The 41,831-nt window shown below is 43.2% G+C and carries 41 protein-coding genes; 18 read left to right on the forward strand and 23 right to left on the reverse strand.

Annotated elements, in window-relative coordinates:
- Window positions 1-408: 408 nt before the first annotated feature.
- A complete protein-coding gene (locus VB740_RS19190) occupies window positions 409-660 on the reverse strand; it encodes a hypothetical protein (RefSeq protein ID WP_323201532.1) in 252 nt (83 codons plus the stop codon).
- 160 nt (window positions 661-820) lie between these two features.
- Between VB740_RS19190 and VB740_RS19195 the strand changes: the two genes are divergently transcribed.
- Entirely contained in the window at window positions 821-4,024 is a 3,204-nt protein-coding gene (locus VB740_RS19195) for a HEAT repeat domain-containing protein (RefSeq protein ID WP_323201533.1), read from the forward strand.
- 290 nt (window positions 4,025-4,314) lie between these two features.
- Here VB740_RS19195 and VB740_RS19200 read toward each other — a convergent pair whose 3' ends face one another.
- The gene (locus VB740_RS19200; RefSeq protein WP_323201534.1) at window positions 4,315-5,826 is read right to left on the reverse strand and encodes a phenylacetate--CoA ligase family protein; all 1,512 of its coding nucleotides are present in this window, start codon (window positions 5,824-5,826) and stop codon (window positions 4,315-4,317) included.
- Window positions 5,827-6,125: 299 nt separating this feature from the next.
- On the opposite strand from VB740_RS19200, the gene VB740_RS19205 reads away from it, so the two are divergent.
- Together VB740_RS19205 and VB740_RS19210 are read left to right on the forward strand one after the other, a co-directional pair.
- Window positions 6,126-7,814, forward strand: a complete 1,689-nt coding sequence (locus tag VB740_RS19205) for a serine/threonine-protein kinase (RefSeq protein WP_323201535.1) — start codon at window positions 6,126-6,128, stop codon at window positions 7,812-7,814.
- A 50-nt stretch (window positions 7,815-7,864) separates the two neighbouring features.
- Window positions 7,865-10,030 (forward strand): serine/threonine-protein kinase, encoded by a 2,166-nt coding sequence (locus VB740_RS19210; RefSeq protein WP_323201536.1) that lies wholly within the window; start codon window positions 7,865-7,867, stop codon window positions 10,028-10,030.
- Between the two features lie 312 nt (window positions 10,031-10,342).
- Here the strand turns inward: VB740_RS19210 and VB740_RS19215 are convergent, their stop codons facing one another.
- Window positions 10,343-11,206 (reverse strand): TauD/TfdA family dioxygenase, encoded by an 864-nt coding sequence (locus VB740_RS19215; protein ID WP_323201537.1) that lies wholly within the window; start codon window positions 11,204-11,206, stop codon window positions 10,343-10,345.
- 589 nt (window positions 11,207-11,795) lie between these two features.
- Here VB740_RS19215 and VB740_RS19220 point away from each other — a divergent pair.
- Complete coding sequence (locus VB740_RS19220; protein ID WP_323201538.1) at window positions 11,796-13,151, forward strand: calcium-binding protein; 1,356 nt, start codon at window positions 11,796-11,798, stop codon at window positions 13,149-13,151.
- A 150-nt stretch (window positions 13,152-13,301) separates the two neighbouring features.
- Here the strand turns inward: VB740_RS19220 and VB740_RS19225 are convergent, their stop codons facing one another.
- The 7 genes from VB740_RS19225 to VB740_RS19255 form a co-directional block, all read right to left on the reverse strand.
- Complete coding sequence (locus tag VB740_RS19225; protein WP_323201539.1) at window positions 13,302-13,664, reverse strand: CpeR family transcriptional regulator; 363 nt, start codon at window positions 13,662-13,664, stop codon at window positions 13,302-13,304.
- Window positions 13,642-14,265, reverse strand: coding sequence for a chromophore lyase CpcT/CpeT (locus tag VB740_RS19230; RefSeq protein WP_323201540.1), 624 nt, complete (start codon window positions 14,263-14,265; stop codon window positions 13,642-13,644). The genes VB740_RS19225 and VB740_RS19230 overlap by 23 nt, the downstream gene beginning before the upstream one ends.
- 200 nt (window positions 14,266-14,465) lie before the next feature.
- Window positions 14,466-14,996 carry a phycobiliprotein lyase gene (locus VB740_RS19235; RefSeq protein WP_323201541.1) on the reverse strand — a complete coding sequence of 177 codons (531 nt, stop codon included), beginning with the start codon at window positions 14,994-14,996 and terminating at the stop codon, window positions 14,466-14,468.
- Between the two features lie 120 nt (window positions 14,997-15,116).
- Window positions 15,117-15,875: a phycobilisome rod-core linker polypeptide gene (locus VB740_RS19240; protein WP_323201542.1), complete on the reverse strand. Its 759-nt coding sequence runs from the start codon at window positions 15,873-15,875 to the stop codon at window positions 15,117-15,119.
- Window positions 15,876-15,976: 101 nt separating this feature from the next.
- Complete coding sequence (locus VB740_RS19245; protein ID WP_323201543.1) at window positions 15,977-16,726, reverse strand: phycobilisome rod-core linker polypeptide; 750 nt, start codon at window positions 16,724-16,726, stop codon at window positions 15,977-15,979.
- Window positions 16,727-16,767: 41 nt separating this feature from the next.
- Entirely contained in the window at window positions 16,768-17,628 is an 861-nt protein-coding gene (locus VB740_RS19250) for a phycobilisome linker polypeptide (protein ID WP_323201544.1), read from the reverse strand.
- 289 nt (window positions 17,629-17,917) lie between these two features.
- Window positions 17,918-18,265, reverse strand: a complete 348-nt coding sequence (locus tag VB740_RS19255; protein WP_323201545.1) for an ankyrin repeat domain-containing protein — start codon at window positions 18,263-18,265, stop codon at window positions 17,918-17,920.
- Between the two features lie 492 nt (window positions 18,266-18,757).
- On the opposite strand from VB740_RS19255, the gene VB740_RS19260 reads away from it, so the two are divergent.
- The 7 genes from VB740_RS19260 to VB740_RS19290 all read left to right on the forward strand — a co-directional run bounded on the left by VB740_RS19260 (window position 18,758) and on the right by VB740_RS19290 (window position 25,320).
- Window positions 18,758-19,225 (forward strand): orange carotenoid protein N-terminal domain-containing protein, encoded by a 468-nt coding sequence (locus VB740_RS19260; protein WP_323201546.1) that lies wholly within the window; start codon window positions 18,758-18,760, stop codon window positions 19,223-19,225.
- A 725-nt stretch (window positions 19,226-19,950) separates the two neighbouring features.
- Entirely contained in the window at window positions 19,951-20,118 is a 168-nt protein-coding gene (locus VB740_RS19265; RefSeq protein ID WP_323201547.1) for an NblA/ycf18 family protein, read from the forward strand.
- A 520-nt stretch (window positions 20,119-20,638) separates the two neighbouring features.
- Window positions 20,639-21,193, forward strand: coding sequence for a C-phycoerythrin subunit beta (gene cpeB, locus VB740_RS19270; protein ID WP_152591425.1), 555 nt, complete (start codon window positions 20,639-20,641; stop codon window positions 21,191-21,193).
- Between the two features lie 80 nt (window positions 21,194-21,273).
- Entirely contained in the window at window positions 21,274-21,768 is a 495-nt protein-coding gene (gene cpeA, locus VB740_RS19275) for a C-phycoerythrin subunit alpha (protein WP_323201548.1), read from the forward strand.
- Window positions 21,769-21,922: 154 nt separating this feature from the next.
- Window positions 21,923-23,200, forward strand: a complete 1,278-nt coding sequence (locus VB740_RS19280; RefSeq protein WP_323201549.1) for a HEAT repeat domain-containing protein — start codon at window positions 21,923-21,925, stop codon at window positions 23,198-23,200.
- A 175-nt stretch (window positions 23,201-23,375) separates the two neighbouring features.
- On the forward strand, window positions 23,376-23,990 hold the full coding sequence (locus VB740_RS19285; RefSeq protein WP_323201550.1) for a HEAT repeat domain-containing protein: 615 nt from the start codon (window positions 23,376-23,378) through the stop codon (window positions 23,988-23,990).
- Between the two features lie 322 nt (window positions 23,991-24,312).
- Window positions 24,313-25,320 (forward strand): hypothetical protein, encoded by a 1,008-nt coding sequence (locus VB740_RS19290; protein ID WP_323201551.1) that lies wholly within the window; start codon window positions 24,313-24,315, stop codon window positions 25,318-25,320.
- 405 nt (window positions 25,321-25,725) lie between these two features.
- Here VB740_RS19290 and VB740_RS19295 read toward each other — a convergent pair whose 3' ends face one another.
- The 3 genes from VB740_RS19295 to VB740_RS19305 form a co-directional block, all read right to left on the reverse strand.
- A complete protein-coding gene (locus VB740_RS19295; RefSeq protein WP_323201552.1) occupies window positions 25,726-25,884 on the reverse strand; it encodes a DUF5615 family PIN-like protein in 159 nt (52 codons plus the stop codon).
- Window positions 25,881-26,162 (reverse strand): DUF433 domain-containing protein, encoded by a 282-nt coding sequence (locus VB740_RS19300; RefSeq protein WP_323201553.1) that lies wholly within the window; start codon window positions 26,160-26,162, stop codon window positions 25,881-25,883. The genes VB740_RS19295 and VB740_RS19300 overlap by 4 nt, the downstream gene beginning before the upstream one ends.
- 162 nt (window positions 26,163-26,324) lie before the next feature.
- Window positions 26,325-27,236 (reverse strand): HEAT repeat domain-containing protein, encoded by a 912-nt coding sequence (locus tag VB740_RS19305; protein WP_323201554.1) that lies wholly within the window; start codon window positions 27,234-27,236, stop codon window positions 26,325-26,327.
- Here VB740_RS19305 and VB740_RS19310 point away from each other — a divergent pair.
- The gene (locus tag VB740_RS19310) at window positions 27,235-27,369 is read left to right on the forward strand and encodes a hypothetical protein (protein WP_323201555.1); all 135 of its coding nucleotides are present in this window, start codon (window positions 27,235-27,237) and stop codon (window positions 27,367-27,369) included. The genes VB740_RS19305 and VB740_RS19310 overlap by 2 nt on opposite strands.
- A gap of 78 nt (window positions 27,370-27,447) precedes the next feature.
- Here VB740_RS19310 and VB740_RS19315 read toward each other — a convergent pair whose 3' ends face one another.
- The 4 genes from VB740_RS19315 to VB740_RS19330 all read right to left on the reverse strand — a co-directional run bounded on the left by VB740_RS19315 (window position 27,448) and on the right by VB740_RS19330 (window position 30,323).
- Window positions 27,448-27,687, reverse strand: a complete 240-nt coding sequence (locus VB740_RS19315; protein ID WP_323201556.1) for a hypothetical protein — start codon at window positions 27,685-27,687, stop codon at window positions 27,448-27,450.
- A 308-nt stretch (window positions 27,688-27,995) separates the two neighbouring features.
- Entirely contained in the window at window positions 27,996-28,745 is a 750-nt protein-coding gene (locus VB740_RS19320) for a phycoerythrobilin:ferredoxin oxidoreductase (protein WP_323201557.1), read from the reverse strand.
- A gap of 68 nt (window positions 28,746-28,813) precedes the next feature.
- Window positions 28,814-29,545, reverse strand: a complete 732-nt coding sequence (locus VB740_RS19325) for a 15,16-dihydrobiliverdin:ferredoxin oxidoreductase (protein WP_323201558.1) — start codon at window positions 29,543-29,545, stop codon at window positions 28,814-28,816.
- A gap of 193 nt (window positions 29,546-29,738) precedes the next feature.
- On the reverse strand, window positions 29,739-30,323 hold the full coding sequence (locus VB740_RS19330; RefSeq protein WP_323201559.1) for a phycobiliprotein lyase: 585 nt from the start codon (window positions 30,321-30,323) through the stop codon (window positions 29,739-29,741).
- 97 nt (window positions 30,324-30,420) lie between these two features.
- Between VB740_RS19330 and VB740_RS19335 the strand changes: the two genes are divergently transcribed.
- On the forward strand, window positions 30,421-31,224 hold the full coding sequence (locus VB740_RS19335) for a pentapeptide repeat-containing protein (protein WP_323201560.1): 804 nt from the start codon (window positions 30,421-30,423) through the stop codon (window positions 31,222-31,224).
- Between the two features lie 160 nt (window positions 31,225-31,384).
- Here the strand turns inward: VB740_RS19335 and VB740_RS19340 are convergent, their stop codons facing one another.
- From VB740_RS19340 to VB740_RS19350, 3 genes are all read right to left on the reverse strand, one after another.
- Window positions 31,385-31,591, reverse strand: a complete 207-nt coding sequence (locus VB740_RS19340; protein WP_323201561.1) for a hypothetical protein — start codon at window positions 31,589-31,591, stop codon at window positions 31,385-31,387.
- Between the two features lie 364 nt (window positions 31,592-31,955).
- A complete protein-coding gene (locus VB740_RS19345) occupies window positions 31,956-32,615 on the reverse strand; it encodes a HEAT repeat domain-containing protein (RefSeq protein ID WP_323201562.1) in 660 nt (219 codons plus the stop codon).
- Between the two features lie 42 nt (window positions 32,616-32,657).
- Complete coding sequence (locus VB740_RS19350; protein ID WP_323201563.1) at window positions 32,658-33,455, reverse strand: DUF1838 family protein; 798 nt, start codon at window positions 33,453-33,455, stop codon at window positions 32,658-32,660.
- A 264-nt stretch (window positions 33,456-33,719) separates the two neighbouring features.
- On the opposite strand from VB740_RS19350, the gene VB740_RS19355 reads away from it, so the two are divergent.
- Entirely contained in the window at window positions 33,720-34,301 is a 582-nt protein-coding gene (locus tag VB740_RS19355; RefSeq protein WP_323201564.1) for a phycobilisome protein, read from the forward strand.
- 33 nt (window positions 34,302-34,334) lie between these two features.
- Here VB740_RS19355 and VB740_RS19360 read toward each other — a convergent pair whose 3' ends face one another.
- Both VB740_RS19360 and VB740_RS19365 read right to left on the reverse strand, forming a co-directional pair.
- A complete protein-coding gene (locus VB740_RS19360) occupies window positions 34,335-35,075 on the reverse strand; it encodes a phycocyanobilin:ferredoxin oxidoreductase (RefSeq protein WP_323201565.1) in 741 nt (246 codons plus the stop codon).
- A gap of 433 nt (window positions 35,076-35,508) precedes the next feature.
- The gene (locus VB740_RS19365) at window positions 35,509-35,799 is read right to left on the reverse strand and encodes a hypothetical protein (RefSeq protein ID WP_323201566.1); all 291 of its coding nucleotides are present in this window, start codon (window positions 35,797-35,799) and stop codon (window positions 35,509-35,511) included.
- A 143-nt stretch (window positions 35,800-35,942) separates the two neighbouring features.
- Here VB740_RS19365 and VB740_RS19370 point away from each other — a divergent pair, with 143 nt between their 5' ends.
- On the forward strand, window positions 35,943-36,335 hold the full coding sequence (locus VB740_RS19370; protein ID WP_323201567.1) for a hypothetical protein: 393 nt from the start codon (window positions 35,943-35,945) through the stop codon (window positions 36,333-36,335).
- Window positions 36,336-36,492: 157 nt separating this feature from the next.
- Here the strand turns inward: VB740_RS19370 and VB740_RS19375 are convergent, their stop codons facing one another.
- Complete coding sequence (locus VB740_RS19375; RefSeq protein WP_323201568.1) at window positions 36,493-37,152, reverse strand: Uma2 family endonuclease; 660 nt, start codon at window positions 37,150-37,152, stop codon at window positions 36,493-36,495.
- Between the two features lie 116 nt (window positions 37,153-37,268).
- On the opposite strand from VB740_RS19375, the gene VB740_RS19380 reads away from it, so the two are divergent.
- The 3 genes from VB740_RS19380 to VB740_RS19390 are packed head-to-tail and all read left to right on the forward strand — an operon-like array spanning window position 37,269 to window position 41,717.
- Entirely contained in the window at window positions 37,269-39,386 is a 2,118-nt protein-coding gene (locus tag VB740_RS19380; RefSeq protein ID WP_323201569.1) for an ATP-binding protein, read from the forward strand.
- A gap of 10 nt (window positions 39,387-39,396) precedes the next feature.
- Entirely contained in the window at window positions 39,397-39,771 is a 375-nt protein-coding gene (locus tag VB740_RS19385; RefSeq protein WP_323201570.1) for a response regulator, read from the forward strand.
- Between the two features lie 8 nt (window positions 39,772-39,779).
- Window positions 39,780-41,717: a response regulator gene (locus VB740_RS19390; RefSeq protein WP_323201571.1), complete on the forward strand. Its 1,938-nt coding sequence runs from the start codon at window positions 39,780-39,782 to the stop codon at window positions 41,715-41,717.
- The last annotated feature ends 114 nt before the right edge of the window (window positions 41,718-41,831 follow it).

A 41,831-nucleotide genomic window follows, 5' to 3' on the forward strand; every position in this document is an offset into this window, starting at 1 on the left:
CTGGACGAATGGGATTGTGTTCTGGACGAATGGGGTTGTGTTCTGGACGAATGGGGTTGTGTTCTGAACAAATGGGGTTGTGTTCTGGACGAATAAGAGAGACGCGATAAATCGCCGTCTCTACAAGGCGTTGTTGTCATCTATATATAATTTTTATCAAAAAACCCGATCCCAACCAGATTGCACACAATCGAAAAACGTAACAAATAAAATAGACCATACATCTTGTAGAGACGCGATTCATCGCGTCTTCTTCATCCCACAATTCATCGCGTCTTAAACCAAGGATGTGTTGCAATCATTAATTAAATTGTTATTAGATTTTTTCACGCAATTAAACCGGGTTCCTATATAAATCAACCAATATAGCCACAGCCCGTCTTTGCTTGCAGAGAGGGGCTTGTGATATTATTGATCCTCAGAATGACGATGTTTGGGTAACAAGTTTTTCTGTTTTTCTTGCAAACTGCTGGCTTCTTTTAGGACTGGAATACACTGGTTAATCATCCAGATTAAAACCTCGATTGGTGAGTCTCCTTGCTGAAGGCGGTTTTCGGCATTTACGCCAATTAATATTGTTTGCAGAATTAGTAAGAAAGCGTAGGCGTAGCCCGTCATAGACATCGCTCTTTGACTTGCACTTTGACCCTTGTTTTTCATTTCGTACCACCTGAATGAGTTGTTGAATACAGCATCTCTTTGGGGTGGTGAACGCAATCAAGGCAGATAAAATCTCGTTCAAATCAGGAATACATGGGTTTGGGGTGGTAAATTCAATTAGGGGTAGCCCCAAACTTTTTGGGATTTGTCTTTGACTGTCATGCCAAGAAAGACTTACGGTTTTGAGGTAAAAGCACGGGTGAAGCGCCTTTTAGAAGCTTTGCTTGATTTCGCCAATTGGGAATTTGAAGACAGTAAGTTTGATATTAAGTTCAAGTGGGAAGCAGAAGACAGTGCCAATCCGAAGCTGATAATCGAGACAACTCTGGTAGCTTTGGAATATCTCACAGAAAAAGATAAATATCCAAGCAAGTTAACCAAACCGCAAATTCGAGAAGCGCTGAATCTGCTAAAAGACTTTTTGAAGATTCTAGAGGACAACCGCACCCAAACCAGGGGTGCTGATAGTTGGCACTTCACGCTGAGACTGTGGGCAAAGGACAAGAAAAAGAACCTAGATCAATTTGAACAGGCATGGGAAACCAGTAGACCAGAAAAATCTAAAGCTTTACAGGCAAATTCCCAGAAATCAGACGAGTCTTCCTGGCAAGAAATCTGCGGCGCTATGCTGGAAAAGCACAAGCGTCTCACCACAAATGAGTTGCTGTTTGCTGATGATGAGATGAAATTTGAGCTAGAGGCAATTCATGTCCCTTTAGCATTGGTAGAGCGTAGTAAATCGAAGAAGTGCAGCGAGGATATTTCCCCAGAACAAGGTTCGCGGCTTTACGAACCGAGTTATGAAGAGAAGCAGCGATTTGAACATGAGGCTTTTTTAGAGAAAATTATCCGTGATGGTGTTGGTAAAACTCAAGGACACCGCATTGCTTTAATTGGGGAACCAGGTGCGGGAAAAACTACTCAGTTGCAAACTATAGCTTTTTGGATATTAGACAACAATCTGGGTTTACCAATTTGGATTTCTTTGGCAGACTTGCAAGGAAAGAGTGTAGAAAATTATCTGCTGCAAGATTGGCTGAAGAATGCTTTAGAAGTGGTGCGTGTAAAAGAAGAACAGGAAAACACTTTTGCAGATTTATTCAAGAATAATCGTGTGTGGTTGTTGTTGGATGCAGCAGATGAAATGTCTTCACTCCAACCATTAACTGAGATTTCCCAGCAGTTGACGGGATGGGTGAAAAATGCGCGGGTTGTGCTGACTTGTCGGGTGAATGTTTGGGAAGCAAACGCCAACGCTTTAGAAAATTTTGAGACGTATCGGTTACTCAATTTTGAATATCCGCAACAAGTGCAAGAGTTTATTGGGCGTTGGTTTCACAACAAGGATGCAGACAAAGGGCAAAGATTATGGCAGGAATTAGATAAGCCTGAACGTCAGCGCATCCAAGATTTAGTTAAAAATCCTTTGCGGTTAGCGCTGTTGTGCAGCACTTGGCAAGGTTCCGACAAAGGTTTACCGGAAACTAAAGCCGGACTTTATCAGCAGTTTGTTAAGCAGTTCTACACTTGGAGAAAAAATCGCTTTCGCACGACTCAAGAGCAGCGACAAAAACTAAACGCAGCACTGGGACGTTTGGCAAAGCGGGCAATTGACACAGAAACTTTTCGCTTTCGGTTGCGCCATGAGTTTGTAAGTAATGAATTGGGCGATCCAGAAGAGGAGGGTTCTCTATTTTGGTTGGCGCTAAAGTTGGGATGGCTAAATCAAGTTGGACTGGCTGCCGAATCTGACGAAGAGGAAGTTTACGCTTTTTACCACACCACATTTGAGGAATATTTTGCAGCGTTGGCGGTTGATGATTGGCACGAGTTTTTGAATCATATTCCCGACAACCCCGCGCTAGGCGTTTATCGCATTTTTGCCCCGCAGTGGAAAGAGGTGATTTTGCTGTGGTTGGGACGTGAGTATGTGGGGGAGGAGGAAAAGAAGAAGAAGGAGGAGGAGAAGAAAGAGTTTATTCAGGCATTGGTGGAATTTAATGATGGGTGCGGAGAATTCTGTGCTATTGATAGAGTCAGAAAGGGATTTTACGAGTTTCGCGCTTATTTTCTCGCTGCTGCGGGGGTTGATGAGTGGAAAAATTCTTACAACGCAGATGCTATTGTGGCGGAAATCGTTAAATGGGGCTTTGGCGAGTTTAAGGTTGAACAAAACGAGTGGGTAAAATTTCTCTACCCAATCGCAGAGGGAGCAAGGACAGCATTGCCTCTGACAAATCGCATAAAAGCGATCGCTACTTTGGCGCAGTTAATCGGCAATTCACAACTGGATGATTCTACTCTAAGGGAAGCAGCATCTAGCTTAGGGCAAATTGACCCTGGCAACCAAAAAGCGATTGATGCTCTGGTGGAGTTAATCTTTAAACGACAACTGGATGAAGATACCCTATGGCAAGCGGTATCTAGTTTAGAGGAAATTGGCTCTGGCAACCAAAAAGCGATTGATGCTTTGCTGGAGTTAATCGGCAATCCACAACTGGATGATGGTACTCGATCGCTAGCAGTATATAGCTTAGGGAAAATTGGCTCTGGCAATCAAAAAGCGATTGATGCTTTAGTAGAGTTAATCGACAATCCACAACTGGATGATGATACCCAAAGGGAAGCGGCAGAAAGCTTAGGGGAAATTGACCCAGGCAACCAAAAAGCGATTGATGCTTTGGTAAAGTTAATTGGCAATCCACAACTAGATTATGGTACCCGATCACTAGCAACATCTAGCTTAGAGAAAATTGGCTCTGGCAATCAAAAAGCGATTGATGCTTTGGTGGAGTTAATCGGCAAACCACAACTGGATGATTCTACTCTATGGCTAGCGGTAGAAAGCTTAGTAAAAATTGGCTCTGGCAACCAAAAAGCGATCGCTGCTTTGGTGGAGTTAATCGGCAAACCAAAACTGGATTATTATACCCAAATACAAGCAGCATCTAAGTTAGAGATTATTAGCTCTGTCAACCAAAAAGCGATTGATGCTTTAGTGGAGTTAATCGGCAATCCACTACTAGATGAAGATACCCGAAGGCAAGCGGCAGAAAGCTTAGGGAAAATTGGCTCTGGCAACCAAAAAGCAATTGATGCTTTGGTAGAGTTAATTGGCAATCCACTACTAGATGAAGATACCCTATGGCAACCAGCATATAGCTTAGAGAAAATTCTGTTAGAGGAACAGATGCCGAGTGTTGTCACCGTGTTAAAGGATTACTTATCACCTGAAACTTACAAAAATGACCTTGAGCGATTTGCTCATTGCTACAAAGTTATCTGGAAGTGCGCCCAAAGTATGCACTACCCTGCTTTTTATCAAGCTTGGCATCAACAAGAGAAAGTGAAAGATGGAGAGTAGGAAAGAAAAATACTTCCTCCAGCCAAAACATAAGCGAAATGTGGAAGCAGCAATCCCTTGTAAAGACGCGATTCATCGCATCTCGTAAGCGTCTCGTAAATCTATCGCGTCTGATCTTTCCGCAATCCAGGGAATGCGATCGCCCCTAATAAAACAGACATTGTAAACAGAATGGGAATGCGTAGGCGTAGCCCGCACTTCGACAAAGCTCAGTGACCACCGCAGGAATCGTTTTTGCGATCGCCCCTTGTAGAGACGCGATTCATCGCGTCTTCTTGTATTTGATTCATCTATTGACGCGTATAACGATGTTTCACCCCAATCGGGAAATATTCAAAATCCCCCATTGGTGCTAACGTAACCTGTGGTGTTTGATATTCTGCCGGAACATAATTAGCAAACTCGCTATTTAAACGTAGCAGTTGTGAAAGAATAGAAGATGCGATCGCTTCTCTTCGATCTTCACTATCCTCTACCCCTGCTCCTAATTCCACAACCACAGATAAAAATCGATTCTTATCTGCATCTTCCTTCACCTGCAACACAAACTTACCCGTCACCCATTCTTGAATTCCTGGTTGCTCTAATCCCACCGCCACATTTTCGGGATAGATATTTGCACCAAAGTAAGAAACTGTAAAATTAGAACGACCGAAGACATAAACAAAAGGTAGCTGATGAATACCTCTAGGTAATTCTTGAGTATCAGAACGCAGATTCTCAAGCGGATTAAATCCCCATTCAGCCAAAAATTGCAGCATGGCATCATAACTAATTATCCCGCCAGTATCCAAAATGTCATAACGCACTAAGGGAATACCGTTATCTCCCGAAAATAGCAATCCGCCGTCTTGAACTTCAAAAAAGCGACTGCAAGGATCGTATTGTACTAATGTGGGTAAACGTGATTCCCCAAATAAAGCTCTAGCGGCATCGGGATTTTCTGCCAAAAAACGGCGTATGCAGATACTTAACGGTGTTTCATTGCCCAAAACTCCTGCATCCGCAGTACCGTAAAGTGATGCAAAATCATAACAAGGATTTTGTGAACCAACTCTTTCGCCAACTAAACTCCGCCATTCTTCACTAAATACTTCTCCCGCCATCACTAATTTAATCTGATATTGCTGCCACTCCACACCACGAGCGATACCACTATCAATCACATCTTTTAAAAATGGTGGGTATCCCAATAACACTACTTGCTCAAACGCTGAACCTAGTTCCTGCACAACTCGCAATATTTCTTCTTTGTTGTTACCAGGAGTAATTACGGTGATGGGATAACCTTTGCTAGCAAGATAACGACAGCAATTAGTAGTAAACATTCCACCTACCCAAGTGCCCAAAGTGAAACAAATCACTGCTAGGGTACGTCTGGTATCTGTATAGAAACTATCGTGAAAAATCTGTTCAAAGCGTGTGGCGATTTGGAGTTCATCTGTGAAAAAACGAGGCCAAAATGTCGGTTTACCAGTGGAACCAGAGGAAGCAGCTATCATGTCGCACGCTTGGAGTTGTCCGTTGCGGCACAAGTCAGCTAAAGGATAGCGCAGTATATAATTTTGTTTAGCGATCGCTGGTAGTTTTTGAAACTCCTCTAAGGTTTGAATAGTCGCGGGATTAATTCCCCTTTCTGCTAAAAAAGCCTTGTAGGCAGGTACATTAGCCGCCACATCATGAAATAAAGTCAAAGCTACTGAATGAGTGTTGAGATGCTGTTGCAGTAGCGTTTCTAGGGGGGTAGACAAAAATTCTTCAAATGCTGTAATTACTTGCTGCTGTCGTGGTTTGCAGTTCATCACGCTTGTTGTTTATCCTAAAGTAGAATCAACACTGTTACTTGCTGTGAGTATTTTAGCCGTTAACTGATACCCGCAAAACCCAGTGACCCTAAGCAACATATATTTAATCAGATGCAAAACTCTATTCTCGTAAAATATGTTAGCAATAGCCTACATTTAGGTATTACTCTCTATTTAATTCCACATTTCTTAAGATCGATCAGAACACTCTGCCCCTAAGGTTTCGTAGGATATCCGAAAATGAGGGTAGGCAGATTGTAGTTATTCAATAAAACCTTAATTTATCCTTGGGCACCATGCAGCTCTATTGCAGTAGACAACACACAAATAATGGTAATAACCGCTTTTGTACCCATTGTGGTGAGCCATTACCTCTTGCTGTGGGACAGGTGGTGGATAATCGCTATCAAATTACCCGTCATTTAGGGCAAGGCGGCTTTGGACGTACCTATTTGGCGGAGGATAGGAATAAAGCTCATCAAACATGTGTGCTGAAGGAATTTGCACCCCAAGTACAAGAACATCAAGATTTACAAAAAGCTAAAGAGTTATTTGAGCGAGAAGCCAATGTTCTGAAAAAACTCCAGCATCCACAAATTCCGCGTTTTCACGCCTCGCTACAAGTGAAGATGGGCACTAAAGATTTTTTCTTTCTAGTGCAAGATTATGTGGATGGTGATAATTACTACCAATTATTAGAACAGCGTGAAACTCAAGGAAAGACATTCAGTGAAGAGGAAGTAATCACTCTACTGCAACAGATTTTACCTGTGTTATCCTACATCCACTCACGAGATGTAGTTCACCGTGATATTTCTCCTGATAATTTAATTTGGCGGCGTTTTGATAATTTGCCAGTATTAATTGATTTTGGCGGTGTTAAGCAATTACCGGCTTCTCAAGGTTTTTGGCGGACTAAGCTGGCTGAAAATAACACTTTGCTGGGTAAAAAGGGCTACGCTCCAGAAGAACAGCTACGGCAGGGAAAAGCATTTTTTAGTAGTGATTTATATTCTTTAGCGGTGACATCACTAGTGTTACTCACAGGGAAAGAACCGCAAAAATTATACGATAGCTATCAGGGAATTTGGGCATGGGGAAAGGAAATTAGAGTTAGTCCCCAACTGGAAGCGGTGTTAAAAAAGATGCTGGCTTATAAACCGAGCGATCGCTACCAACGAGCCGAGCAAATTCTCAAAGATTTACCATCATCAACTGCGACTAAATCCCCAGGTAATTATATTACTACCAAGATCAAGACAATGGTAGTTGCTCCGGGAAAACAATGCGCCAGTGCGATTGTGAGTAGATTCCAGAATAAAACCCAAGCCATCGCTAAACCGATATCTTGGCCTGTTTGGATTCGCCCCTTTGTGATCAGTTTAGGGGGAACAGCTTTAGTTGGATTAACTTTGGCGGCGGGAAATGCAGTCATTCGGACTGTAACTTCAATCACTATTCCAACAATCTCATTACCAGAAATTCCTCAGTTTCCTAATCCCATCGGTAAACCAGTCAGCGACAAAGGAAGAAATAGCAATCTTCAGGAAATTATCAGTCGTCGCCAACAGCTAGAAATTACTGATAGATTTTTTACTCCCTTTGTAGATGATTTATTTTATACAAAAAAACCGCAATTAAAGGGACGTAGCCTGACATCTAAACCTGAAGACGCTGGTTTACGAGATGAATGGTCTGGTATCGCTGACGATTTATTGGATAAACTAGAACAGGCTAACCTCAGTACAGCATCTCGTCGCAAATTGGGGAACTATAGTCAAAAAGATTATGCAACATGGAGGCGACTTGCGCGATCGCGGCAGTTTGGGAATTACACAATTGATCAGCTAACCAAAGACGCAAATGAAAAATTTGATCGGTTGTTTCCTGATCAAGAGCGTGGGAAACTCAATCAACAGACTTTCGGTCAAATTTGGTATGCGATCGCAGCCGATCAAGTCAGTAAAGTACAATCTGGCAAGTAACGAGACTGGGCACTGGGGAAGAATAACTAATAACTAATGACTAATAACTAATGACTAAAATATATTGTTCTAAAGGACATGAAAATTCCCCAGGTAGTCGCTTTTGTCTCCAGTGCGGTGAAAAGTTGTTGGATACGCCCATGAGTTATGGTATTCAACCAGGGTTAACTTTAGGCGATCGCTATGTGATTGTACGTCAAATTGGTCAGGGTGGCTTTGGACGCACTTATTTAGCTGAAGATGTCAACCGTTTCCGCGAACTTTGTGTTTTAAAGGAATTTTCCCCCCAAGTTCAAACCGCTTACGTTGTTGAAAAAGCTGAAGAACTGTTTGAGAGAGAAGCGAGTGTTCTTTATAAGCTGCAACATCCCCAAATTCCCCGCTTCCGGGAACTGCTTCGGATGAACTTAGGGGGTAAAGAATATCTATTTTTGGTACAAGATTATGTAGAAGGGGAAACTTACAACTCGTTGTTAGATGCCCGAATAAAGCAAGGTTTGCGCTTTACAGAAGTAGAAGTACGCCAATTGTTGCAGCAAATTCTGCCAGTACTGGAGTATATCCACTCACTAGGAGTAATTCATCGAGATATTTCTCCAGATAACTTAATGCTTCGCACTGTTGACAAACTGCCAGTGTTAATTGATTTTGGCGGTGTCAAACAAGTAGTAGCAACCGTTGCTTCCCAATATTACCAACCCGGCGTAGTTGCATCTTCCCCATCACCAACCCTATTGGGTAAGATAGGATTTGCACCCCCAGAACAGATGCAAACTGGGTTAGTATCTCCCCACAGCGACTTGTATGCTTTGGCTGCAACAATGTTGGTTTTACTGACAGGGAAACAACCCCAGGAATTAATTGATACCTATAATCTTACCTGGCAGTGGCGACGGGACGTAAGCTTGAGTCCGATTTTGGGACAGGTATTAGATAAAATGTTATCTGCCAGACCAAGCGATCGCTATCAATCAGCCCGTCAAGTACTCCAAGCCCTCAATCCGCCCCCAGTCAACAACAACTTTCCCCCAACTCAATATCCCACAGCACCACAACCCACATCCGCCACCGTCGCCGTCTCTCCACCTCCCTCATCCCCCTCATTTCCCCCATCCCCTCAACCCACAAGCTGGTGGACACCAACAAAAACCTTCCTAGTAGCGTTGGTAGTATTTGGTACAATCGGATTATTTTGGTGGGGAGTCACTAGGAACCGCAACGTAGGGGAAGTCCAACCTAATCCTACAGCCAGCCCAACCCCAACCAGTGAGCAACCGACCGATCCTTTAGCGCAATATTCACCAGCAGAACGCCAGCGTAAAGAAAAATTAAGCGATCGCCGTCAACAGTTGGGTATTGATGAGAGATTTTACATTAACTTGGTGAATCAAATTTTTTGGGACAGGAATCCCAGTTTACGGGGACGCACTCTCAGCGATGATCCTGAAGATGAGAGTTTGCGGGCAGAATGGGATAAAACAGCGTCAGAATTGCTGGAAAAGCTAGCACCACTGAGTTCAAATACACGCCGACAACTGGGAACTTATACAAGTGCTGAACGCGATCGCTGGAAAGTGGAAGTCAACAAAATTAATGTTGGTAGCCGTTCATTGTATGATTTAGGGGATGCTGCTTTTTTACGTGTATTTCCTGAGCAACGCGGTAAAAATTTCCAAGAGCAGCCGATTGGACAAGTTTGGTACGGATTTGTTAGCGATAAACTCAGTGCTATCCTCGCCGGTAGCGCTTTCCAAAAACTTGTCTTTGATACGGGCGCTACTGGTAAAACAGTTAGCGGTACTCTCCAACCTGGTGATGGTAAAGTATTCATTGCTGGACTTGCTAAAGACCAATCACTGGAATTGAAGCTAAAAGCAAATTCCCAAGTTTTGTTATCAGTCTATTCGCCCTCTGGCAAAATTAGATTTTTAGAAGATTCTCCCCAGCGTAGTTTGTCAACTAAATTACCAGAAAACGGATTTTACGAGTTTGTCGTGGTTTCCACAGCATCGAAACCAGTAGATTATCAACTCAGCATTACAGCAGAAAATCCCACTCCTCCCCCATCGCCAACACCAACACCGACGCCCACGGAAACACCAACCCCCACAGAAACCCCCACGCCAACCCCTACAGAAACCCCCACGCCAACGCCAACTCCCACAGAAACCCTCACTCCTGCACCGGCACCAACGCCAGAGACAGCACCTCAGTAAAGGGCGTTGCACAGTTGCGGAATGATTAAACCAATTTGCAATGGGCTAACGCCCCGCTTCGCTAACGCAATTCGCAATGGGCTACGCCCCGCTACGTTCGCGCAGCGTCTCGTAGAGAAGAGAGCAATTACGTGTTGTAACAGGGATTTAGAAAGAGCCACAACACTTACGGCTTGATAGAAGCCGGGGACTTAAACCCCTACATTTTGTTAACTTCCAAAATTCTCCCCCTGCCTCCCCTGCCTCCTCTGCTTCCCCTACCTCCCCTGCTTCCCCTACCTCCCCTGCTTCCCCTACCTCCTCTGCCTCAAATTATTCCTTGTCCACAACCCCTAAACGCAACGCAATTCGCTTGGATTTCGTTGCATCATAGGGTGTACCTCTGTGCATCACCTGGGAGTTATCCCAAAAAATAATATCTCCTGGCTGCCAAACATGAGAGTAGACTGGTGTGCATTCTAGAACAGCCGCAAACAAATCCTGCCAGAAACGTTTTGCTTCTTCTGGTCTATCTTCCATACCAACTGCGATCGCAGTGTCCGAACCTAGATATAATCCCTTTTTACCAGTGACTTTGTGAGTAGATACAATGGGATGCACTTTCCTGGGTACATCAGTGTCTGCATTGGTATTCTTAGAAATCATCGGTGGTGAATGATACATCGACATCTGCTCTAACTGCTGCTGATGTTGAGGATCTAAGTTATTGTAAGCTTCTACCATATCGAGGAACTCGGTAGTGTGAGGTTGACCATCTACACCTTCCGGCACTTGTATTCCATAAAGCATGACAACATATAGTGCATTCATATCCAGCCCCTCTGTGCGGGGGAGACCATCTTTATCATGATGCCATTGCCACGCATATTTCTGGATTGGATCAAGAACCGACCCTTTAGGATTGCCCAATATATAGACATACTGGCTTTGTAAGTCTGGACTAATATCAGGATCTAATGTTTTAGGAGGGCCGCCAAACATAAAATCGCCAAAGGTCTCCTTGGCAAATTCTTTTAATTGTTGTGCGATAAGCTGTTGCTGTCTAACTACTACAACGCCGTGTTTCCAAAGTGATTCTTTTAATTCACGCGACTCTAGATTTGTAAGGTAGCTAAGATTGCAACCCCGCAGGACTTCAAATCCGAGCCTTGGTTGGTGTTTAGTTATTGGAGTCATTGCTATGCAATTGTTTTGTGAACAAATTATATAGACAATCAGTCTAGATAAAAAATTTGTGTAGTAGTATCTTACATAAGAAAGTTTGCAAGTAGAAAAAAGTTCATTCTACTAAAGTTTATCTCATTAGTTTAATTCCCCTGCCTCTATAGACGACGGGTTTTGTGCAGCCGTCAGATATCCGTTACAAAACGTAATTGCGAATTGGTCTATAGTTTTGGTAAAGTAGTTCATGTAACTTTGTAGTTCATTGTAATGAAATAATTACAGCATCGGTTCAAAAGAATTTGGAAAAATAACAAAATATTTATCCTAATTACTTATCATTTGGGTCATCAATTAAGGGAATTTAAAAAAATAACTTATCTAATTTTTTAGAGTAGGCGTCTCGCTCACCCGCAACCCAGAGAGGGCTTTCCAGATTAGCCCACAATAAAAAATTGGATTTTTTCTTTAGGAGTTATTAACCAAATAATTAGTGGTTTTTAACTTAGATGACACAAATGACTAGTAATCTACATTGAACTGATGAATAGTTCTTTGATTAAGGTTGAACTCACGTATTAGTGATAAATTAAGAAGGAATAACATGGCATTTATTTTCGGCAAAACAAGTGCTGACAATCTCAGTGGGACTTCGAGAAATGACACGATAGTTGGTTGGGCTAGTGGTGGTAATGCCAATAGTCCCTCCGGTAGAGATATCTTGAATGGTTTGGCTGGTAACGATTCCCTCGCCGGTGGGACGCAGAACGACAGTCTAATCGGTGGAAATGGCAATGACACACTTGATGGGGGCTTAGGTACCGACACTTTGATTGGAGGGGCAGGCAACGACACCTACTTCATTGACAGTGCTGCTGACACTATTAGAGAGGCTGCAAATTCAGGCACAGATACCGTCCGGTCTTCTGTTTCCTACACACTAGGGGCCAATCTGGAGAATCTGACGCTCAGAGAAGGTAGGGATATCAATGGGACAGGTAACAGTCTTAACAACTTTCTTTTTGGTAATACTTCTAACAACACTTTCAATGGCGGAGGAGGCAATGATACTTTAGATGGTAATTTAGGCAATGATATCCTCAATGGTGGCAACGGCAATGATAGCCTACAGGGCGGGCCAGGCAATGACGTACTCAGTGGCGGGTCTGGAGACGATATCCTCATCGGTGTTTTCCCTGGTAGTCCCCTTCCACCAGGAATAGGGGAAACCGATCGCTTTACAGGTGGGGCTGGGGCAGATAGATTTATCCTGGGTGATGCTGCAAATGTTTTCTACGACGATAACAACACTACAAATGCTGGTTTTGGGGACGTGGCTAATATTGTTGACTTCGACTCTAGCCAAGATCAAATTCAACTCAAAGGAATTCCACAGGACTACCGTCTGCAAGCTGTTGGAAGCAACACACGAATATTCTTAGACAAACCGGGAACAGAGCAAGATGAAATCATAGGTATTCTGGAAGGGAAAACCAATCTCAGACTTGATAGTGATGACTTCCTTTTCTATGAGCGGGAAAATGCTGGAGAAGATACAAACAACTCACTAGACAGCGCTGAAAAATTAGGTTCCTTATCATCAGGCTCAAAGGTTAATCTCTTGGCCCAGTTGGCAACAGTTCAACCAGGTGATGATTCCGATTTCGACTTTTTTACATTTTCTTTAGCAAATTCAGGAACTGTCAGTATCAGTACAGTGACATCTGGAGATACAGTTCTCGGTCTGTTTGACAGTCGTGGAACTTTATTACAAACTAAGGACGATAATGATAATGACTCAGACCAGGGATCATTAATCAGAAGTTTCCTCAGTGCAGGTACGACGTACTCCCTTTCAGTGAGCAAATTTGCTTTATTACCTGAAACTGGCGGAAGTTTCTCTGGTAGCTCATTTCTTGCACCTGATTTTTCTTATACGTTACAAGTCAGTTTGGTATAGGAATATTGTCAAGTCGCTTCTCTACGAGACGCTGCGCGAACGCTCCAATTAAAAATTAAAAATGTAAAATTAAAAATTAGTGAAGAATAATTTTTAATTTTTAACTTTTAATTTTTAATTAAAAAAAGGTCACCCCTTCAGCGAATTACTTTACACCTGTTTATCAAATCGGCTGCGAAAGCCTCCGTATTTTAGCCAATATTGTTTCAAATCGTGGCAGGGTGTATGCAAACTGGCTCTTGCCTGATGCAGAATCACTTTACGATGAGCGCCCATCCAAATTTTGTCAATTGGGTCAACCGAAATAATAGTGCCTCCTAACGCTCCCACACATTGGGAAAAACGTTCAATCGCACTATAATCTACGGTTTCAAAAACAAAGAAATTACCTGAACAAATTAAATGCCTGCTGCGAATCCAGCACTGCATTTTTTTCTGCGCTTCTGGAGGTAGCATATTCGCTTTAATGGCCAGATTAGGCAGGGAAAGATCATAGGATGTTTGGGACTTCATGGGCGAAACCCTCCCGCTTTTCAAACCGCAAAGGCCCGAAGGTAGATCCCCAAACCTGCTCGTGTGTATTGACGTCCAGCCCTCTATCTAGGCTTACCCAAGTGGTTTGTGTGATTTCAACGTAACTATCAAGATAAGTCTGGCAGCCATTTTTCTCAATTAAGCACAAGTTTCCAGGCTCAACAGCACCTATAAATCTGTCTCCCTCTGGTTTGAAAATCATCGAACAGTGATATCTGCGTGCGATACAATCTGGGGTGATGGTTTTAAGAATGCTTAACTCACGGGCAGCACCAGCATAGAAAAGGGCATTTTTTAAACTGTAGTTTTCGATATAAATCTCATCGCCACGATCTACTAAGCGATGTACTCCCTGTCTATAAGGTCTCCACAAATCATAGTCATAAACCTGTTCTGAATAAAGCCCAATTCCTGAGAAGAATTCAAACGGTAATGGACGAAATAATACGTGAATATGAGCGTAATCTTTAGGATTTTCATATGCCTGTTTATAATTACTGAAATCCCCTGCCATCCAACGAGCTAGGGTGATTAAATGATTCGATGTACTGTCGCAGATATGTGGTGGTGAAGAATTCATAAGTAGATGAGGATAAATAAACAATACAGAATTTATCTTGTAAAGTTGCTCCTCTTAGGCAAAGCCCAAGACCGTACTTTCCGCAAAATTCAAAATTATGACATAACGAAACTAACGTGGTCAGTTCATCTTGAGACTGCACACTATGACGTTGTATATATATGACTAGAAATGCCTAGAGAGCCATTTTTGGATCTAGTTTATTTGTGAATAACCTGGCGGATTTCGGAAGAAAAAGAGGCAGTGACAACTCCTGTACCAGAACTGGTTTTAATTAGAGAAACCCGACAACGGACATTGGGGTTGACAAACCAGATTTTTTCTTCGGCGGCGGCGCGATCGTAGGAAGTGACTAGCACGAATGTGCCGTCTTCTGTTAAGTAATAATCGCCAGCCGCTGCAATCGTTTCGGCATAGCCTTGATCGCGCAGGAGTTTACCACGATGGGGATGAGTTGGATCGGGAATAGGAACTAGGACGCAACTACCTTTGATTTCATTGTCATCCCAGTCTGATTGACCTTCCCAACTCATCCGAAAGGGAGAAATAATTGTTTGAGGATCAATGTTATAGGCTTTACATAAGTCAATTACTGCCGGATCATTATCTGGGAGAGCAATGATATCTATCTCAGACTGTACGGCTTCAAAGTGACCGAATGCTAAATGATGGGCACTGCGTTGCGATCGCCAACGCCCAATAGAATTTGCAACAAACTCCGTAATATTCATCAACTCTTTGGTTTCTGTTTTTAGCTATTTGCTTTTGGATTGGAGAATATCCCAATTTTCCTCTGATTAGATCATCGATTGACAAAATGTTAGAGGTTGGGAAATTCTCCATTGCTAGCGTTAAGCTATTTCCGTGATCTTAAGAATCTTGCCTCCTGTTTTCTGGATACTCTGAATTTTCTGGGCTAGCTGGTTGTATCCCACATCAAAGGTTGCCATGCTTTTATTCACCCGAACCCCAAAATTGGTTTTGGAGACAGCGATACGGAACCGCTTCCCTGTATTGCTGATAGAACCGGAACCATTAGGCGGGGCAACAATTTTGGTCGCAAGATTACCGCCAATGTCGCTAATCAATTTTGCTGATTTGCCCAAATCATTGGCAGCAAAGCCCCGCATCAATGCAAAGGTACGGTTAAAACCGACATTCTTGACCCCAGCTTGGGTACGATTACCACGGGTAGAGGGTACAATATGGTCGCCAAAACTCCTGATATATTCATCGCTATCAATGTAGGAGTTGATTTCCGCTGCGTAGCCCTGAGTGTTGTAAATTTGCACATGTTCCGCAACTTCAGCCTGATCTTGCGGGGCGCGACCGAGCAAATGTTTGAAGTTTAATTCGATAAAACGATAGGGAGAGGAAGTTTCAAAAAACAGCGAACGGTATAGATCGGATTGAGCGACGGCTCTGACGAAACCAGTAACAGTGATGTCACCATTTCGCAATTGAGATTCTGCACTGGTAAGCCGTTGGTTTTCAAATACATGAGCATTGCCGAGAACTTGCCGATACACTGCTCGGATCACGCCTTGCAGATCATCCTCAGTGGCGTTGGGTCGTAATTCAACGGACTCGGCTTCTATCCAAAGTGCCATATTAATGCCTCCTAAATTTAGGATTTTCGTGTGATTTTTTGAAAAATTGCAAATTAAAAAAGTTAATCATCTTGGGCGGGCATTGCCCACCCTGTTAAACGTTATGCGATTTCAGTAATGCTGACGATTTTGCCAGAAGTACGATTAATCCGCTGAATTTGCGGGGTCATTTTACTAGCTGGGACAATGTACTCAGTGGTACTGATGCGGCGGGGGCTGTCGAATTTGGAACCTGTCACCACGATTTTGAAACGTTTTTCGGTGCCAGAACCAATGACGGTAGACGAAGAGGCTTTAATCGCACTGGCACTGTTGGTAGCAACAGCATAGACCAATTGTGCAGACTTGACTGAGCTATCAATTTGGGCAGGGCCTCTATCAATAGCAAACATTCGGTTGTAGCCTATTTGCTTGGAGTTAGCTTCGCTGCTTTTACCACGATAGTAGGGTACTACGTTTTCGCCAAAGGCTGCTTGATATTCACTGCTATCGATGTAGGAATCAATTTCAGCATCGTAGCCCTCGGCGACAGTGCGAACAATATGCTCAGACACTTCTCTTTGATCCTGGGGTGCCCGCCCAAGCAAGTGCAAGAAGTTAAGTTCTACAAAACGGTAGGGAGCGCAGGACTCAAAGTAGCGGGTACGATAAAAATCAGACTTGGCAACGGCGCGGACAAAATCCCGCACGGTGATGGAGCGATCGCACAATTGTGATTCTGCTGTCACCAACCGCTCGCTCTCCATCACATGAGGGTTGCCTAAAACTTGTTTGTAAACTGCACGGATGATAGTTTGAACTTCCTCTAAGTCACTAGCGGGCCAAAGTTCAAGAATTGTCTGGGATGCCATTGAAATCTATGTTCCTCAATTTTTTAAGTTTGCACCTGAATTTATACAGCAGTAATACTTGCAATCACACCACCCTGTTGGTGAATCCGCTGATACTCTTGAGAAAGCTTTTCGTAGGGCACCAGAAAGACTTGGTTGGAACGGCGAAACTTGGAAATACTATTGAAGCTTTTGGCACGATAACCTGTGACTTCAATGCGGTAAACTTTGCCACCAGCACTACCATCGACTCCAAGACGAGTACGGGCACCAGTAGGAGGTGGAGAGAAGGTTGCCCCAGCACTAGCAGGTGAAATTACTGCTGTGGGTGTGCTTTGAATTACTAATGAATTTAGTTTGGGAGCCTTGCCCGACAAGTCACCTTTCAGGCTGCTGCTGGAAGCACCCCGCACCAACTGGAAAGTGTGAGTAAATTGCACCATGCTCTGAAGAGCTTCGGTTTTGTAGCCTCGGATATAAGGCACAATGTTCTCACCAAAGGTAGACTGATACTCATCACTATCGAGATAAGAATCGATCTCAGCTTCAAACCCTTGAGTATCGAGAATGGTGCTGTGTGCACGCATTTCTTCTAAATCCAGCGGTGGACGACCCAGCATATGGCGGAAGTTGAGTTCGATCGCTCGGTAGCGGGCACAACTCGTGAAAAAGCGAGAACGATAGAGTTCTGATTTAGCCACTGCTCTGACAAACTCGCGGACGCTCAATTCACCGCGCTTAAACTGGGATTCGGGAACAGCGAGCCGCTCACTTTCCATCACATAGGCATTGCCTAATATTTGCCGATAGACTGCCCGAATGATTGTTTCTGCTTCTTCTTGTGAGCGACCTGACACCCACTCAACGGGAGGGGTTTCATCAAATAGACTGACTCCCAGGCGGGAAGCTGGTCCGAATGGCATTAATTGTTTCTCCTGTTAACGAAAGTTAAAGAAAATTGTTTCAATTTATAAATAAATTTCAGATTGCTTACCCAGACCAATCAAATCGCTGGATTAATTTGTTGCAACTCAAATTGCCAGCTTCTATAAGCATGGAAGTTGTGATTTCCTAGATGCTCAAGCTTTTTAGGCGTTTTATACGCTTTGTTATGATCATTTTCTTATGAGCGCGTAACGATGACCATCAAGATTTGTAAATTTTGATGTAATGAGAGAATTTTGCACTCAGTTTGCACAAACGGTTCTTATGTCATGGAGTATTGGGCACAGTTTCTCCATAGGGATTGCGATCGCAGATCCTAGCACCACGATCCAGCAGCAATAAAACAATGTTACGGCGATCGCTTTCTGCGGCAAACATCAAAGCTGTATAGTCTGCTGGATTTTTCGCATTCACATCAGCATTATGAGCCAGTAGCAATTCCACAATATCGAAATAACCCTCTGTGGCTGCCCACATCAATGCAGTATTACTGGCTCCCAAGGCTGTAACGCCCCCGGTAGTATTGGCATCTGCGCCTTGGGCTAATAAATTCTCCACAGCAGCAGTGTCACCTTTGACGATCGCGCGGATTAGATATTCGTTGAGAGAAGGCATTGTTAAAGGAATTTGTAATTAATAATACTGCCTCCGGCGAGAAGCAAGCTACGTAATTCGTAGTTACAACATTACAACTTAGTGGGCAGTTCAAGAAGCATCACCAATCTTTGACCGGCGTGCTTGCTCGTACTCATTCTAATGACAAACTACGAACTAGTAATTATTTGCTCAAGCTTTTTTTAGCTCAACTTTGAATACACTTAAAAGAAACATCAAAGTTGTGAGAGAGCAGCATTCGCTCTGGAAACTGATCGAACATTTGGGTACAGCGTAATTACAGCTAGGGTTCAAGCGACTTGAGGCAAAGTACATGCTTTCTGGGATGGTATTACATCTTGCTATGGGCAGGTTAGCAGCACACTTCAAGCTATTGATATTCTCTAACCTTAGTAAGATTAATAACCCAAATAGGATTCGTTAAGTTTAGTAACGTTAAGGTGATTGGTTTAAATTGCCTAACTGCAATACTTGAAGAATTTGGACTAATTTATGACTGCTTACACAAGCCAAGCTGCAAAACACGCAGAAACTTTTAAGCGTCTATCCGTAGACAACCAACTTGCTGTGTTGTGGTACATCTACGGTTTTATCTGTAGCGAATCAGGAATGAAAGAGCCAAATGGCACTGCCCCTGACAACTCTGATGAGTTGTTTAATAAAGCCAAAGGTCTGTCTCAAAATGAGCAGTTTCAGTTGATGCGTGACTTGCTCAAGGGGACAAACACAGACCTAGCTCGTGAATATAACTCTCTGACCAACAACACCAAGCTGGCTTTTTGGTATCAGTTAGCTCAAGGGATGGAGCGTTCTGAAATCATCCAGGCTCCCTCTGATTATCAACTTTCATCAGAGGCTAAATCATTAGTATCAGCACTGAAACCCATTGGATTTGAACAGCAATTTATTTTCCTCCGCGACTCTTTATTGTCAGACGGTGGCAAGCCCTCTGTAATGTAATTCTAATAGAACAATTTCAGCCTCATAACACATGGTTGAAATGGTCAAACTCCAATGCTGAAGATGATTCTACTAGGTGTACATAGTCAGCAAAGAAGTTTAGTAGAGTTGCTCTTATTCCCTAACCCCTCTCCTACGCAAGTGGGAGAGGGTTTTAGGGCGAATGGAGAAAGAAATAGATGAAAGTTACTAATAGGCTGAGAAACTAACAAAATTACTTTCGCTTTCAACATTGCATTCTATCTGCTAGTACCATCTGAGAATTTAAACCCCATTTCTGGGAGCTTTCTAATCTCCAACGCTGCAATTTATAGTTTAGTCTTGTAGACATCTCCTTCTAACAGTATGTGCTTAGGTTTATACACTTCAAACTAAGTATGTATTTTTAGAATAGTTGGGATAGGTTCTTAATTTAAATCTCCACCCACACTTACCCCCAATTGGTAGAGGACTTAAAGCTCTGACAAAGTGTAGATTTGTTACAAGAACTCTGGAAAAGGGACAAACAGGACAAGTGCGATCGCCTGTGGGTTACAGCACTTGTGTTTACACCATAGGTTACTTGCTCCAAAAGCGTTTGTTGGCCAACCCCAATGAGTAGCATCATGTGGATTTATGCGCCAGACTCTAAAATTGTCCACTTGTCAAGTAGGTGTAACTTTTGTTAACCTAGATTATAGGGAATATATAAAGCGAATGTTGCGAAACACCGGAGAGTAAAAACTATGGATATCCCGATGGAGCTTAACTTAGAGCAGAAATTCAACCTCAAACTTTACGAAGAGCAAGTTAAGAGGTTAAATCAGGAAGAATCTCAAAAATTGCTTTTAGAGGTGCTGCGGCAGTTAATGGTCAAAGACAATATGATCAAGCATCTTCTCAAGCAGGCTTAACTAACTGGGGATGTTTGTTAATTTTCTAGAGTACAAGTAGAAACAAAAGCATATGGAAAGGCTTCTTTAGATTAAACTGCAAGCCTACTCTATCTTCTGGCGGTATTATATATATTCAATCTCAACAACAACTGGCTTAGTGTAGCTCCTGGGTAAGGAAGTTCATCCCCACAACGTTCATTCCCAAAAGCTTGTCGGATTTACTCAGCACGAGCGCACTATTTTTTAGAACCAAGCATAAAAATGGGTATGAGGCATTGGGTGTTTGGTATTTGTCAATACTATTTCTCCTCTGCTTCCTCACAATCCCAATTCCTATTACCCCTTCGCCCCTAATCCTCAAAGCGTACCCCAAGTTCCCCAGTCAGACCAATCCTGACTGGGGATTGTTTGTTAAGGATTGTTACTTAGTTTCTCATAACTGAGACTGAGATAGGCATCATCTTTTATGTTCTATATTGTCTTGTTCAGGGAACAGGCAATCAAGTTTCAGAGAAAACCAATTTTTAAGGAGAGCGAAATGCTTGACGCTTTTTCTAGAGCTGTAGTTTCAGCAGATGCCAGCACTTCTAGCGTATCTGATATTGCTGCCCTCAGAGCCTTCGTTGCTAATGGTAACAGACGTTTGGATGCTGTAAATGCGATCGCTAGCAACGCTAGCTGCATCGTTTCTGATTCTGTTGCTGGAATGATTTGCGAAAACCAAGGTTTGATCCAAGCTGGTGGTAACTGCTATCCTAACCGTCGCATGGCTGCTTGTCTGCGCGATGCTGAAATTATCTTACGCTATGTAACCTACGCTTTATTAGCTGGTGACGCTTCAGTTCTAGATGATCGTTGTTTGAACGGTTTGAAAGAAACCTATGCAGCTCTTGGCGTACCTACCACCTCTACCGTGCGTGCCGTTCAAATCATGAAAGCGTGTGCAGCTGCTCACATTCAAGATAACCCCAGTGAGGCTCGTGCTGGTGCCAAATTGCGTAAGATGGGTTCTCCTGTCGTAGAAGATCGCTGCGCTAGCTTGGTTGCTGAATCTTCTAGCTACTTCGATCGCGTAATTTCTGCTTTGAGCTAAAGAACTTGCGATTCGCAATTCACTCAACAGATTGACATCCAACACAGTTTAAATAAAAAGTCTTTTGGGAGATTTAAGAAATGAAATCAGTTGTTACCACCGTTATTGCATCTGCTGATGCCGCAGGTCGTTTCCCTAGCACCTCTGATTTAGAATCAGTACAAGGTTCTATCCAACGTGCATCTGCTCGTTTGGAAGCTGCTGAAAAGTTAGCTAACAACCTCGATGCAGTCGCAACCGAAGCTTACAACGCTTGCATCAAGAAGTATCCCTACTTGAACAACGCTGGTGAAGCTAATTCCACCGATACCTTCAAGTCCAAGTGTGCTCGTGACATCAAACACTACCTGCGCCTAATCCAATACAGCTTGGTAGTTGGTGGTACTGGCCCATTGGATGAGTGGGGTATTGCTGGACAACGTGAAGTTTATCGCGCTTTGGGCTTGCCTACTGCTCCTTACGTTGAAGCTTTAAGCTTTGCTCGTAACCGTGGTTGTGCGCCTCGTGATATGTCTGCTCAAGCATTGACTGAGTACAATGCTTTATTAGACTACGCTATTAACTCTCTCTCCTAGTTAGTTGCCAAACTTGTCATTTGGTGGCGAGGGTATATTGTGACTCTACAAGCCTGGAGGTTCTTCGCCTTTGCTTTGCCTGTTAAGGTTGAGTAATGGCAAAGAATGTCCGGGTTTGTTTTGTCTTAATAAGATTCGGCAAATTGATATATATATGGATAAACGCTTTTTTAATTTTTTTAATCTTACAGAAGACCAGGCGATCGCTCTTTTGGATACGCCTCAAGACCAATTGAGTGAGGATGATTCACGTTATATTGCCGCTTCTCATTTAGTCAACTTCCCCACAGAGCAATCAATCAACGCCCTAATGCGGGCGGTGCAGCAAACTGACCCCGCCTTGGATAACCGCATCGTCCGCCGCAAGTCAGTAGAGACTTTGGGGCGACTGCAAGCCGAGGCTGCTATGTCAGTAATTCGCGCTTGTTTGAGTGATGAAGACTGCTACACCGTAGAAAATGCCGTTTGGGCGATCGGTGAAATTGGTACTCAAGACCCCAATATCTTAGAAGACGTTGCTCAACTGCTGGACAAGCCAGGGCAAACCTATCGAGTGATTATTCACACATTAACAAAGTCTAATTATCAACCTGCCCTAGAACGCATTCGCAAATTTGTAGATGATACCGATCCACCGACAGCCAGTGCAGCAATGGCCGCAGTTTGCCGTTTAACTGGCGACTATTTCCAGATGGGCAAGGTAGTGGCAATGTTACAACACCCAAATGTGTTAGGACGGCGTTTGTCTATCCAAGATTTAATGGATGCCCGTTACTATGATGCAATTCCCTATATTGCCCGATGTCCAGTATCTTTGGTGTTTCGGCTGCGAGGAATTCGGACTTTGGCAGAAGCCGGAATCGCTGCCGGAGCAATTACTTTTGCCACGATTCAACCTCATTTAGAGCAGACGTTATACGACCACCCAAATGATCTGAGTTTGGTGCATAGTTACCCAAGCCCCCCCACTCTGCCAATTTTGATCCGGGGGTTGTATGAAACAGACTTTGGGCGCTGCTATTTAGCAACCAAAACCATACTTGACCATTACGCCGATGCTGCTCCTGAGGCTTTGTTTGCCACCTACGCCGAAGAAGCAAATAATGATTATGGTGCCCACTTCCATGTGATCAAGCTGTTCGGTTGGTTAAAACATTCCCCAGCTTATGATTTACTAGTTGAAGGCTTGCATAATAAACAACCACAGTTTCAAAAATCACGAGCAGCAGCAGCGATCGCTCTTGGTGAACTCGGCGATCCACGGGCAATTGCCGAACTGAAACCCTGTCTAGAAACCAAAATTTGGGATCTGAAGTATGCAGCGTTGATGGCGCTGGAAAAACTTGGTGATACCAGTGGTTATGAACAAGTCGCCAACGATGATGATTGGCTAATTCGTGAAAAAGCCAAGTCAACCCCTATGGGGAATTAAAAATTAAAAATTAAAAATTAAAAATTAATTACACCAATGATAAATCTAGAGGCTTGAAGAAGAGGCAAGGGAGCAGGGAGCAAGGGGGAAAGTTCAAATGGGGATTCGACCTATTCCTGTTCGAGAACCACTGCACATTAATTGCACATTTTTGATAATTTATTAAAACCTTATTATGTCCACAGAAGAGTTATTCCAACAACTGAAACACCCCAACCCCCACCTACGCGACCAAGCAATGTGGGAATTAGCTGAGAATCCTGATGAGACAACTATTCCCCGGTTGATGAGTATTCTCGATGAAGAGGATACCACCTATCGACGAGCTGCCGTCAAAGCTCTAGGAGCGATCGGCCCTGATGCAGTGACTCCTTTAGTTGAAGCCTTGCTCAATAGTGATAATGTTACTGTCCGGGGAAGTGCCGCCAAAGCACTGGCACAAGTCGCCATTAATCATCCAGATGTTCCCTTTGCAGCTGAAGGTGTGCGGGGTTTAACGACTGCTCTTAATGACCCCAATCCTGTAGTGAATATTGCAGCTGTCATGGCACTAGGTGAAATTGGTTCTCCCGTGGTGGATGTTTTGATTGAAGCATTGCAAACCACAGACAACCCAGCGTTGGCAATCTCTATTGTGAATGCCCTTGGCTCAATTGGCGATCGCCGAGGTGTGGAAGTGCTACAATCCCTCATTCAAGATGAATCTACCGACTCCTATGTACGCGAGTCCGCCACCAGTGCCTTATCTCGCCTAGAAATGACAATGAAGTTTCAGCGAGAAGAAAAATAATACCCACAGGACGAAAAATAGCTTGGTAGAGGGAATTTCTGTGGTTGGTAAAATATAAAAATAAACCACAACAAAGCTCCTTTACCCTGATAAGCGTGAACTTCCAAATCGGCAAATATAAACCATAAGCACCAGTACAAATATCGCTCCAAAAGCAGCAAATCATTCTCCTCACTCCTACAATATAGTAGTACCACAAAGTCTGAATCAGCTTTTTTAGGCGCTTTTCTAGCATTGAAATTATCTATGAGCCTGTAATGGGAGACTTAGGCTGCTTTAATTATCGGCTAAACTTAAATACAAGTAAGCAAAAAGATAAAGAATGGATAATAGACCATTAGAGCTTCAGGCAGAAAAGCTAATCGAGTCCAAGCTAATTAAATATGGTTTGCTCGTTACTAAACCATCCTTTGATAAGGAAGGCACTGATCTATTAATCATCAAAGACATATCCCAAAAGATTACTCCTTTAATTAAAGTTCAATGCAAAGGTAGAACTATAAAGAATGGTTCTAATCTAACAATACCAGCAAAGTATGTAGAGGAAAATTTTATTGTTTTTCTATATGTAGAAGAAGAGAGAAGCAAAGATGATTTTCTTTATGTATTTTTTCAAGACGATATTATGGAATGGCGAAGTGAAGGGACTAATTGTCAGCTAACTATTCCAAAAGATTTTCAACATAGAAAAGAATTTAGAGAACGACTATTTACTAGAGAAGCTATAACAAAGATTGAAAATATTCTGCTCAAGCAGGTAGTAAAACAACTAATCAAGACCAATCATTCCATCATCATTGATGGAATATTCCTTGAAAATGTAATCAAGCAGACACAATCAAGTTATAGAAAAATTTACCCCGAAAAAACTCTCCATAAGCCAAGTATTGATTCTATTGTAAAAGAGTGTTTGGAATATACTGATATTCAGCGCAAAGAAGAGGTTAATTGCTATCTAATCTACTCAAGTCACTTCAATCTAGAATGCTTTATAGATATAGGTGAAATAACTGAAGATGAGATTTTTAGAGGAGAAGGTTTAAGTTCTGTTGGATGTGGATATAATTTGTTTAAGTTAAAAACACAGGATTTCGTATGTTTTAAGGTTGAGGAACAACTTAATCGTATTGTTAATGTAGAAAATATACTTTTAATAGCAGATGATTATTCTTATGTTCCATATCTTCATGAATTACAAAACAGAGGGATCGAAGTAATCGTATTCCAGAATTCAGAAAATTCTGGCTCAAGAATGTATCATGGATTTAAGTGGGTTAATATAGTATATCCTCTGGCTTTATCGATGGGTTTAAAAAGCTATGAACTGTAAGGAATAGCCGCACTATTTAGCATATCAATTCATCCCAGTCTTTCTCGAAAATAAAAAGAATAGACGTTGAAATTGCAAGCTAACAGCGTAGTGGAGTAGACAATATAAATTTTTTTCGTTTATCGTTTTACTATACTCAACGCTGCTCAGTTTTGCTGTTACAAATCATCTGCTTGTAACTGGCTTTCAATTTGGGCAATGCTATGGCTTCAAGCATCAGATGTATCGAACCTGATTTTCCATTTCATCTGCTGTTACATGATTTAGGATCACCATTAACCGTTGTGCAATTTCTTAAGGCGAGCGACGAACAGCAAAAATCACGCCATAATGTGCTTGTTCCGTATCAAAATAGGCTTGTACCAATTCTTCAAAATCAGTTCGATTGTGCGTGATCAGAGTTATTTATTGACTGACAGCATAAGCAAGTTGCTCTTCATCACTGATCTGGAGTTTTCCTGCATCCCTTGCGGTAATAGCGTCGAAACCTCTTGCTTTCAACAAGTCTGCTACTAATACATGAACGTCTTCGTCCAGATACAAGCGGATGAAGACGCTACTCATATATCTCTGACTAATGGATCAATTAACTCGTCGGGGATGCGGTTACGTTCGATATAGTCGTTGATCTCGCTCTGATGATCGCTGTAGTAGCTCAATGCGTCAAATACTTGTGCCAGCAACAGATGAGGCATACCCTTTGGGATTTCTTCTGGAGGGATGCCCATGCGCCAAGTTTCAACAATTGCTCTGACTGGGGTTCGAGTCCCTTTGATAATTGGCTCACCGCTTAGAATCTGGTCATCTCTGACTATGTAAAGATGCTCTGTTGTCTGAAGCATAGATTGTTCATTGTGCAGAAATATCATCACATCATTGTAACGGCTTGCTTAATTAAGTTGAGTAGCACCAAGCGCATAATCACCTTGTTGCACCTGACTATATTTAAGCTATCGATTGGGAATGAAATGTTGATAGAGGCAGCAAGCAGCTGAACGGGAACATTACCAATCATCTGCTTCGGACTGGCGTTCAATTTGCGCGATCGCTAATTTCGCCAGAACTCGCACCACCTCTTGTTCATCATTAAGTAGCGGCTGTAATGATTCTAATGCACTGCGATCGCCAATTTTACCGAGAGAATTAATTGCTGCCTTTCTCACATCTAAATCAGTATCTTGAATTGCCAAAATTAAATGCGGCACAGAGGGAGGATAATTTACTTGTCCCAAGGCTGCGGCGGCTTCAGTGCGGATGAGCGCTTCTGGATCAGTCAGAGCAGAAACTAGAAGGTTACAAGATTTTTCGTCTGACTGCTCTTGCGCCACATGACCAAAGGCCCCGATGACAGCGCATCGGACATCCAAAGAGGCGGCGTTCAATGCTTTATATAGATGCTCTGATGCTTCCGATCCAATAAACGCCAATGCCCATGCAGCAAGACCTTTAATATCCTGTGGATGCTCGTCTGATGCTAAAATTTCCAACAACGCTGGTACAGATGCTTCTCCTGTTCTGGCTAAAGCCCCGGCGGCTGAACTTCTGACTACCCTATCTTCATCATTCAGAAAAGCATGAAGCAAGTCTGGCACAGCACACGGGTCAGATATGATAGTGAGTGTCTTGGCAGCAGCCCGTCGCACAACTACATTGAAATGATTTGCCAGTGCCTCTACGAGAAATGGCGTTGCTGCTTCACCAATTTCACCCAAAGTTTCGGCAAACCGCAGTCGCACCATTCCCCGTGGATCTCCTAAACCCTCCACGAGTTGTTTAAGAACTTTGTGATCTGTAGAATCGAAGGTTTCTAGTGTAATCTGCTCATTTACCCTCTGAACCAGATCATCATTTTCAGCTTGCACTCGCAGGATGAGATCATCCACTGCTGGAGCTTTAGAGTTGAGCGATTGACTCATGACAAATTCCCTATCATCGTTATTGTTAAATGATCTAGTACAGGTCGGCGGCAATAAACCTACCGTTTTATTACAGCCAGAAAGCCTAAAATTAAAGCCTTTTGACCGTCGCTTCCCTCCAATTAAAAATTGAAAATGTAAAATTAAAAATTGAGAAAAATTCCTAAATTTTTAATTTTTAATTCTTAATTTTTAATTCCCCGAAGGGGTACTAGTTACCAGATGTCAGAGTAGATTGCTGCTGTCGTAGTGACTCAAGAGTTGCATCTAGTTGGGCAAGCTGAGGTTGCAGGCTAGCAAGTGCTTGTGCCTTCATGATTTTGGCGCGTTGCGCCATTGACAAGGTATCGTTAACCAGGCGTTCCCGATATTCTTCTAATTCTGCGATCGCTTCTGTCAGTTCTTCAAGGCTAGTTTGAGTGCTTGAGGTAAGTTCTGTAGTGTCAGCCATATCCTTTGTGTTTCCTAAAAGTAGATTTAAAATGCCCATGTTTGATTTTCTCAGATTCAGTTACCAACGGACAAACCTTTTCGATTATCCTGGTTCTACTGGTCTGTCAAATTCATTTTGATGACGGTTGGGGAGACGCGATAAATCGCCGTCTCTACAAGGAATCTATCCGTCAATTATTTCTTGACAGACTGCTACCTTTGATACCAACTTCGGATAGGTAATCTTGTTTCAAACGTATAGAATAGTTTATCAAGCAAGATTTTTAATCCAAAATCCAAAATCTAAAATCTAAAATTGGTATTGCTTCATCTAATTGTTGATGCCAGTTTTCTTTCCAAATCGAATAAAAACCCGTGGATATATTCTTCTGTCCACTCAGCACCGTAAAAACGGGTAAACATTCCCCGTGCTGGGTCTTTTTCGGCTCGATAGCGGAGATAACGCAGTTGAGCTTGCTCAATTTCTGCTAAATATTTGGAGTCGGTTATCGGTTGCGCCTGGTCAACAAAATCCAGGTAGGCTTGTAGATAGTCTTTGAAGGCTGCAAACACATGGGTTTCCACTACCTCTGTTTCTTGGGTGCGCGTCCAGAGAAAGGCGGGTGAGAAAAAGGGCTGGGCTTCTTCGGGAAAGTCACCCCCCCAAGGTAGATGCTGCTGATGTGCGTGAAAAGTTGGCAGAATAGGCTGGGTATACTTCGCCTGATACCCCAAATCATCCCGAAATAGGGGTTGCATATCGAGGGCAATTAAGTGCCCTCCTGGCAAGGTAACTAAATCTGCGCCAAAGAAGGGCAAATCGTAATTCAGATGGGGGAAAATAACGAAATTTAATACCTGAAGTGAGTTACCCCCTTGTACATGGGCGGCTCGAATTTGCCGGAGTTTGGTAGTTTGATAGGCATAGCTAGTCGTTAAGACCTCTTGTTGATGTTTGCCTTTACCTACTGTTGCTTGCTTCGACTCAAACCCTTGAGGAATCGCATAAGGTTGCAAATTCAAACGTTCTTGCAAAAGCGCGATCGCGTAATCTAAAAATGGCTGATAGAGAGTCAACGTTGCTTCGCTCCCAATTCAAAATTAATAATCACTATATTCTGTTGTGGTGATCTAGATTTAAATCACTATTTGGCTACATTAGCTACTAATGGCACAGCATCCTCAAACAAAAATTCATGCAAAAATCGCTCTGACCATTGATGTCCAAAGTAACTACTGAACAAACCAGATGCAGGATCGCGATCGGCACTATATTGATCGTAGTCTTTTTGGGCTTTGACAATCCGTTGAATGTCTGACTGATCGATCAAAAGTTTAGCTTGGTCTAGCATTTGCCAGTACAAATTCAGATAGTCTTTGAATGCCTCAAAGACCCTTGTTTTTACTGTTTCTGCATCGGTTTTGGCAAATAAGAGATATTTTGAGAAGTACTGATTAGCATCATAAAATTTCATTTCTAAGCCTTGTGCCAAGTCTGGATACTTATCATGCAATGTCTGCAATGGATGTATGTACTTCTTTAAGTAAGCTTCATCTTGAAATAAAGGCTGGAAATCCATCACAATCAGGTTTTTCACCTGGCCGAAAGAGAGAAAATCAATGCCTAGTAAGGGCAACTCGTAGTTATGACTCGGATAAATCACACTATTGAGAATCTGGGCACTTGCACCTGCATCAATGTATGTATAGCGGATTTTCCGCAACTGTGGGCACTGATAGCACCAACTCTGAATTGTGGCGGGATTTCTGCCGCGATCGCTCACCTGATACTCTAGTCCTGGAGGAATTGGGCGACTCTCTAAGGTAAACCGTTGCAAAAGCGATTGTTCCAGATGCTCAAGGAAGCACTTATACATAAAATTTAGAGATTAATTTGCCTTAACCCCAGAGAATAGGGTATTCCCAGATTCGGCGTCTCGAATATGTTAAACAAAGTAACGATCCTTAACGTTAGGATTAGGTGATGGTGCAATGCTTACTGATGGCGATCGCCAGAATGATTGCCTAGAAACGATAGCAAGCCCTGGAAGATTATGAGCGACTAGATGATCATGATGCTCTAGATAAATTGTTTTGCACCATTTTTGCTAAATTCGCCTCAGTTAAATAGCGTCGTTCAGAACAATAGGTCATCAAGTACACTCCATTCATCATCCGTACTGTGCTGACGCGCACCCGAAAATCATCGGTCATGAACCAGCAGCGTTCCTGACCTTGGTTGGTTTCATATTCGGTATCGATGGTTAAAATGCCATCTTGTCCAAACCAGTAACGGCTAACTACCGGAATTTTTTCCACATAGCCTTGGTTGCGGAGTAATTTTCCCGATCGCCCTGTTTCATCATCTGGTACATCAATTAAGACAGCGACACGATCCGGATTGGGTTCTTGCTCGTCGTCATGTTCTTGCCACATAAAGCTAGCACCTCCCTTAGCACTAGCTGGATCGATACCTTGCGGGTGGCAGATTGCTTTTACCCGTGGGTCATCAAGTGCGATCGCGCCTACATAAAGCTTTGATTCTCCCGATTGATCCGGCACCGTATCAAAGTGATGCACCGTGCGCTGGGTAAACCAGACCCCTTCACTCTTACGGAAAAACTCCATCATGGTCATTGGTGGTACAAAAGGCATAGCTGATCCTCTAATAAAACTTCATCCTTTCTTAGACCCTAATGATTGTAGATACGTCGCGGTACAATACCCCTAAATAATCTCACGATTTCAACCCATGATCAGCAGGGATCAGAAGACACCCCAAGAGGTTTTGGCTGTCCTCAAGGCAGGATTTGCTCTAACTCAAGAAGATTTATATCAATTCAACCTCAGTGGTTTAGAACTGCAAAGAGCTAATTTGCATCAAGCTATTTTGATTCGAGCAAATCTCAGCAAAGCCGATCTCAGTGCTGCGGATCTCAGTGGCGCTGATTTACGGGCAGCCGATCTGTGCCAAGCGATTTTAAGGGATGCCAATTTACAGGCAGCTTGTTTGTACCGAGTTGATCTGAGTGGCGCAGATTTACGGGGAGCTATTTTGACCGATACCAAGCTGCTAGGGGCAATATATGATAGCCAAACCCTGTTTCCCGAAGGCTTTAATTACAAATCCTCTGGGGCGATTGGGCCAAATGCCCATTTGAATGGTGCCCAGCTGAATACAGCCAACTTGCGTCATGCTGATTTGCAAGGTGCAAGTATGTTGGGAGCATATTTAGGAGGGGCTGATTTAACTCATGCTAATCTTCAGGGAGCGCGGCTAAGTCAGGCTGATTTGCGAAAAGCCTGGTTGCCAGGAGCATCTTTACGCAACGCTCGATTAAACGGAGCCAACCTCGCAGGAGCAGATTTACGAGCAGCAGATTTGACTGGCGTTGATTTCGAGCATCTGGAAAGCATTGCTGGAGCAGATTTTACCCATGTTCAAGGGCTGAGTGACGAAATGCGATCGCGCCTCCTTAGCCAACCTGCACAAGAGCTAGATACACCTCATGCTTTAACCCGTCGTACTACACGCGCCAGCCTAGAAACTAAGTAGTAGGCATATATTGTTGGGAAAAGGCAGGGGGAGCAGGGGAGGCAGGGGAGGCAGAGGGAGCAGGGGACAAGGGGACAAGGGGTGAGAACTTGCACAACTCTTTCCCCTTGTCCCTAATTCTCCTTGTCCTATTCCCCATTCCCCATTCCCCATTCCCTTCTTAAGATTTAGTAGCTGTCCAGTCTTTTTTCAGCAACGCCATAAAAGTAGCAATTCCTTTAGAAAATCCTAGTGGGTCGGGTAGAACATACTGTGGAAATTCCTCATACGGCCGCCACGGCTCTGACGAATTATGCCGCAGGTGCAAAACGCGATCGTCCCCTTCCAATTTCCAAAGCATTTGACCGCCAGTGGGAATTTCAGTCATTTGTTTCTCCTATGGTGCAAACAAAAATACTTAGTCACAGTTTGCTCTTTCCCAATTCTGCCAGTCTAAATATTAATTTATGTCAACATTGCTACAATTTTTCTAGACTTTTGTATTGAATTGCTGTAGGAGCATGGATAAATTATAGATATCCATTACCGAGTTAGGTACAACTCAAAGAAATACTTTTCTTCTCCACCTATCGGTGGAGTCAGTCCCAACTCTTGGAGACGCCACGCGAACGTGGAAGTCAAAATTAAGAACCCCATAAATGAATTTAGTTGTTCTGCATCCAAATTATTTTTTGGATAAAAGTCAACAGTAAATATTCTCCTCTGTCCCCTTGTCCCCTTCCCCCTGCTCCTCAAGAGATTAAATTTTCCATTGCCGCCCCCACCACCCGATGATCGGCATCCTGTCTCAGTTGCGCCAGGGCTTCTTTGGCTTCAGGAGTATTAAAGTGCTTCAGGGCATAAGCAACTCGTACCCGAATATATTCAAACTCAGAATTTTTCAGGTTCAAGAGTTGGGACAAAGCTACCTCAGACTGATGGGAAGTCGCCAATGACCCCAGCGCATCTACAGATACTTCCTGAACTACGGCATCGTCACCTTCTAGCCCCAGAATACAAACCTCTACGACTTCTTCAGGGCAATCCATTTCTACCAAGGCTGCCAAAATACTGCGACGTACCAACCAGTGATCGTCTCGTAAAAATGTCTGTACCAGATGAGAAGCAGAAATTCTACCAAATAAGGACAGGGAATTAGACGCTTCTGCTCGGACATTGGGGGTGTCATCAAATTTTATAATTTGCAACAGGGCAGCAAAGGATTCTGAGGTTCTTAGCTTACCCAACTCCCTAGCAACAAAGGTTCGCACCAGAAACTCTGGGTCTTGGATATGGCGGTTGAGTAAAGGAAAAGCGACATCAGCCGGATAATCTTGCAGGGCAGAGATAGCCTTCAGGCGGTATTGAAAATCCGAGTTTTGTAGATCGGTTTCGATTTGACTGAGATCCATAGAATTGACAATCTGAAATTAAGTTACAGTTTCAAACCCTTCTCAAAGCTCTTCAAAAATGGGAAAGCGTTCTCCTTTTAGGTAAGCGGCGAAGTGCTGCTTAAAGTACAGTGTACTAGTCATATTTGGTTCGTTACTCTGGTCAGGTGTAAATTCATATATCGGCACTTGTTCCCGAATCAGTTGAATCAGGTTGGGATGGAGTTGTTCAAAGGATTCAACCCGAGTCGTTGTTGTTTCAAATCGTAAGCGGGCTGGATGACCATAGCCCAGTTTCATCCAGGGTAACCAGGGACAGTCTCGCGCCCAAGTGGCTGGAGGAAGATCCTTCACCCCTGGCCGGGAAATGTGACTGGTGAAGTATTCTGTCCCATTAAAGGTTTCACGGGGACAATAATCTCGGTATTTGGGATCTGCTGCTAATGGATGAGGATAGGTCAAGGGAATTTCTACGACAGAGGTAACATAGTCTTGTCCTTTGGGAATCACCGTCATTTTCGGTCGAACAGCCCCCTGCACTATGCGATTGGCAATATGCACGATCGCTACAGCAGCACTGGTTGAATCGGGCTGCCATGTATGCAGGATTTTTTGGGTCTGCGGATCGCAAAATAGACCTAACTCCCGATTGATCCGATAACCTACTTCTTCAAACTCAGGATCGGGACGAATGAAAACCTTGGTTGCATTCATTCCAATAATCGAGAATAATTTCTCTCGTGGGCGTTCGCCTGTTTCTTGCCACCAGACTTCTCCTTCCCAGCGATAGTAAAGCTGCTGACTATGATGCTTTCTGTAGAAATCTAGATTATTAACTGTATAGTCTTCTGAATTGTTCATAGCTTACCTTTTGTTTCCTAACAATTTACCGCTATAGGATTACTATTTGATTTTTGAACAACACGTAGGGTGTGTTATGGCGAAGCCTAACGCACCATTTTCAAGGCTTTGGTGCGTTAGACTAAAGTCATAACGCACCCTACAAATACTTAATTTTTTCAGAAATCAAACCGGATTCCTATACAGTGTTACTAATAACCCTGCTGGAAATTTGAAAAAGAGCAGGAGTTCTACTTTTCAACCAGTCTATTAATGGTTTTGACCATGACTCAGCCACAATTGAGTGAAAAAGTTCGAGAACTGATTCAAAAAGCAAGGATTGTCAGTTTTGCTACTTGGCAAAATACCCATCCAGCAGAGGCTATTCAGCTATTTCAGGCGGCTGACGACCAAGGACGCTATCTTACTGATGAAGATTTGCAGCATATTCAGCGGCTTGTCTCAGTAAGCACAGCACTAGTTGCCGTAAGTCAAAAGCTACGCGATCGCGTCCACGAAATCGTAGATGAAGCCAGAAGCCAGGTATTGGCTACATTTCCCAACATTACCCAACCAGGTGGTGGACTCTACCCAGCAATGAGGGCAGATGCTTGCTGGCGTGATTTCTGGCACTTCCTACGCTGTATTACTTACGGCATCGCCGGACAACACACCGACTATACCAGCACCGAAGGATTGCACTATATGCAACTGTTGTATCAAGAATTGCAAGTACCTTTAGATGCAATGGTTGTAGGCTTAGAAGGTATTAAGAATGCCAGTTTAAAGCGAGTGGAACCCGAACAGCAAGCAATCGTTGCTCCCTACTTCGATCATCTGATTGAGGAATTAAAGCAATTTCGTTAATTGTTGCTGCGATCGCTTAGGGCATCAATATTTTCAAGCTACATAGTCAAAGAGCATAGTGGTCATGTAGCGTTCTGCCCACTCTTTACCAAAAGATTTCTCTAGAACTCGCCGAGTTTTATCGTTTTGTTGCTGCTTGGTACAGTAATTTCGTTGTCCTGCCAGAACCCTGGAGATGTCAAGATTTGATATCAGAGGTGTCTGTTGACTAGCAATCTGACAATGAATGGTTAAAAATTCCCGAACTCGATTGAGAAACCTATCTTCTTCTTGAGAGTCCCCAGGACGGACAAATAAACAAAATTCCGAAAAGATATCGCCCCACTCTGGTAAAGCTCGTGGTTGGGAAAACTCAAGCCCAGACAAAACAGACAATTGTTGAGAATAGCTTGGCGGTAGGGTGCGATCGCTACTGACTGGAGATAAATCAGCGATCGCCGCACTAATTCCTCCTCGTCCACCAACCAAATCTGTGCCAAAAATCGGCAAGGCATATTCGGGATTAGGGAACATTACACAGTGCAGAATATCTAATCCATTGCCAACCTGAGCCAATTCTAAATGCAGTTTGCGAAATTGCGGAGCTTGGTAGCAATGATTTTCAATGATCAGTCGTTCACCTTCCAAATGTCCCTCAACGTAACCTAAACCTTCTGGAACAGAGTAAGGGGAAATATCGAGGTACTGTTGCCAAATTTCTTCAATGGAATCCGCTAATCTGTGGATTAAGGGATGCTGACGGGTTCTTAACGACGTTTGCATAGAGTTCAACATACGCTTCTCTTTGAGAATAGAATTAATATTTACCTTGGCGTATAGTCTGTGCAAAATTTGTGTAGTCTTGAGGGATTGGGGAAGAAGCAGCGAAGTAGGGGGAGAGAAAGAAGTATATTCAGGGCTATTCAGGTAGTAAAAATTACTAAAACTTTCTCTTTGCTCCCTCTGCTCCCCCTGCTCACACGATGATCTCACTTTTTCGCGTTGCTCCCTCTGGCTGCTGCGATCGCTAGAGGAGTCCAACTACCGATGTTGGCGGTATCCACTTAAGCAGACAGTTCAATTAATGCTTTTACTGTATAAATATGCCTATTATGCTTTCTTGCAATGCAAAAGTAGTTGGCTGTGATTTTAGGGACTTATTGATCCCCCCTAACTCCCCTTAAAAAAGGGGGGAACCGGAATCAAAGTCCCCCTTTTTAAGGGGGATTTAGGGGGATCTAAAACGTTTTGTTACCGACCAAAGAACTTTTAAAACATCCTCTAACAAGGTAAGTACTTTGTTTAACAAGCCAAGCACTTTGTTTAACAAGGTAAAAACTTTGTTTAACAAGGTAAGAACTTTGGTTAACAAGCCAAGCACTTTGTTTAACAAGGTAAGAACTTTGGTTAACAAGCCAAGCACTTTGGTTAACAAGGTAAGTACTTTGGTTAACAAGCCAAGCACTTTGTTTAACAAGGTAAGTACTTTGGTTAACAAGCCAAGCACTTTGGTCAACAAAACAAGTTTTTATCGGTAATTACTTAACTAATCATTCAATTTATTTCCAAAAAGATACCTAATTTTGGCTATTTTCACTGAACCAATTCCTGGTCTTGTTGAGAGACGCTAGAAGTATAAAGTTAAGTAAAAGATGTGCATTGATGCCACGCAAAAAAAGAACTTCTTCCGTACTAGAAAAAACAGAACAGCAGACAATTGGATTCCAATCAATTGATCCGAGTCTCAATTTTGGTGATTCCATCAGTTTGCAGCATTTGGCTGAGTTAACTGGGGAACTACGCAACGAACTCAATCAATATAATAAGATGTTAAACACCCTTGACTCGGCAAAAGAAAAAATAGAAACTCTGGAAAAAAGCATTCGTGAAACCTCAGAACGCTTAGTTAGTGGTGTGGCAACGAAGTATGGCAAAGACAGCCGGGAATATGAACTAGCAGGTGCGGTACGGAAAAGCGATCGCGTTCGTAAAGCTATAATCACGCGGTTAAAATCAAACACAGATGCAAAAGCCTCTGCTATAAAGACGGCGTAACAGGCGAATCCTTGCTGTATGCAGATAAAAAAGAAAAAATTTGCTGATAATGCTTTCAAATGATAGGTAGAGCATGAAAACAAAAATAGAGACGCTGTATGCAACGTCTCTATAATAAAATTGTCTGTCATAGTTTCCAGATCGCCTCTAGCTAAGACTAATCTACTACGGTAGTCGAATAATGGGGATTTGATCTACCAGCCCTCAACACCTGTTCAGCCGTTAGTTTTAAATCTGGGAAAGTTTGAGAGACGATGGTCTGATTGCCTCGAAACTGTTGAATTTCATACTCCCCATTCACTAGCGTACAAATAGAGAGGGTGGGTTGTTTGGGCTTGCCAATGTGTCGAGTACCACCATTAGCTGCGTAGTCTGCAATCCAATATTCGGGAATGCCTAAAACCGCGTAGTCTTCAACCTTACGGGCATAATCATTTTGCCAGTTACTACTAACAACTTCCGCCACAAATTTAATCGAACTGCCCAGTGTTAGGATTGACTGGTCAGACCAAAGCGGTTCTTTGATCAGTTCATCTGGAGCAACAACTGCAACATCAAATCGAAATGCTGTCATACCAATGTTAGAAGGGCGCAATAGTCCTCGCTGAAGGACAAAGCAAGGTAAGCCTGCTCCGTCTATCTGGACACATATCTTTGTGGTAATGAAGGCTGCAACCTCTTCATGCAGACCTGTTGGTTCCAAGTCAAACACCTCTCCATCGATCAGTTCATAGCGGTTATTGCCACTATAACGGGCGAGAAACTCATCAAAGTTGAGTGGCTGCTGTTGTATTGGTTGGTTGATCGCAATAGTCAAAGGTCAACTTAGCCCAATCAATGCCTTCAGTTTACCAGATGGAATAGTAAGCAACCCAACGGCTAATATGGTTTAGTATATTTGCACAGGGGAAGTTGAGGCTAACGCAATCTGGCGTGAAAAAATCTAAACATCAACGACGATGCCTGCGGCGGGCTTCTCTACGAGACGCTACGCGAACGCCTACGCAGAAGCGTCTGATTCAAACTTTATTTAAAAACGCCCATGATGCGATCGCTCTGATTGACGACCGCTTATGTTTCGTAGATATGAATATTGCTGCTTGTGATTTACTCGGTTTATCACGTAAGCAACTCAAAGGGCAAGCTTTATCTAGTTTCATCACTGCGGAATTTACTCGCCAACCCAACTCTTTTAGTTTTCCACCGGGACAATCATTGATGGGGGAACTGTTAGTTTCATCTTCTGTCCAGAACCAGCAAGAGATGGAGTATACCTTAATACCTAACGTACTTCCCCACTGTCATCTGCTGCTATTACGAGACATTAGCCAGCGCCGGGAATCAATGCAGGCGGAATTACGACAGCAACAGCAACGGGTAGAACTGTTTTCGGAAGTGACGCTGAAAATTCGCCAGTCGTTACAGTTAAAGGAAATTCTGCATACCACCGTCACGGAAGTGCAACGGATTCTGCAAGCCGATCGCGTGTTAATTTATCAGGTATTGCCGGATGGTACAGGAAAAACCATCAGTGAAGCAGTTTTACCAGATTATCCCACACTGATGGATCTGGAATTTCCTGAAGAAGTTTTTCCCCAAGACTATCAACAACTGTATGCTCAAGGACGGGTGCGTGCGACCGCAGATGTCCACGATCCGGCGGCTGGCTTGGCAGATTGTTTGGTGGAATTTGTCGATCAATTCCAGATCAAAGCCAAATTAATTGTACCGATTGTGCAAAACCTCAATGCCCAGTATCAGAATCACCTTTGGGGTTTGTTAATCGCGCACCAATGCGACAGCGATCGCCATTGGGTAGATTTTGAGTTGGAATTGATGCAACAACTGGCCGATCAAATCAGTATTGCTTTATCTCAAGCCCAACTACTGGAACGCTTAGAAGAGGTTGTCGCAGATCGCACCGCAGAATTGCAAGAGGAAATTAATGTGCGGATGCAGGCAGAAGCCGCACTGCGACAGAGTGAGGAGCAATTGCGCTTAATTACTAATGCGCTGCCAGTACTAATCGCCTATGTGGATGATCAACAACAATATCGCTTTAATAATCAAGCATATCAGGATTGGTTGGGACAATTTCCTAAAGAAATTTATGGTTCCCATCTACAACAGGTTTGGGGAGAAGATTGTTACCAAAGAATGCAAGTTTATGTAAAAACAGCTTTATCTGGGCAAGCCGTCAACTATGAAAATGATATTCTTTTAAAAGATGGGACTTGGCGATCGGTTGATGTAACTTACATCCCTGATGTAGATGACCAGAACACGGTGAAGGGATTTTTCGCCTTGAGTAGTGATATTAGCGATCGCAAAGCCATTGAAAGAATGAAAGATGAATTCATTTCTGTAATTAGCCATGAATTGCGGACTCCCCTAACTTCGTTGCATAGTGCCCTGAAAATCTTAGCTACAGGGCGATTGGGCAATCTCTCCACCGAAGGACAACAAATGCTAGGAATTGCCGATGACAGCACTGAACGGTTAGTGCGTTTAGTCAACAACGTCCTCGATTTACAGCGAATTGAGTCTGGCAAAGTCATCATGGAGTGCCAAGCCTGTAATGCTGCTAATTTGATGATCCAAGCAGCAGAGGCAATGCAAGCAATGGCACAGCAGCATGAAATCACTCTGGTCAAACAACCACAAGATATCTCAGTGTGGGCAGATGCAGATTATATCTTGCAAGCTTTAACAAATTTAATTAGTAATGCCATCAAGTTTTCATCACCTGGGGGGACTGTTTGGCTAACCGTAGAACAAGAGCAAGGTTCCCCAAACCTCCCCAAAGAATTGGTATTTCGGGTGCGAGATGAAGGGCAAGGCATTCCTGCTGACCAACTCGAACGGATCTTTGAACGGTTTCAACAAGTAGATTCATCAGATTCCCGCAAAAAAGGTGGTACTGGTTTAGGGCTGACCATCTGTCGCAAAATTATTGAACAACACAACGGTAGAATTTGGGCTGAAAGTACTCCATCTGGAAGCACCTTTGCATTCACATTACCTACCCTTGAGTGCGTCAATATCTTATGAAGGGGGAGCTATGCTTATGAAGCGGATTTTAATTATTGATGACGAAGAAACCATTCAAACCGTTGTGCAATTTGGCATCAAAATGGCAGCAGGTTGGGAAGTTTTCACTGCTAGTTCTGGCTTTGAAGGCATCCAGACTGCCCAAATCAAAAAACCCGATGTGATTTTGCTGGATGTGATGATGCCAGACATGGATGGAATTGCTACCTTTAAGGAACTCCAGTCTTATTCTGAAACAGAACAAATACCAGTGATTCTTTTAACTGCTAAAGCACAAACAGCAGAAAAGCGTCAGTTTAATGATTTGGGAGTTAGTGGTGTCATTACAAAACCTTTTAACTCTCTGAATCTACCGGAGCAAATTAGTAGAATTCTCCATTGGTAGCCGCATCAATGAAAATCTTGCTTGTGGATGATGACGATTTATTAATTAAAGTCCTAACTAGAAATCTGGCAACCCATCACTATGTTGTAGATGTAGTCAAAGATGGGGAAATGGGTTGGACTTATAGCTCCACCTTTGAGTATGACTTGATTGTACTGGATATCATGCTGCCGAAGTTGGACGGCATTAGCTTATGCAAGCGTCTGCGGGCACAGGGATACACCGTCCCAATTCTGTTACTTACGGCTCAAGATAACATTACCGCCAAAGTGCAGGGATTAGATGCGGGTGCAGATGACTATGTTGTAAAACCTTTCGATACCATAGAACTGATTGCCAGGATTCGGGCATTGCTGAGGCGGGGAAGTAACAATCCTTTTCCTTTACTGACTTGGGGGGATTTGCTTCTTAACCCTAGTACTTGTGAAGTGACTTACAATAGTCGCCCCTTGAACTTGACAACGATGGAATATGATTTGCTAGAACTTTTGCTGCGGAACTGCCAACATGTGTTTAGCACTGAAGAACTTCTAGACAAATTATGGTCTTCAGAAGAATTTCCATCTGGGGCAACGGTACGTTCCCATATCCGTCGAGTGCGACACAAGTTAGTTGCAGTCGGTGCGCCCCATGATTTTATCGCTACCATGCATGGACGGGGTTACTACTTAAAAGCAGCAAGCACAGAAGAATCAACCACTCAATCAGCGATACCTGCTGTAAATAATGCTGCGGATGACTCTCAAATAGCTCTATCGTTGGGTGATTCGCCAAAGTATAGTCCTCCCGACGATTCCCAACAACAATACTTGGCTTTTCTCAACGAGACTTGGAAAACTACAAAACCGAAAAGCCTCGACGACTTAACAATTTTGTTACAAGCTGTCAGAGACTTACAAACAAATCAACTCAAACCCCAACAACAAGAACAGGCACAACAAGTTGCTCACAAACTAGCGGGGAATTTGGGAATCTTTGGGTTAAGCAAAACAATGCACACCGCACGGCAGTTAGAGTATTGGTTGGGTGGTCGAGAACCGCTACAACCAAAACACGCGCCGTTGGTGAAAACCTTGGTAATGGCTCTCCAGCAAGACATTGAGCAGACTACAGAGATTAAACTGTCTCAGGTTCCCAATGGGCACTCACCGCTTTTATTAATTGTGAGTTCAGATATCGAGTTTAACCACTCCTTAGAACCTGTGGCGGCAAGCCGGGGAATTCGCATTCAAATTGCGCCGATACTGGAAAATATGGCTAAAGCTTTGCTCACAAGAGATTCGGTTTTTGATAACTTAGACCAAAATCCTGATATCATACTTTTACATTTTCCCTCAATTACATCCGAACTCTATACTCACCAGGTAAGTAATTTTTGGGAAACATTGCAGATATTAGCACAGCGTTACCCTGACTTGCCAATTGTCGTAATTAGCGATCGCAATGAATTATGCGATCGCTTGGAGGCAATGCGGCGGGGCGGAAAACTGTTTTTGACAGCACCAATTCCTCCTGAGGAGGTGATTGACACAGCAGTAAACTTGTTGCGCGGGACTGAGATCACAAAGAAGGTGATGATTCTTGATGACGATCAAGACTGGTTGCAGACTCTTCCCACCCTGCTGAAACCTTGGGGATTTAAGGTCACAACCCTTGCCGATCCGCAACAATTTTGGACAGTACTAGAAGCTGTCACCCCCGATGCCCTAGTATTAGATGTCAATATGCCACAGATCAACGGATTTGAAGTTTGCCAGATTCTCCGCAGTGACCCTCATTGGCAGCGTTTGCCAGTTTTATTTCTGAGTGTGCTGACAGATTTAGCCAGTCAGAATCAAGCTTTTACTGTTGGTGCTGATGATTATCTGTGTAAGCCCGTTAAAGGAGTCGAACTAGCTAACCGAATTCTGCGACGGTTACAAAGAGTTAAGGCTTGGGCAAGTTGATCATAGGACAATACAGTTCAGTTAAGCTTTTTTATCTCCCCCTGCTCCCTCTGCTCCCCCTGCTCCCTCTGCTCCCCCTGCTCCCCCTGCTCCCCCTGCTCCCCCTGCTCCCCC

It is taken from the genome of Nostoc sp. UHCC 0251, from assembly GCF_034932245.1.
Taxonomy (GTDB): Bacteria; Cyanobacteriota; Cyanobacteriia; order Cyanobacteriales; family Nostocaceae; genus Nostoc.

Excerpts from the sequence above, each read along its gene's own strand:
- VB740_RS19190 (WP_323201532.1), bottom strand. The coding sequence starts at position 660 with ATGAAAAACAAGGGTCAAAGTGCAAGTCAAAGAGCGATGTCTATGACG.
- VB740_RS19195 (WP_323201533.1), top strand. The coding sequence starts at position 821 with ATGCCAAGAAAGACTTACGGTTTTGAGGTAAAAGCACGGGTGAAGCGC.
- VB740_RS19200 (WP_323201534.1), bottom strand. The coding sequence starts at position 5,826 with ATGAACTGCAAACCACGACAGCAGCAAGTAATTACAGCATTTGAAGAA.
- VB740_RS19205 (WP_323201535.1), top strand. The coding sequence starts at position 6,126 with ATGCAGCTCTATTGCAGTAGACAACACACAAATAATGGTAATAACCGC.
- VB740_RS19210 (WP_323201536.1), top strand. The coding sequence starts at position 7,865 with ATGACTAAAATATATTGTTCTAAAGGACATGAAAATTCCCCAGGTAGT.
- VB740_RS19215 (WP_323201537.1), bottom strand. The coding sequence starts at position 11,206 with ATGACTCCAATAACTAAACACCAACCAAGGCTCGGATTTGAAGTCCTG.
- VB740_RS19220 (WP_323201538.1), top strand. The coding sequence starts at position 11,796 with ATGGCATTTATTTTCGGCAAAACAAGTGCTGACAATCTCAGTGGGACT.
- VB740_RS19225 (WP_323201539.1), bottom strand. The coding sequence starts at position 13,664 with ATGAAGTCCCAAACATCCTATGATCTTTCCCTGCCTAATCTGGCCATT.
- VB740_RS19230 (WP_323201540.1), bottom strand. The coding sequence starts at position 14,265 with ATGAATTCTTCACCACCACATATCTGCGACAGTACATCGAATCATTTA.
- VB740_RS19235 (WP_323201541.1), bottom strand. The coding sequence starts at position 14,996 with ATGAATATTACGGAGTTTGTTGCAAATTCTATTGGGCGTTGGCGATCG.
- VB740_RS19240 (WP_323201542.1), bottom strand. The coding sequence starts at position 15,875 with ATGGCACTTTGGATAGAAGCCGAGTCCGTTGAATTACGACCCAACGCC.
- VB740_RS19245 (WP_323201543.1), bottom strand. The coding sequence starts at position 16,726 with ATGGCATCCCAGACAATTCTTGAACTTTGGCCCGCTAGTGACTTAGAG.
- VB740_RS19250 (WP_323201544.1), bottom strand. The coding sequence starts at position 17,628 with ATGCCATTCGGACCAGCTTCCCGCCTGGGAGTCAGTCTATTTGATGAA.
- VB740_RS19255 (WP_323201545.1), bottom strand. The coding sequence starts at position 18,265 with ATGCCTTCTCTCAACGAATATCTAATCCGCGCGATCGTCAAAGGTGAC.
- VB740_RS19260 (WP_323201546.1), top strand. The coding sequence starts at position 18,758 with ATGACTGCTTACACAAGCCAAGCTGCAAAACACGCAGAAACTTTTAAG.
- VB740_RS19265 (WP_323201547.1), top strand. The coding sequence starts at position 19,951 with ATGGATATCCCGATGGAGCTTAACTTAGAGCAGAAATTCAACCTCAAA.
- cpeB (WP_152591425.1), top strand. The coding sequence starts at position 20,639 with ATGCTTGACGCTTTTTCTAGAGCTGTAGTTTCAGCAGATGCCAGCACT.
- cpeA (WP_323201548.1), top strand. The coding sequence starts at position 21,274 with ATGAAATCAGTTGTTACCACCGTTATTGCATCTGCTGATGCCGCAGGT.
- VB740_RS19280 (WP_323201549.1), top strand. The coding sequence starts at position 21,923 with ATGGATAAACGCTTTTTTAATTTTTTTAATCTTACAGAAGACCAGGCG.
- VB740_RS19285 (WP_323201550.1), top strand. The coding sequence starts at position 23,376 with ATGTCCACAGAAGAGTTATTCCAACAACTGAAACACCCCAACCCCCAC.
- VB740_RS19290 (WP_323201551.1), top strand. The coding sequence starts at position 24,313 with ATGGATAATAGACCATTAGAGCTTCAGGCAGAAAAGCTAATCGAGTCC.
- VB740_RS19295 (WP_323201552.1), bottom strand. The coding sequence starts at position 25,884 with ATGAGTAGCGTCTTCATCCGCTTGTATCTGGACGAAGACGTTCATGTA.
- VB740_RS19300 (WP_323201553.1), bottom strand. The coding sequence starts at position 26,162 with ATGCTTCAGACAACAGAGCATCTTTACATAGTCAGAGATGACCAGATT.
- VB740_RS19310 (WP_323201555.1), top strand. The coding sequence starts at position 27,235 with ATGACAAATTCCCTATCATCGTTATTGTTAAATGATCTAGTACAGGTC.
- VB740_RS19305 (WP_323201554.1), bottom strand. The coding sequence starts at position 27,236 with ATGAGTCAATCGCTCAACTCTAAAGCTCCAGCAGTGGATGATCTCATC.
- VB740_RS19315 (WP_323201556.1), bottom strand. The coding sequence starts at position 27,687 with ATGGCTGACACTACAGAACTTACCTCAAGCACTCAAACTAGCCTTGAA.
- VB740_RS19325 (WP_323201558.1), bottom strand. The coding sequence starts at position 29,545 with ATGTATAAGTGCTTCCTTGAGCATCTGGAACAATCGCTTTTGCAACGG.
- VB740_RS19330 (WP_323201559.1), bottom strand. The coding sequence starts at position 30,323 with ATGCCTTTTGTACCACCAATGACCATGATGGAGTTTTTCCGTAAGAGT.
- VB740_RS19335 (WP_323201560.1), top strand. The coding sequence starts at position 30,421 with ATGATCAGCAGGGATCAGAAGACACCCCAAGAGGTTTTGGCTGTCCTC.
- VB740_RS19340 (WP_323201561.1), bottom strand. The coding sequence starts at position 31,591 with ATGACTGAAATTCCCACTGGCGGTCAAATGCTTTGGAAATTGGAAGGG.
- VB740_RS19345 (WP_323201562.1), bottom strand. The coding sequence starts at position 32,615 with ATGGATCTCAGTCAAATCGAAACCGATCTACAAAACTCGGATTTTCAA.
- VB740_RS19350 (WP_323201563.1), bottom strand. The coding sequence starts at position 33,455 with ATGAACAATTCAGAAGACTATACAGTTAATAATCTAGATTTCTACAGA.
- VB740_RS19355 (WP_323201564.1), top strand. The coding sequence starts at position 33,720 with ATGACTCAGCCACAATTGAGTGAAAAAGTTCGAGAACTGATTCAAAAA.
- VB740_RS19360 (WP_323201565.1), bottom strand. The coding sequence starts at position 35,075 with ATGTTGAACTCTATGCAAACGTCGTTAAGAACCCGTCAGCATCCCTTA.
- VB740_RS19370 (WP_323201567.1), top strand. The coding sequence starts at position 35,943 with ATGCCACGCAAAAAAAGAACTTCTTCCGTACTAGAAAAAACAGAACAG.
- VB740_RS19385 (WP_323201570.1), top strand. The coding sequence starts at position 39,397 with ATGCTTATGAAGCGGATTTTAATTATTGATGACGAAGAAACCATTCAA.
- VB740_RS19390 (WP_323201571.1), top strand. The coding sequence starts at position 39,780 with ATGAAAATCTTGCTTGTGGATGATGACGATTTATTAATTAAAGTCCTA.